This is a genomic window from Streptomyces lacaronensis (assembly GCF_047337785.1).
GTDB classification, from domain to species: domain Bacteria; phylum Actinomycetota; class Actinomycetes; order Streptomycetales; family Streptomycetaceae; genus Streptomyces; species Streptomyces lycopersici.
Genome location: NZ_JBLHDK010000002.1, coordinates 1 through 57,671 on the forward strand (window position 1 = coordinate 1; position 57,671 = coordinate 57,671).

51 protein-coding genes and 1 pseudogene (1 of these 52 running past the window's edge) are annotated in these 57,671 nt (G+C 68.8%); 48 read left to right on the forward strand and 4 right to left on the reverse strand.

The features are described from left to right. The first annotated feature begins 1,189 nt into the window (after positions 1 to 1,189). From ACMTAK_RS00580 to ACMTAK_RS00675, 20 genes are all read left to right on the forward strand, one after another. Positions 1,190 to 1,552 carry a hypothetical protein gene (locus ACMTAK_RS00580; RefSeq protein WP_413804298.1) on the forward strand — a complete coding sequence of 121 codons (363 nt, stop codon included), beginning with the start codon at positions 1,190 to 1,192 and terminating at the stop codon, positions 1,550 to 1,552. A gap of 126 nt (positions 1,553 to 1,678) precedes the next feature. Continuing rightward, a complete protein-coding gene (locus tag ACMTAK_RS00585) occupies positions 1,679 to 2,071 on the forward strand; it encodes a hypothetical protein (RefSeq protein ID WP_361264940.1) in 393 nt (130 codons plus the stop codon). Between the two features lie 226 nt (positions 2,072 to 2,297). Further along, positions 2,298 to 3,452: a DUF932 domain-containing protein gene (locus tag ACMTAK_RS00590; RefSeq protein ID WP_413804299.1), complete on the forward strand. Its 1,155-nt coding sequence runs from the start codon at positions 2,298 to 2,300 to the stop codon at positions 3,450 to 3,452. Between the two features lie 378 nt (positions 3,453 to 3,830). Further along, positions 3,831 to 4,283 (forward strand): hypothetical protein, encoded by a 453-nt coding sequence (locus ACMTAK_RS00595; protein WP_413804300.1) that lies wholly within the window; start codon positions 3,831 to 3,833, stop codon positions 4,281 to 4,283. A gap of 194 nt (positions 4,284 to 4,477) precedes the next feature. Continuing rightward, positions 4,478 to 5,104, forward strand: coding sequence for a hypothetical protein (locus tag ACMTAK_RS00600; protein WP_413804301.1), 627 nt, complete (start codon positions 4,478 to 4,480; stop codon positions 5,102 to 5,104). A 267-nt stretch (positions 5,105 to 5,371) separates the two neighbouring features. Continuing rightward, complete coding sequence (locus tag ACMTAK_RS00605) at positions 5,372 to 5,971, forward strand: DUF3846 domain-containing protein (protein WP_413804302.1); 600 nt, start codon at positions 5,372 to 5,374, stop codon at positions 5,969 to 5,971. Then, positions 5,877 to 6,344, forward strand: coding sequence for a hypothetical protein (locus ACMTAK_RS00610; RefSeq protein ID WP_413804352.1), 468 nt, complete (start codon positions 5,877 to 5,879; stop codon positions 6,342 to 6,344). Before ACMTAK_RS00605 ends, ACMTAK_RS00610 begins: the two co-directional genes overlap by 95 nt. Before the next feature lie 77 nt (positions 6,345 to 6,421). Next, a complete protein-coding gene (locus tag ACMTAK_RS00615) occupies positions 6,422 to 6,871 on the forward strand; it encodes a hypothetical protein (protein ID WP_413804303.1) in 450 nt (149 codons plus the stop codon). A gap of 288 nt (positions 6,872 to 7,159) precedes the next feature. Continuing rightward, complete coding sequence (locus tag ACMTAK_RS00620; protein WP_413804304.1) at positions 7,160 to 7,486, forward strand: hypothetical protein; 327 nt, start codon at positions 7,160 to 7,162, stop codon at positions 7,484 to 7,486. Between the two features lie 47 nt (positions 7,487 to 7,533). Then, entirely contained in the window at positions 7,534 to 9,111 is a 1,578-nt protein-coding gene (locus ACMTAK_RS00625; protein WP_413804305.1) for a ParB/RepB/Spo0J family partition protein, read from the forward strand. A gap of 570 nt (positions 9,112 to 9,681) precedes the next feature. Next, entirely contained in the window at positions 9,682 to 10,140 is a 459-nt protein-coding gene (locus ACMTAK_RS00630) for a hypothetical protein (protein WP_413804306.1), read from the forward strand. Continuing rightward, positions 10,077 to 10,817 carry a DNA methyltransferase family protein gene (locus ACMTAK_RS00635; RefSeq protein WP_413804307.1) on the forward strand — a complete coding sequence of 247 codons (741 nt, stop codon included), beginning with the start codon at positions 10,077 to 10,079 and terminating at the stop codon, positions 10,815 to 10,817. The genes ACMTAK_RS00630 and ACMTAK_RS00635 overlap by 64 nt, the downstream gene beginning before the upstream one ends. A 149-nt stretch (positions 10,818 to 10,966) precedes the next feature. Then, positions 10,967 to 11,407 (forward strand): hypothetical protein, encoded by a 441-nt coding sequence (locus tag ACMTAK_RS00640; protein WP_413804308.1) that lies wholly within the window; start codon positions 10,967 to 10,969, stop codon positions 11,405 to 11,407. A gap of 327 nt (positions 11,408 to 11,734) precedes the next feature. After that, positions 11,735 to 12,016: a hypothetical protein gene (locus ACMTAK_RS00645; RefSeq protein ID WP_413804309.1), complete on the forward strand. Its 282-nt coding sequence runs from the start codon at positions 11,735 to 11,737 to the stop codon at positions 12,014 to 12,016. 216 nt (positions 12,017 to 12,232) lie between these two features. Then, on the forward strand, positions 12,233 to 12,748 hold the full coding sequence (gene ssb / locus ACMTAK_RS00650) for a single-stranded DNA-binding protein (protein ID WP_413804310.1): 516 nt from the start codon (positions 12,233 to 12,235) through the stop codon (positions 12,746 to 12,748). A gap of 16 nt (positions 12,749 to 12,764) precedes the next feature. After that, positions 12,765 to 13,694 carry an AAA family ATPase gene (locus tag ACMTAK_RS00655; protein ID WP_413804311.1) on the forward strand — a complete coding sequence of 310 codons (930 nt, stop codon included), beginning with the start codon at positions 12,765 to 12,767 and terminating at the stop codon, positions 13,692 to 13,694. A 625-nt stretch (positions 13,695 to 14,319) separates the two neighbouring features. After that, complete coding sequence (locus ACMTAK_RS00660; RefSeq protein WP_413804312.1) at positions 14,320 to 15,306, forward strand: DUF4007 family protein; 987 nt, start codon at positions 14,320 to 14,322, stop codon at positions 15,304 to 15,306. Between the two features lie 274 nt (positions 15,307 to 15,580). Further along, the gene (locus ACMTAK_RS00665) at positions 15,581 to 15,937 is read left to right on the forward strand and encodes a hypothetical protein (protein ID WP_413804313.1); all 357 of its coding nucleotides are present in this window, start codon (positions 15,581 to 15,583) and stop codon (positions 15,935 to 15,937) included. Between the two features lie 48 nt (positions 15,938 to 15,985). Further along, the gene (locus ACMTAK_RS00670) at positions 15,986 to 16,876 is read left to right on the forward strand and encodes a hypothetical protein (protein WP_413804314.1); all 891 of its coding nucleotides are present in this window, start codon (positions 15,986 to 15,988) and stop codon (positions 16,874 to 16,876) included. Positions 16,877 to 16,975: 99 nt separating this feature from the next. Then, positions 16,976 to 17,326: a hypothetical protein gene (locus ACMTAK_RS00675; protein WP_413804315.1), complete on the forward strand. Its 351-nt coding sequence runs from the start codon at positions 16,976 to 16,978 to the stop codon at positions 17,324 to 17,326. Positions 17,327 to 17,541: 215 nt separating this feature from the next. Here ACMTAK_RS00675 and ACMTAK_RS00680 read toward each other — a convergent pair whose 3' ends face one another. From ACMTAK_RS00680 to ACMTAK_RS00690, 3 genes are all read right to left on the reverse strand, one after another. Then, positions 17,542 to 17,994 carry a hypothetical protein gene (locus tag ACMTAK_RS00680; RefSeq protein WP_413804316.1) on the reverse strand — a complete coding sequence of 151 codons (453 nt, stop codon included), beginning with the start codon at positions 17,992 to 17,994 and terminating at the stop codon, positions 17,542 to 17,544. A gap of 247 nt (positions 17,995 to 18,241) precedes the next feature. Continuing rightward, positions 18,242 to 19,531, reverse strand: a complete 1,290-nt coding sequence (locus ACMTAK_RS00685; RefSeq protein WP_413804317.1) for a helix-turn-helix domain-containing protein — start codon at positions 19,529 to 19,531, stop codon at positions 18,242 to 18,244. 88 nt (positions 19,532 to 19,619) lie between these two features. Continuing rightward, positions 19,620 to 19,997 (reverse strand): hypothetical protein, encoded by a 378-nt coding sequence (locus ACMTAK_RS00690; protein WP_413804318.1) that lies wholly within the window; start codon positions 19,995 to 19,997, stop codon positions 19,620 to 19,622. Positions 19,998 to 20,636: 639 nt separating this feature from the next. Between ACMTAK_RS00690 and ACMTAK_RS00695 the strand changes: the two genes are divergently transcribed. The 27 genes and pseudogenes from ACMTAK_RS00695 (at position 20,637) to ACMTAK_RS00825 (ending at position 51,488) form a co-directional block, all read left to right on the forward strand. Then, the gene (locus tag ACMTAK_RS00695; RefSeq protein ID WP_413804319.1) at positions 20,637 to 21,644 is read left to right on the forward strand and encodes a conjugal transfer protein; all 1,008 of its coding nucleotides are present in this window, start codon (positions 20,637 to 20,639) and stop codon (positions 21,642 to 21,644) included. Further along, complete coding sequence (locus ACMTAK_RS00700; protein ID WP_413804320.1) at positions 21,641 to 21,952, forward strand: hypothetical protein; 312 nt, start codon at positions 21,641 to 21,643, stop codon at positions 21,950 to 21,952. The genes ACMTAK_RS00695 and ACMTAK_RS00700 overlap by 4 nt, the downstream gene beginning before the upstream one ends. Then, positions 21,949 to 22,536, forward strand: a complete 588-nt coding sequence (locus ACMTAK_RS00705; RefSeq protein WP_413804321.1) for a hypothetical protein — start codon at positions 21,949 to 21,951, stop codon at positions 22,534 to 22,536. The genes ACMTAK_RS00700 and ACMTAK_RS00705 overlap by 4 nt, the downstream gene beginning before the upstream one ends. Further along, positions 22,536 to 25,205 carry an ATP-binding protein gene (locus ACMTAK_RS00710; protein WP_413804322.1) on the forward strand — a complete coding sequence of 890 codons (2,670 nt, stop codon included), beginning with the start codon at positions 22,536 to 22,538 and terminating at the stop codon, positions 25,203 to 25,205. The genes ACMTAK_RS00705 and ACMTAK_RS00710 overlap by 1 nt, the downstream gene beginning before the upstream one ends. Beyond that, the gene (locus tag ACMTAK_RS00715; protein WP_413804323.1) at positions 25,202 to 25,585 is read left to right on the forward strand and encodes a hypothetical protein; all 384 of its coding nucleotides are present in this window, start codon (positions 25,202 to 25,204) and stop codon (positions 25,583 to 25,585) included. The genes ACMTAK_RS00710 and ACMTAK_RS00715 overlap by 4 nt, the downstream gene beginning before the upstream one ends. A gap of 6 nt (positions 25,586 to 25,591) precedes the next feature. Beyond that, complete coding sequence (locus ACMTAK_RS00720; protein WP_413804324.1) at positions 25,592 to 28,171, forward strand: hypothetical protein; 2,580 nt, start codon at positions 25,592 to 25,594, stop codon at positions 28,169 to 28,171. After that, a complete protein-coding gene (locus ACMTAK_RS00725) occupies positions 28,168 to 29,292 on the forward strand; it encodes a C40 family peptidase (protein ID WP_413804325.1) in 1,125 nt (374 codons plus the stop codon). The genes ACMTAK_RS00720 and ACMTAK_RS00725 overlap by 4 nt, the downstream gene beginning before the upstream one ends. A 305-nt stretch (positions 29,293 to 29,597) precedes the next feature. Further along, positions 29,598 to 29,969, forward strand: coding sequence for a hypothetical protein (locus ACMTAK_RS00730; protein WP_413804326.1), 372 nt, complete (start codon positions 29,598 to 29,600; stop codon positions 29,967 to 29,969). Further along, a complete protein-coding gene (locus tag ACMTAK_RS00735; RefSeq protein WP_413804327.1) occupies positions 29,951 to 32,602 on the forward strand; it encodes an ATP/GTP-binding protein in 2,652 nt (883 codons plus the stop codon). Before ACMTAK_RS00730 ends, ACMTAK_RS00735 begins: the two co-directional genes overlap by 19 nt. Then, the gene (locus ACMTAK_RS00740; RefSeq protein ID WP_413804328.1) at positions 32,599 to 33,540 is read left to right on the forward strand and encodes a replication-relaxation family protein; all 942 of its coding nucleotides are present in this window, start codon (positions 32,599 to 32,601) and stop codon (positions 33,538 to 33,540) included. The genes ACMTAK_RS00735 and ACMTAK_RS00740 overlap by 4 nt, the downstream gene beginning before the upstream one ends. 379 nt (positions 33,541 to 33,919) lie before the next feature. Further along, on the forward strand, positions 33,920 to 34,729 hold the full coding sequence (locus ACMTAK_RS00745; RefSeq protein ID WP_413804329.1) for a helix-turn-helix domain-containing protein: 810 nt from the start codon (positions 33,920 to 33,922) through the stop codon (positions 34,727 to 34,729). Then, a complete protein-coding gene (locus ACMTAK_RS00750; protein ID WP_413804330.1) occupies positions 34,726 to 35,511 on the forward strand; it encodes an SAM-dependent methyltransferase in 786 nt (261 codons plus the stop codon). Before ACMTAK_RS00745 ends, ACMTAK_RS00750 begins: the two co-directional genes overlap by 4 nt. Before the next feature lie 225 nt (positions 35,512 to 35,736). Beyond that, positions 35,737 to 36,288 (forward strand): hypothetical protein, encoded by a 552-nt coding sequence (locus ACMTAK_RS00755; protein ID WP_413804331.1) that lies wholly within the window; start codon positions 35,737 to 35,739, stop codon positions 36,286 to 36,288. Continuing rightward, positions 36,282 to 37,169, forward strand: coding sequence for an ATP/GTP-binding protein (locus tag ACMTAK_RS00760; protein WP_413804332.1), 888 nt, complete (start codon positions 36,282 to 36,284; stop codon positions 37,167 to 37,169). The genes ACMTAK_RS00755 and ACMTAK_RS00760 overlap by 7 nt, the downstream gene beginning before the upstream one ends. Positions 37,170 to 37,193: 24 nt before the next feature. Next, positions 37,194 to 37,871 (forward strand): SAF domain-containing protein, encoded by a 678-nt coding sequence (locus ACMTAK_RS00765; RefSeq protein ID WP_413804333.1) that lies wholly within the window; start codon positions 37,194 to 37,196, stop codon positions 37,869 to 37,871. Further along, a complete protein-coding gene (locus ACMTAK_RS00770; RefSeq protein ID WP_413804334.1) occupies positions 37,871 to 38,710 on the forward strand; it encodes a hypothetical protein in 840 nt (279 codons plus the stop codon). The genes ACMTAK_RS00765 and ACMTAK_RS00770 overlap by 1 nt, the downstream gene beginning before the upstream one ends. Positions 38,711 to 38,804: 94 nt before the next feature. Continuing rightward, entirely contained in the window at positions 38,805 to 40,232 is a 1,428-nt protein-coding gene (locus ACMTAK_RS00775) for a CpaF family protein (RefSeq protein WP_413804335.1), read from the forward strand. Beyond that, entirely contained in the window at positions 40,229 to 41,152 is a 924-nt protein-coding gene (locus ACMTAK_RS00780) for a type II secretion system F family protein (protein WP_413804336.1), read from the forward strand. Before ACMTAK_RS00775 ends, ACMTAK_RS00780 begins: the two co-directional genes overlap by 4 nt. Next, positions 41,149 to 42,036, forward strand: coding sequence for a type II secretion system F family protein (locus tag ACMTAK_RS00785; RefSeq protein WP_413804337.1), 888 nt, complete (start codon positions 41,149 to 41,151; stop codon positions 42,034 to 42,036). The genes ACMTAK_RS00780 and ACMTAK_RS00785 overlap by 4 nt, the downstream gene beginning before the upstream one ends. 52 nt (positions 42,037 to 42,088) lie before the next feature. Next, a complete protein-coding gene (locus ACMTAK_RS00790; protein WP_413804338.1) occupies positions 42,089 to 42,295 on the forward strand; it encodes a hypothetical protein in 207 nt (68 codons plus the stop codon). Then, on the forward strand, positions 42,295 to 42,723 hold the full coding sequence (locus ACMTAK_RS00795) for a TadE family protein (protein WP_413804339.1): 429 nt from the start codon (positions 42,295 to 42,297) through the stop codon (positions 42,721 to 42,723). Before ACMTAK_RS00790 ends, ACMTAK_RS00795 begins: the two co-directional genes overlap by 1 nt. 4 nt (positions 42,724 to 42,727) lie before the next feature. Beyond that, a complete protein-coding gene (locus ACMTAK_RS00800) occupies positions 42,728 to 43,180 on the forward strand; it encodes a TadE/TadG family type IV pilus assembly protein (RefSeq protein WP_413804340.1) in 453 nt (150 codons plus the stop codon). Beyond that, on the forward strand, positions 43,181 to 43,657 hold the full coding sequence (locus ACMTAK_RS00805; protein ID WP_413804341.1) for a Tad domain-containing protein: 477 nt from the start codon (positions 43,181 to 43,183) through the stop codon (positions 43,655 to 43,657). After that, the gene (locus tag ACMTAK_RS00810; RefSeq protein ID WP_413804342.1) at positions 43,657 to 46,968 is read left to right on the forward strand and encodes a LysM peptidoglycan-binding domain-containing protein; all 3,312 of its coding nucleotides are present in this window, start codon (positions 43,657 to 43,659) and stop codon (positions 46,966 to 46,968) included. The genes ACMTAK_RS00805 and ACMTAK_RS00810 overlap by 1 nt, the downstream gene beginning before the upstream one ends. A 121-nt stretch (positions 46,969 to 47,089) precedes the next feature. Then, positions 47,090 to 48,292 (forward strand): annotated as a pseudogene (locus ACMTAK_RS00815) (DUF2637 domain-containing protein); the annotation flags it as partial. A gap of 1,033 nt (positions 48,293 to 49,325) precedes the next feature. Continuing rightward, positions 49,326 to 49,688 (forward strand): hypothetical protein, encoded by a 363-nt coding sequence (locus ACMTAK_RS00820; protein ID WP_413804343.1) that lies wholly within the window; start codon positions 49,326 to 49,328, stop codon positions 49,686 to 49,688. 627 nt (positions 49,689 to 50,315) lie between these two features. Then, the gene (locus ACMTAK_RS00825; protein ID WP_413804344.1) at positions 50,316 to 51,488 is read left to right on the forward strand and encodes a hypothetical protein; all 1,173 of its coding nucleotides are present in this window, start codon (positions 50,316 to 50,318) and stop codon (positions 51,486 to 51,488) included. Positions 51,489 to 51,979: 491 nt separating this feature from the next. Here ACMTAK_RS00825 and ACMTAK_RS00830 read toward each other — a convergent pair whose 3' ends face one another. Continuing rightward, a complete protein-coding gene (locus ACMTAK_RS00830) occupies positions 51,980 to 54,238 on the reverse strand; it encodes an ATP-binding protein (RefSeq protein WP_413804345.1) in 2,259 nt (752 codons plus the stop codon). A gap of 397 nt (positions 54,239 to 54,635) precedes the next feature. Between ACMTAK_RS00830 and ACMTAK_RS00835 the strand changes: the two genes are divergently transcribed. Next, positions 54,636 to 57,671 carry the 5' portion of an AfsR/SARP family transcriptional regulator gene (locus tag ACMTAK_RS00835; RefSeq protein WP_413804346.1) on the forward strand. It continues 15 nt past the right edge of the window, so 3,036 of the gene's 3,051 nt are visible here — the first part of the coding sequence; the start codon lies at positions 54,636 to 54,638; its stop codon lies beyond the right edge, outside the window.

Genomic DNA, 57,671 nt, shown 5'->3' on the forward strand with positions numbered 1-57,671 from the left:
CCCGCAGGCAGTGAACTGCCGTGCTTCGCACGGCAGTTGCTCACGCTCCGCGTGAGCCCTCCCTCCGCTTCGCTCCGGGGAACCCAACTGCCTCGCTGCGCGAGGCAGTTGGCGAGCAGCCCGCTACGCGGCTGCTCGAAAGGCTGGCAAAGGGTCAGAGAAGGCCCGGTCAGCCGCCTTGCGAGGCCGTACAGCCGAGTGCCGGGCGAGTCCGCTACGCTCCCCCGCCCGGGCCCCTCCGGCTGCGCCTCCGTGGCCTGAGACCACCTCAGGCCGGTCCAACTAGGCGCGGGAAGTGAGTACGCGCATCAGTCGTGATGCAGCATGTTGGATTGGCGGAAACAGAACACACCCATCGGGCTACTGGTCTGCTGCCACAACGGCCAGCTCGAATGACGTGCAACCTGAGAAAAAACCCACCTCGCGCCTGTTGACCCATCACCGAACTATACCTAGTATCGAATCAGTTCCAGGGTGACGCCTAGGAACCCCGCCGTACACGAAGGGAAGTTGTAATGGGGACATTGATCATCGTGGCATTGGTCACAGTCATGATCTATTACTGTGGCTACGGAAAGGGGCGCAATAACGGACGAACAGAGAACGTCGCACGCTCTTTGGCGAAGTTGATGGACAGGGAGCGCTAATGAACGGGGATCATGTCTCCCTCACGGAACGGGAGATGCTCTACCGCCTCGAACTACTGGAGCGGGCAGTGAGGGATCTGCGGATCCTTATCGTCTTGTTGTCGATTGGTGTCACGGCACAGGCCATGGATGGCGTAACAAGAATGTTCGGCTGGTAACGCCGGGCATTGGGGTGCATGTCGTCTGCGTGCACCCAATGCCACCCGTGATGACCTCCTAGAGCAAGCGCAGCGTTTCTCGCGTTCCCGAGCATACGCCCACTACGGCCCCATCCTTCTATACACCGAGGGCAGCTTGGGAGGGAAAGTCTCGCCGTGGTCACTCTCTAAAGGGGTTGTCCACCTGCCCTGTTGCTCAACCGAGGGACCACCGGCCGCAATGGAAGTTGCATCTCAAAGCGCTCTGTTTTGTGCCTCCCATCATGCGCCTGATAGTGCATCGGTCTCCGTGATGGTTTCCTTCACCTGAACCGGAATATGTCCATTATCGAAGTCACTCGGGTGACACCGAGCGACACACGCCAAGCACACGAAGGGATCAACGTGAAAGTTGAGCTGACAGTATCCGAGGGGGTAGCCCGCCGAGCGTTCCTGAAGTCGCCGGAGGCCGAGCATGCCCGCAGAATCGCCAACTATCTTCCGGCGGCGGAGTGGCGGACGCTGGCACAGATCGTGGACAACGAGGATGCTGAGCTGATTGGGATTCAATTCCAGTCTGCCTCGGGACCGCTCGTTTTGAAGGTGCCGGAGGAGGGGGGTTCCTATGAGGTAGTTCTCCTGAGTGCGACCGGCCCCAAGACGGTGGGGACCATTCACGGAGGAAAGAGGGGTGAAGTCACGCCGCAGGTTGTTGCCTACAGGTTGGGCAGCTTTCTGAGTGCTCTTCGCAGGATGCGCCACATCTAGCGGCTGCCCGGCCCATCTTTTCCCGGGCCGGAGGGTTAGATGCCCGACTTCCGGGTATATCTAGTATCGAAGTCACTTGGGTGACGCCAAGGGACACGCCAAACACACACGAAGGGAACGGTTTCGATGGAAACCAAGTCCGCTGTGGAGCTGATCAACCAACTCGGCTACAAGCCCGGTTGGGAGATCACCGCCGAGGACTACACCAAGCGGTTTGAGGGGACCGTAGAGGTCACGTTCGTGTTCCCCGCGTACCACTCTGAGCGGCATCTTGCCGAGCAGGGTTACCCGTCCCACACTGATGGGTCGTACGCGAAGTTCGCGATTATGGTCAGCGACTGCGACGACATCAAGCTCTACCGTCGCGTACTTGAAAAGATCCTTGAGATCGAGACCCACGAGGCGCGGGAGTTCCTTCGTGTGCGCCCGACCTACTGGGCACCTTTCCACCCGCATCGGGTGGACGGGATGAAGCGGTGGGGGAAGGTCGCCAAGGACTACACGTACGGCATCGTGTAGCCCCCTGGTGGGGCGCCCCGTCGCCGTTCCGCACGGCGGCGGGGCGCCCGCCCCGAGTTATGTTCGGGGCCCAGGCCAGCCGCTACCGTGGTGGGCGAGCCCATCAGGCAGAAACACCACGCCACACAGCAAACCACGCCTTCATGCTCCAGGATCAAGGACGCATCGCCTGAGCGGACGGATACTTGCTTGCCTCAACCCTCTATAATCATCTAGTATCGAATATATGCCGTCGGGTGACGCCGACGGCCCGCCGATCAACACGAAGGGAGAGCCCAGCGTGGCTCACGAAATCGATCAGCTCACCATGCCCTCACCCCAGAGAAACGCGTCCTTCGCAGAGCTGCGCCAGGCGCTCGATCGCGAGGAAGGGATCAAGCTCGACACCGTCGCCTCGGGAGGCGCTATCTCGGCCCGCGCCGGGAACATCGTTGTTGGCGATCGCGTCTACCGCCCCAACGCTGTGGCGGACGAAGGGATTGCCGCCAAGCTGAACATTCCCCTCCCCTACCTGCGCAGGATGCGGGCGGAGGCCCCCGATCTGTACGACCTCAACGTCGGAGGGTGGCTGGAGAGAGAGCCTGAGCGGAAGTTCCTCCTGCGGGCGTTCCGAGGTGCGCCGGGGACGTTGCGGGCGTTCTTGTCGGACAGCTACAGGGTCATCGACCATCTGGACGTGCTCGCCGCCGCGTTGGAAGGCGTCGAGGAAGCCCGCCACCCGATCAAGATTCTCGGGGCGGACCTCACTGACCGTCGTATGGTCGTGCGGGTGGAGTCCGAAGCCGTCAAGGTGATTGCCCGCGAGTTGCTGAAGGGCTACCGCTCTCCCTTCACCGGGCAGAGCGGTGACGACCTCCCCGTTGTGTCAGCCGGTTTCGTGCTGGCGAACAGCGAGGTAGGTAGCGGCAGGTACACCATCACTCCTCAGATCGTCGTGCAGGTGTGCACCAACGGCCTGACCATCACCAAGGACGCACTCGGTAGGACTCATCTGGGTGCCAAGCTCGACGAAGGAGTGATCCGGTATTCGGAGGAGACTCAGCGAAGGAACCTCTCGCTGATCACTTCCCAGACGCGGGATGCCGTGGCGATGTTCATGGACCACGCTTACGTGGAGCAGAAGCTGACGGAGATCGAGCGTGAGGCGGGCCGGAAGGTCGAGAAGCCTGCCGAGGCCATCGAGTACGTCAGCAAGCGGCTCAGGTTCAGCGACAGCGTGCGCGAGTCCATCTTCAACCACTTCACTGCGGGCGGTCAGATCACGGCAGGAGGCGTCATGCAGGCCGTCACAGCGGCGGCCCAGACTCTCAGTGATGGGGATGCAGCCTACGAGTTGCAAGGCCAGGCACTGACAGCTATGTCGCTGGCAGCAGCGGCGTAGCCGCCGTCCACTCCGGCAGCCGCGCCTGGAGCGCCGCCGGACCGGCTCTGGTGGGCGGCTCCCCGCTGCCGCTCACCAGAGCCCTTCCGGCGCTCTGGGGCTCTCTCTGGCGCAGGAGAGCGTGGGTGGGGGCGTAGTGCTCCCGGTGTGCCGCAGATGCCCGTCCTGCGGCACACCGGGCTCAAGGCCGGCCTCGGGCTGTTGGCGTGTCCGTATGCCAGCTCGACCGCGGCACTGCCGGTAGAACTGCGTGATGCCTCGGGCTGCCCAACGGTCCGGAGAGGAGCGCGAGTGCCATAAGAGGAGCTGCCCTCGAACCACAAATATCTAGTATCGAACTAACGAGAATAGTTCACTGAATCACGAAGGAAATCGATCATGGATTTCATCTATGGAAACAACGGTCGTGGTCCGCTGCCGCCTACCGTCGAACGGGCCCTGCGCGTCGTTGGGGAGCTGCTGCGCAAGGCCGGACCCGGCTTTCACCACCTGGCCTGTGAGGCGGACGTCCCTGGAGGCGATCCGCTGTTCAAATGCGCTCATGCCTATATCGAAGGTGAAGACGACGACCCGGACGTGGGGGCGCCTGTCAAAGAGATGGCGGACTTCACTGAGGTTCTGGCGTGGGGTCTCGCCATTCGCTCCGGATTGCTGCTGCTGGAGACCGAATCGGACTCTGGGACCCGCATTCAGGGGTGGGTGATCGGCGGGAACGGTCTGACGCCGCTTACCAGAAGTCAACTGCTTGACGCCTTTGCGGACAGCCCTCAGGAGCGGGGAGAAATGGACGAGTTCACCACCGCGTTTCCGATTCACTCGCAGGGAGTGTAACCACACTGACCGTCAGGCGGCGGGGTGTGTTCCAGATACGGGATGCAACTCGTCCGAGTGGGCCTGACCGTACACCGAGCGTCTGAGGGCAGGCGAAAACCACGAGGAATAGGGTTCCCCTACCCCGTGTTATATCTAGTATCGAACTTCTTGGGTGACGCTGAGAAGACCGTCGAACGCAAAGGAGTCCAGAGATGGGCTACGACATGCACATGGTCCGAATGCCAGACGGGGAGGAGGAAAGATTCGGGGCGGCACGCCGGGAATTCGACGAGGCCGTAGCGGCTCGGGACGCGCTCTACCTGCCGCCTGGCGACCCCGAGTACAAAGCTGCGCAGGAGAAGGTCAGTGCAGCGTATGACGCCATGTATGAGGCGCACACCTCTTATTTCCGGCTCAGCATCTGGAGCATGAGGGAATGCCGGGCGATCATGCACCACTTCGGGATGCTCTCGGAAACCACCGCTCCCCCTGAGGCGCCGTCCCTGGAGGCGTACGGCATCAGCCCCGACGAGTACCACGAGTCCCTCGGAACCTCGGGGGAGCTGCCGGAGCCGATAGGCCGCTTCCAGGAAGCCATGAATGCGTATCTCGCCTGGGTTCCCGCCCCGGAGAACGGCGTTGCAGTCCACAAGCTCATGAGCAATAGCGGCTGGATCGTCACGCCGGAAGAGATCCGCGCTGCGCTTGCTGCGTACGAAGCGAACCGGGGGAAGGACCCAGCTTTTCTCTCACAGTTGGTCGAAGAGGCGAGCTGGTGGCCGCAGTGGGTCGGGTACCTCACGGCAGCGGCCAATCATGAGGGATTTCGTGTGTACTGACGCGCAATCGTGGGCGCGAATCCCGCGATGAGCCCGAGGGGCAGAAACCTGTTTGCCTCAACATCCACGTTATTCTAGTATCGAATTACCCCGCGTTGATCGCGGCCTGAGACCGGTCGGGCCCACCTCCCTTCGGGGCCCGACCGCCCCGGCCCGGCGGGTGGTTGAGCGCCTTGCGGTTCCCCCCTCCGCATGTAGCCGCTCCTGCCCGCCGGGCCCTCCATCAGCAGGCCGCGCAGCCTTTCTTGCGCAAGGAGAACCCCAGCCATGCCTTTGACGCCGTCCGCGCTTCTTTTGGCCTGTGCCGGCCAGCTCGTAGAGATCGACCTGCCCACTGCCGCGACCGAGGAAGAGAGCCACGCCCGCCAAGCAGTGTTACGCGCAACTCTGCGATGTGACCGCTTCGACGTCGTAGCGCTGACCACGCAGTGGGACATGTGGATCGATGACGAGGGCCTCTTCAACCACCCCGTCAATCCCTTCGCGACCGCTCTCGCCCGGCGCTTCGGGTTCGTCTACCAGGACTATCACGGCCCGGTGCTGCTGACCGGAGGGGCGGAGCGGACGGGCACACGCTGCCGCTGCTCCGGGCCCAGGTGGTCGGCCTCCTCAACACCCTCATGGATCTGTAGAGCCGCAGTACCCCCGCTGCGGAGGTCCTCACCGCACGCGCGTCCAGGTGGACGCCATCACCCTTGGAGAAAACATGGGTTACACCCACTACTTCGCTTACTCCCCTCGCACCGAGGCGTTCCGGAAATCATGGCGAGCCATGGTCGCCGACACCCGGGACATCGTGGCTCACGTCCAGTCGCTCGGCATCGTGGTCACGGGGCCGATGGGTCGCGGCCAGCCGGAGAGCACTGAGCGCTACATCGCCCTCAACGGGCTGATCGGTCACGAGTCGCTGTGGATCCAGCCGGAGCCACCGGAGTACTCCATCGATCCGTACGGGGCCCGTCAGTACGCCTCGCAGGGGTTTGTATGGTCGTTCTGCAAGACGGCGCAGAAGCCGTACGACCTGGCCGTCGCGGCGATCCTCCTTCACTGCTGGCAGCTGGCTCCCCACGCCTTCGCCATCGCCAGCGATGGCCGCTGGGATGACGACTGGCAGTACGGAGCCCCGGGTCCGCGCTCCCTCGTCGCTTCGCTGTTCCCCCCTGGCGTGGAGGAGTGCCCGTTCAGCGATACCACCCAGGGCCCCCCGCACCGCGATCCTCTGCGGCCTGAGGCCACCTGATGTTCCGCTGCGGCGGGCCGGTGGCGCCGTCAGGCAGCCTGCGGCCCGCCGCGCCCCCGTTGGATCGGAGATCTTCCATGCACACTCCTCGTCCTCAGGCGTTCGATACCGGTGTCCTGGCGTTTGAAGCGCTGCTCGGCGCTCTCGGGCGTGGGCACCATCACCTGCTGATCAGTGCCCATACGCCGGAGGGCGGCAGCGTCGCCACCGCGTCAGTGACCGTTGAGGGTGCCCCCGATGACCGCGTCCGGGCAGAGCGGGAGGGAGTTCTGATGTTCTGTCACGTGCTCGCCCAGGCATCGCTCGCCTTTGAGCGCGGAGCGGTCTTCGCTCGTTCGGTCGCTCCCGATGGAGGCGGCAAGGCCGTCGTCCAGGGCTGGGCACTCATTGACGGCTGGCCCCGTTCCATGTCGGCCGCCGAGGTCTTCAACGCGTACTGCACCGATCTGGCTACGGGGGAGCCGCTCCCGCCTGAGCCGGACACGGAGTATCTGGCCGGCGCCACGGTTGCGCCGCCTGTCGCCTGAGTCCACTCCGCGGCGACACGGGCCGACTGCGCCCGGGAAGCGAATGCGGGATTTGCCCAACCTCTTCATAATCATCTAGTATCGAATCCACAGTGAAGAGGTGATCCACCCCTCCCATCTGAAGCCGGAGTCGGGACTCTCCCGGCTCCGGCCACCAGGCCGGGAACGGCGTCCCGCACGGCGCCACTCCCCCGGGCCTCATCCTCCGCTCCGCGCTCATCACCGCGCTAGCCGCTGCTGACCCTCCGGCAGCACTCCATTCCCCACCCGATGAGGAGACCTGTTCTCATGACCCGAGCCGAACGCCCCGAACCGCTGCCGCCCGGCTGGCCGAAGGGCCGCTACCGCATGACCCACCGGGCCATGAAGGCCCTCCGGATAGCTGACCACCTGCTACGCCGGGGTCTGGCCTACAGCTCCGTCGAAGCAACCGATCACGTCATCCGCACCGCCGCCGCCGAATGCGGCCAGCACGAGCCCTCCAGCACCACCTGCACGCTCGTCCGGGCGGTCCTGGACTTTCTGATCCCGGCCTCTTCGCCCACCACTACCGGCAGCACTCAGCACGCGACGTCCACCGTCGTCGCGGTCACCGTCCATCGCTACACCCCCTGAAGCGACCGGGCCACAGGCCGCCTCGTCCCAGAACACAGGAGATTGCCTTGACCAGCACTGTTACATCCAAGGTCACCAAAAAGACCCGGACTTCGGCCACCGACCCCGCAGGGGACACCCCGGCGACGACGAGCGAATCCCCTCCGCCAGACACTGAGGAGCCACAGCACCTGATCGTCAGGCTCGATCCGTCCCTGATCGTGCGCGACGGTCACAACGCCAGGACCACGGACACCGAGCCCGACGAGAAGCTGATCGCGTCGGTGAAGGAACTCGGCGTCCAGGACGCCATCAGCGTCCGCCCGGCCCCCGATGGCACCTACGGCGCCTTCAAGGGCTGGCGGCGGGCCCAGGCGCTCCAGATCGCCAACGCGACGGCGGAGGCCGAGGGCCGACCGGTGCGCCAGGTGCCCGCGATCGTCCGGGACGACCTGGTCGGGCGTGACGCGATGACGCACATGCTGTCGCTCATCGAGAACGACCACCGTGAGCCGATGAACCAGCGCGATCGTGTCCAGGCAATCGAGACTCTGGCTCTGGTGGAAATGAGCGAGGCCGAGCGCGATCAGATGGCCCGCGCGCTGAAGATCAAGCGAGCCGAGATCCGGGCCGCCCGCCAGGCTGCCCGGCTGGACGAGGAGGCGTTGCGCCGCGCTGCGCTCCAGGGCTTCGACCTCGTGCAGATGGCAGAGCTGGCTGAGGTCGAAGACCTGCGCGGAGCCGCTCAGACGCTGGAGGAGGCGAAGGCCAAGGACGATGCCGAGAGCGAAGGCGGGCACGGCCACTGGGACCACGCCCTGGCCCGGCTGAAGCAGACCAAGGCCGACTTCCAAGCCCGGGAGAAGGCGCTGAAGGAACTGGAAGAGGCAGGTATTCCGCTCCTGCGGGATCACTTCCCCTGCGGCACGAAGGACACTTCCCGGCCGCTGACCGACCTGTGCACGCAGCTGGGCATGCCGCTCACGGTGGACAAGCATGTCCACTGCGGCGGTCACTCCGCCCGCCTCGACGAGGAGTCGCGCCCGATCTGGTTCTGCTCGGACCCCGCTCAGTACGGGCACAAGCTCAGGCCCCGTGCGCAGAAGCCGAAGCAGTCCATGAGCCTGGAGGAGAAGGAGGCGCGGCAGCGCACGATCGCCGGTAACAAGGCGTGGAAGACCGCCCGCACGGTGCGGGAGGAGTTCCTGCGGAAGCGCTGCCAGGGAAGGTCTCTGTCGGAAGCCGCCCGGCTGTTCGCCCTGCGGGTGGTGATGAACTCTCCGTACCTGTGGGCGAAGTGGTGCGAGCGGCAGGACACCGAGACCGTTGCCCGGTACCTGGGCGTGCCGGACCCGAACGCGGACCTCGCCGCGTCAAGCCGCCGGATCGGGGGGCCGTTCGACGAGCTGGTCGAGCGCCACGGCAAGACCAAGGGGTGGCACCAGGTCTACGCCCAGGTCGTCGCAGCGCTGGAGTACAGCCTGCGTGAGCCGAAGGCGTGGCAGAGCCTGGACCGTCAGCAGGCCGCCTATCTGGCGCACCTCCGGGACGAGGGCTACCGACTGTCCGACATCGAGGACCTGGCGCTGTCCCAGAGCTGGCCGCCGCCTTCCTCGGAGGACGCGGCAGACTCGCAGTCCGTCTAACCCTCAGCCGCCCCGGGCGCGGCGTTCCTGCCCCAGCGCCGCGCCCGGTTCCTCCAGCGGAGTACTCGCCGTGTCCAGCCCCTGCCCCTCCGGCCGGAGGCGATACCCGGACCGTGCATCAGCCCGTGCCGCGCTCGGTGCCGCCATGGCGCGTGGCGCCCCCGTGCGCAGCATCCAGGCATGCCCGACCTGTTCCGGATTCCACCTCCTACGCCGACGCCCCTACCACCCCCGCAGGCGCAGAAAGCCCCGTTGACCACCTCGACCTCGTGCGAGGGGCCCACGCGGCAATCACCGTGACCGCCGAGGACAGGTGATCCGTCCCGGCCGTCACGGGCCGACCGTCGTTCCCGCGCCACCGTGCCCCTCCATCCTCCGCTGCGGCAACCAGCGCTGCCGCCCGTCCGTATGGGAGTTTTGATGTCACAGCCCCGCTCTTCACGTATTCCCGGCGATGGTGAACGGCCGCCGCACCCCAGCCCCGCGGGCTGCGGGCCGACCCGGTCGGTCAGCACGGCGGTCGAGGACGCCGCGCCGGGTTCACGCCCCCAATCGCCCGACCACCTGGCCATGAGCATCTGCCAGAAGGTGGCCCGCGCCTGGCACAGAAGCCGCGATCGAGGCGGCACAGAAGTCCCGGTCGGGGTGGTCGCCTCGCTCGCCCTTCTGGAGCAGCCCGAGGACGGACCCGATGTGACCGCACACCTTCTGCGCTTCAGCCCGCAGCAGCTGGTCGCCCACTACCGCCGTGTCTGGGCGATGCTGTGGCTCATCCGGCCGGAGCTCGCCGACTGGGCGCGACCCGTGCGCTCGTGGTTGGAGCAGAGCGAGCTCGGCCGGGAGCGGGCAGACGCTGTCCATGCGGTCACACAGGCCGCGCCCACGCTCGCGGCATCGTCAGCACCGCCCATGCCTGGTGGCTGGAGAACCGCAGCACGGGCGAGGTACACATCGCCCTGGGGACGATGGCTGCTCTCGCGTTGGCCGCCCCGCCCCACGTCGACGGCCCCGACTACGGTCCACTGCTGATTCCTCTCGATGACGAGGAGTTGGAGTTCATCGACGCCATACGCGCTGTATGGAACTCCCTGTGGGCTTCTCGCCCTGACCTGGCTGACGCTGCCCGCCCGCTACACGAGTGGCTGGCCTCACCGAGCGACGACGACATGCGTGGGCTGGCCGACTACGCACGCGTCCTGGCGCGCGAGGGTCTGCTGGAGTACCGCAGCGACCTCAACCGCTGCGAGGCCGACGACCCGCTCGGCCTCCTCCTCCAGCACATGCGCAGCTACAGCGAGCGCCAGAAACGCGGGGTGTTCTTCACCCCGGCCAGCGCCGCCGACCTCAACGCAGAGGTCCTCCTGACATGGGACCTTCCCCCGGGTGCGCGGTTCCTCGAACCGTGCGCCGGAACGGGAACCATGATCCGCGCTGCGGCTGCAACGCTCCGATACCGGGGACGGGCCCCATCCTCCTACTGGTGGTGGATGAACGACCCGGATCCGGTCAACACGGCCTGCTGCGCGGTCAACGCGTTGCTCTGGCAACTCGGTCCGCACGTCATGGTGTCCAGCGGCGACGCCCTGGGCGACACAGAGGAACTTCAAGAGCACGCCCGCCACAACGCCGAGAAAGCGACCCGGGAACAGCGCAGCAGAACGCTCCTCTACCCGACCCGGACCAGATCACCGTATTGGCCCGCATGAGACAGCCCCTTCAGCACCGCGCCCAGCTGACCGGGCGCCCGCCGCGGCTGCCAAAACCGGTGGCCGTGGACCCTGCATCGCCCAGCGGCGGCGCGCTGACACTACCGGCCTCCGTGAACCGCCCGTCATCACAGGGAGCAGTGAGCCCCATGACCGAACCACCCTTCACTTCGTACGACCTTCCCGACGCACGCACCTTGTACCGTGCACGCGTAGCCGCGTACCGCATCCGCGCCGAAGCACCCGACCGGCTGGCCCGTGTCATGTGCGCCCACCTGGCCGCAGCCGTCTGCGACATCCTGACCGGCTCAACCTTCCGGGGCCCTTTCGATGCCCGTTGGCTGGAGATGACTCTGCACCCGGCCGGAGACGTGGTGGTCTCCGGCCGGTACTGGACACACGCTGGAGAATGCCGGGATCTTGCCGATGCGGGCGACACCTTCGGCATGGGTGAGTGGGCCGACGAACTGGGTGCCTGGAACCGCGATGGCTGGGCACCGCTGTGCACAGCATCCGACGTCCGCCAGGACGGGACTATCACCTTCCGTCTCGACCTCGCTCGCGCCGCTGAACTCCCTGAGTTTCTGTAGAGCCTGCTCAGGCAGCTGAGCGTCGGTGAAACGGGAGGCACTCGCCGACGCCCGGCAACGGCGCGATGGCGGGTGCCACCTACGCCCGTAGCCAGCGCTTTCGCCTCGGGCTCCGGACGGGTGGTAGACGGCTTCTCGCCGGTCACCACCGAGCTGCTGCCCGAAGTCATGAACATCCGCCGCGGGCACTGCCTCCCGAACTGCTGTCGAAACGCTGCTCTGCGACGTGAACCGAGCCAGCGCCCCACATGGCCAGGTCCGCAACGAGCGCCTGCGCGACGTCCCCGGGCCCCGCTGGCATCCGCGACACCACCAGGAGCGTCTGGAATGTCCCGCAAGCAGAGTCGACACGGCCTGTACTGCCACGGCACCCACAGCCGGTTCGAAGGGCAGTGCAACGACCCCGCCCGGTGGGTCGTGTATTGGGCCGACGAAGAGACCCGAACCGTGATGACGAACTATGCCTGCGCCCACCATTTGCACAAACTGCTGGTCGGGCTGACCCCGAAGGCTGAGTTCTCCCGGGAGATGTTCCGCGTCATCCCGCTCGACGAACTGGCTGACTGGCTCGGCCGGCAGCAGCGGGGTGTCGGCAGCCGAAGGCCGTGACCGCGCCGCTGCTGCTCTGCCTGCCCGGATGGCTGAACACAGCGCCGACAAGAAGCGGTTGCACTCCACTCCATATACATCTAGTATCGAATTAACCCCTTCGTGCGCCCACGGCATACAGGAGTGATCCATGCCGATTTCCGCCCCCAGCCTCCACACGCCAGCGCGCCTGGCCCACACCGCGCACGCCCATGTCCAGCCCACAGGAACACCGCTATGACCGGGGAGACCATCATCACGGTCACTGGCAATCTGGTCGCGGACCCCGAAATACGGTTTACCGAAGCCGGTACAGCCGTCGCCCGCTTCCGGGTCGCCTCCACCCCGCGCGTCTACGACCGCAACGCGGGCCGGTGGACCGACGGGGAACCGCTGTTTATCACCTGCACCACTTGGCGCGGTGTCGCCGAACACGTCTGCGAATCCCTCGTGCGCGGCATGCGCGTCATCGTTCAGGGCCGCCTGCGTCAGCGCACCTACACCGACCACCAGGGCGTGCGCCGCACCGTCTTCGACCTGGACGCCGACGACGTCGGGCTCAGCCTCCGTCACCGGGTCGCATACACCGAGCAGAGCCTTCCGCCCGCACTGGCGGACTCGTACAAGGCCCCTTCTCCCGGTTTCAACGGCCAGCAGCCCGCCGAACACCGACAGCCGGTAACCGGGTGGGCCGCGTTCGCCACCGTAGCTTCCCGCGCCGTCGCCGACCCCTCCGCCTTCCGCATCGCCTGATCCCCAGGAGCACTCCGTGTCCAGCGACGACCGCCCCCTCCCCCAGCCCGAGACCATCCTCCCGCAGCCTTCGGACTACCAGCCCGCCGTCAAGGAGGCCCGGCCCGCCCGCATCGCATTCGAAGGACCGTCAGGGTCCGGCCGCACCCTGACCTCCCTCCTGGTCGCCTCCGCGCTCGGCGGCCCCATCGCCGTCATCGACACCACCGGCGGGACCGCCGCGAAGTACGCCGACACCGTCCCCTTCAACGCCCTGGAACTCACCCACTTCGATCCCGAACGGCTCTTCACGGCCCTGGCTGTCGCCGCGATGCGCGCCTACCCGGTGCTGATCGTTGACCGGTACAGCGCGTTCTGGAACGGGTCGGGAGGGATGCTGGACAAGGTCGCCGACGAGACACGCTCGGGCTACGGCTCTTCCAACACCGCGTGGAACAGGTACCGGCCGATGGACCGACGCGTCTCCGCCGCGCTGTCCGCCTATCCCGGCCACGTCATCCTCACCCTCAACTCGCGAACCGACGCCGTCATTGACACCGACTCCCAGGGACGCCAGTACGCCCTCCGTCTCAGCCTCAGGCCCGAGCAGCGTTCCGATCTCGATTACGATCTCGACGCCGTCGGCACTCTCGGTCCCGTCGCCACCGTGCGTTTCGGCAAGAGCCGGATTCCGTCCCTGACGGGGCGGGTCATCGAGCAACCGGGCGAAGACCTCGGCCACACCATCGCGCAGTGGGCATCCGAAGGCGTCCCCAACTGGCCGCAGGCATCCTTCATAGAGCGCGCCCGCGACCCCGACGCCACCTTCGACTCGCTCGGCCAGCTGCGCGCCGAAGCCCTCGCCAGCCGGGCTGGGACCATGGCGGTGCTGGATCTGCACGGCGAGCCCACCACTCTTGACGCCCTGATCCTCAAGCGCGGCCGCGAGCTGGCCCCCCGCACATGACGGGCCCCATCGAGACGAAGGCCCCCGTCACGGCTCCCCTTCCGTGCCCCGGGCGGCGCCCGGCCCCCCGACCCTGAAATGAGAGAAATGACTGCCCCCACCGAACGCACCCCGCTGTTCCAAGGCACCTGCGTCCGGGTGCAGCTGGACCGCAACCGCTACGAAACCCGTGTCGCCGCTCCCGGCCACGATGAGGCCGACGGCCAGAACCTGGCAGCGGCCCAGTTCTACCTCTCCCCCGATGCCGGACAGGGCGGCACCGGTGGATCATCTCCGTCACGTGCAGCGACCACTACAGCGAGCCCATCGCCAGCAGGCACGAGGCACTGAAGCTCCTACACGAAGTCACCCGAGCCGAACGCGCCCTGCTCCGCCGCTACCCCCAGATCTACCCGCAAGTTCCGCCCGTGGCTCATGAACAGATCCGCCGCGACTACCCAGGGCTGCACCGCCTCAACCAGAGCGGTTGAGCCACTGGCCAGATCCTCTCGGGCGACGGGACAGAGGACGGCACGGCGGCCGGGCGGGCAGCCGCGCCATTCTGCCCGTCATCTCCCCAGTGTCCTCCCGCTGCTCCCGTCCGCCGCCATCACCGCTCCCGGGGCCCCGCGCCGGAGAGGTCAACGTGCCCATTCCTTCATTCCCGCCGCACGTCCTCCCCCGCTATGCCCGGCACGGCTCCTACTCGCCGCGGCATGGCTGGCTGCTCAAGACCCACCTCGCCCTGAAGGACGATCCTCGCCTCTTCACGTCCGCCGACGCCGTCGTCAGGCTCGGTGTCGGCAAGAGCATGGTGGCCTCGATGCGGTTCTGGTCCGCGGCCTTCCGTCTCTCCGACGAGGTCAGCAACCGGCCAGGGACGGCCAGAGACGTCATACCCACCGACCGAGCCCGGTGGCTGCTGGAGGACGAAGGCGCCGATCCGTACCTGGAAAGTGACGCCAGCCTGTGGCTGCTGCACTGGTGGCTGCTCTCTCCCCCGTGCTTGGTGCCCGCCTGGTACTACACGTTCTGCATGTCCCCGTGGACCCGCCTTGAGCGGGAACGCCTCGTACACGGCGTACAGGGCGGAGCGGACTCCACAGGGTGGCGGCCGACCAGCAACGGCGTGATCCAGCGGGACGTGAACTGCATGCTCCGCATGTACACCCACTCACGTCCGGGCGGGCAGCCACCGGCCGCCGCCGAGGACATCTTCGACCGCCCTTTCAGCGTCCTCGGCCTGATGAGCCACGACTTGGAAGGGACCGTGCTGCTGAGCCGGCGGGCAGGGAACAGCGCCCCCGCCGCGGTGCTGGCCTACACCTGTCTGGCATACGCGGCGCGCCACCAGCCGGACCGCCCCGGCCAGATAGCGCTGAGCCGACTGCTGCACGACGATGCCGGACCAGGCCGCGTGATGCGAGTCGAACCGGAAGCACTCCGCCGCGCCCTAAAGATCACCGCCCGGACCCACCGCGGACTCGCTGTCGTCGACGACGGCGCCGGTCAGCAGATGCTCACCTTCAGCGCGCCTGCGCTCACCGTCGCCTGGGAGGTACTCGACGACCTGTACGGGAACGTACGGCAACACCTCGGCATCCACCCGGAATGGCAGGACAGCGCAAGCTGATCCGCCTCCACGACAGTCACCGACTCCATGGCCGCCTCCATGCGACCGTGACTGAAGTGCGGCGCCACGTAGTCGAGGGCAGCCGATAGACCGCCTCCCCGGCGCCACAGGCACCACAAATGCTGATCACGTCAGCTCGACGATCGCCTCACATCTGCGAAGTTTTCAAGATCATCCGTAGTGGCGGCTTGCCACATACCTCACACTTATCTAGTATCGAAAGATCCAGGCGCCGGCACCGCCGCGACACTGCTCACGATAGAAGGAGGACCCGATGGAGACCGAGATCACCCAGGACCTGCTGGATCTCGCCGCGGCCGCTTTGTCCTGCACCGCCGAGCAGCTGCGCATCGACCTGGAACGAGGCCACGACCTGTACTGCGCCGGCCTCGCCGCAACCGCTCAATCGGTACGCGAACGCTGCGCCGGGCTGGGCGACCATGACCTGGCTGCCTGGTGTGCCCTGGAGAACGCACCGTGGCAAGCAGGATCAGCCCGCGAGGACGCGATCGACGAACTCTGCTTCGCCGTGTGGACCAGCACACCCGCCGCCATGGCGTACGCGGCCCTGGCGGACCAGGCCGAGCAACGCGACGTATGGCTGATCGACAGCCACCACCAGGCGCCGTAGCCGCCTCGCAGGGCACCCCCATTCCGGAGACGAGTCCAGGAGGACACGATGGGCAACACCACCGGCGACGAGCTTCTGGACGCCCAGCAGATCCGCGATGAGTTCGGTATCAGCCCCTCCCGGCTGAGCGAGCTGCTCCGTGACCGGGAGACCACCGAATGCCCGGAGCCGGACGAGGTCAATGGCCGACGCCGCCGCTGGAAGCGACGGACGATCGCACCCTTCGCCAAGGAGTACCGGGAGTCCAAGCGGCAGCTGTCCGGGGCCGACCCGACGCACTCGCTGCTCGCACAGCCCCCGGACACCCTGCTGTCGACGTCCCAGGTGGGCAAACAGATCCTCGGGCACAAGTCGACGTCCACTCTGCTGGCCTGGCTGGTCGACTCACCCGGTTACTTTCCCGAACCGGACGTCGTGGAGACCACATCCGGCGGGCGTAAGCGCCGCTTTTGGCGAGTCGCCACCATCGTGAAGTGGCTCGCCGAGCGCCCCGGCCCCGGAAACCCGCTCAGCAAGACCCGAACCCAGACGACGAGCGCCCCCCTGGGTGACGGCGACCCCGAGGAACTGATCGACGCAAAACAGGCGGCGCCGATACTCGGCTACGGAAGTCACCTGCAGCTGAACCGCGCCATCGCCCGCGGGATCCTCCCCGAGCTCATGGAGCCTGACGAGGTCATCCGGGGCAGGATCACCACGAACCGGTGGAAGCTGCGCCGTGTCGCGGCCCTCGCCCGTGCTCGGCGGGAAGCCCCCTCCAGCTCGGAGCTGGCAGAGCGCCGCCTCGACGCCGCCCTCGAGGCGCTCCGGACTGCTGGCTCCGCCGCGGGCAGCGTGACGATCGCACAGCTGGCCCAGGATCACCCTGGCCACGGCAGCGTCGTCGCCTGGGAAGCTTCCCTGGCCGAGGCTCGCCGACAGCTCGGCGGCACGCACTGACGACGGAAGCAAGGCCGATGGAATAGCCCGTCTCAACGACTATCCTGTCGGTGTACGGCACTCGGTCAGGGCACCCTTTGTGGCCCAGGCGGGCCGAGTGTGTCGGCCGATGGCCGGAGGGGGGCCGTCAACCTCTCTACCGGGACGCCCAGGCGTACCGGACCGGCCATCGCTTCTCAACCCACCCTCTGGCGCTCGCTCAACCAGCTCCTCAAGGACTCCCACACCGAGCCCTACGGCGGAGCAGATATCGACTGGCACTCCTGGCGAACCTTCGCTGCCTCCCTCGCCGACCTTCAGCTGCCCCATGTCGGACTCCGCCCTGAACTGGGGCCCTCGGTCACACCACCGCCACCACAGCCGCCGTCATCCAGCAAGACGGCACCATCCGCGCCGATCACCCCGACTCCCTCCCTGGCCGCCCTGCGCGGCTGGCTCACCGCCGGGTAAAGCGCCGGCCGACCCGCACCTGAGACCTACACCCCGACGCTGACACGGCACGATGAATCCGGACTGACCCGCTGGAACCTCCGCCTCAGCCGCACCGGGACGTGCGATGCCAACGGCCGATCGCGTTGCCGATCCCGGGCGTATCCCGGAGTACGCCGGGAGGGCTGCCGCCTCATCGGCGGCAGCCCTCGTTCGTCCCTGAGGCCGTTCGTGGGCTACGAGCAGTGCTTCTTCTCGTAGGAGCCCCAGGCTTCCGCGCGGTCCCAGCTGTTGTTGTAGTCGAAGCCACCCTCGATGTTGATGCAGGCGCCGCGGGCCTTCGCATAGACCGGCCCGGCGAACTTCCGGTAGTTCTCGTTCCCGTAGCCGTCCTGGTCCCAGTTGCCCGAGCCGCTCTTCACGACCCGGACCTTGATGTGGTTCGGCTTGTAGATCCCGTTCTTCGGCCGGCCCACGGCGCAGTTCTTGCCGGCGGAGGGAGACCAGTAGACGTCGATGTACCCGACGGTGCGGCCCTCGGTGTCGCTGCCCCAGACGTTATGGATCGGCCAGGACTTCTTGAAGTGATAGGAGCTGCCGCAGCGGTTGACCCTGTCGGTGGCGCTCGCGCTCGGCGCGGTCGCGATGGCGACCGTGCTGCCGATCATGGCCACAGCCGAAGCCGCCACGACGACCCTACGGATCTTATACATAGGTTTCTTGCCTTCCGCGAGATTAGTTGGCGTTTGTGTTGTTCTGTGTTCTGTCTGCGGTGGCGTCCGAGGCCGTCGCGGCGGTGCACGGCCGCGCGGCTGGATGAGTGCCGTGGACGGCCACCGGTGGGCGGTCCGCATGCGGAGGCGGGCCTCGCTTGCACTGCCAGTGCGGCCGGGCCGTGAGGCGGCCGGGCTGGTGTGATGGGCAGGCGGGGGTGTGTCAGGAGGCATGGGTGGCGTCCTTGGGGTCGGAGTGGCGGAGGCGCCACTGGTGCATGTGCGTCTCGACCTCGTGGTCCAGGAGCTCGCCCCAGTGGCCGGCGGCGGCCAGCCGCTCGCGGACCCGGTGCTCTTCGCGGGCAGCCGCCATCTGGTGCTCTTCGTGTGCGGAGGCCAGCTCGGCGTCGCGGGTGAGGCGGTCTTCGACGGCGGTCCGGGCCTGCTCGGCCTGCCGCTGTTCGTCACGGCGCGCCTGGCAGGCGGCGCACGGCCGGCCGGTGTAGAGGATCAGCCCGTCCTCGCAGGAGGGGTCGGGGCACTCGTGGGCGGTGAGGAGGTCGGCGACGTAGCCGACGGGGCGCCGGATGGGATCCGGGCCGGTGTAGTCGTCAGCTGCTCGTTGGGGGCCGCGGGCTTGGTGCCAGCGGCGGTTGATGCGGGCGATCAGCTGTTCGGGGGTCCGGGGCGGGATCCGGTAGGTGCCGGATTCGGGGCCGGGGATCCCGGTGAGGGCGGTGCAGATGGCGCGCACGAGGGTTGGGGCAAGGCGTCCACCGGGGCGGGTGGGCTGGACTTCCTGTGGCAGTGCGGCGGCGACCTGGTCCCAGCCGGGGGGCCGCTTGCGCGGCCCGGTGGGGATGGTCCTCGAGGCCTTCCGGGTGGTGCCCGCCGTCCTCGGTGCGGCGCCTGCTGCGGGGGAGACAGCGCTCTTACCACCCGCACTGGTCCTGCGGACGTCCGGGAGATGGTTCCGCTTGGTGGGTTTTTGATGACCGGTTATGGAGGGGGCGGGTGGAACACCCAGGGAGGGTGTTACCGACGACCCCTGGCAGGGGTTGCTGACACCCCCTGCCCCTGTGACGGAAGAGCCCTGCTCAGGGCAGGGGTTGTCTACGACCCCTGCCTTCGGCGTGGGCCGGGGGATGAACTCGCCGTCGCGGATCGCCGCGTACCGGTCGTCATGGTCCTGGTAATGGCTGATCTCGGTGAAGGGTTCGCCAACGCCGCCCCACTGGTCCCACGGCCCGTGGACGAAGTACCGGTTCGTGGTCTTGGAACCGTTGCCGCGGTAGCGCTGGCGGGCGGAGAGATAGCCGTCCCGCCGCAGCTCCCGCAGCAGGGTCCGGGCGCGTTCTTCGCTCACCAGCGCTTCCCCGGCGATCAGTGCGCGGCTGGGGAAGGCGGAGTAGTTCTGGTCGCACCGGGTGGCGATCGCCAGGAGGACGAGCTTGTGCGCCGGTGTGGGCAGGTGTAGCCGCATGACGTAAGCAGCAGCGTCGACTCCGCTCACCTCTGCCCGCCCTGTTCCATCCAGGGCGTGCGGGCGGAGGGGGTGAGCGGAGGCGTACGCCGTGCCGTAGCGGCCGCTGCGCGGCGGGTCACGGGTACCGCTCGTGGATGCGAGTGGATTCGATGTGGTCGCGGGCGGCGGGGGTGTCGGCCTCGGTCGGTTGCATGCGGATGCAGCCGTCGGTCAGCAGGTCTTCAGCACGGCCTTCACCGCCGCTCTGGAGCTCCCAGCCGCAGGCGAGGTCGGCGACCACGCTGCGGGCGAGCATCAGGTACTCCCCCGGGAGGGTCTCGCGGTAAGCGAGCCAGCTACCGATCTTGCGGGTGTGCTGGCTGACGGCCAGAAGCTCGTGGATCAGCACGGAGGTCGATGGGATGCCGTGCGCGGTGCAGTCGACAGCGGCCGGGGCGGTCGCCTTGGACGTGCGGGAGTGACGGACACGTGAGCGGCGGGGCCAGAACGGCATCGGCTCCTCCTCGAGGACGGGTTCTGCTTGGCGATGAGCAGACCCGGGCGCTCTGACCGGATCGGTGGCCAAATCCGGTAGCCAGGAGTCACGTTCGCGTCACGTTGGCCGTGGTCGAGGTTTTGGTCAGCCCGAGGCGATTGCGCAGCCGCGTGGTTGCGTAGCCGGGCTGCGCAACGGCGACCGGGGAACCGGGCTGCGCAGCCGGGAAGGAACGATGGAGCCGGAAACGGAAGCGGGCTGCGCAGCCCGTCATCCCCCGAGCACCGCAGCGCGGCCCCGGCGGCAGGGAGCGATCACGTGGCCTATCGGCCATGAGCCGGTCAGGCCTGCTGCTCCGCACGGCGCCGTGTCCGGCTCACTCGCGGCTGCGGCCGCCAGCCGCTTGAGGCGGGAGGGCTGCTCGGCGGCCGGCCACACCCGGGCCCGGCGGGAGCGAACAGGCGGCCGGGTCGGGGCAGGCATGCAAAGCGGGGCGACGGTGGCGTGGTCAGGGTTGACCGGTTGGTTGACCACGGCGCGGCCAGGCCAATGTGACCCGGTTGTGACGGTGGTCAACGGTGGCTGGCCAGTGGACCGGTCAGGGGTGGCGGGTTGTCTCCAGGCATACGACCAATCCGTTTGTGACCTGGAGTTCTCATGCCTGTGTTCCCACGCCGTGAGCCGTCTTCTGGATCATTGGTGCCGTCCTCGGAGGCGGCTGTCCCGGTGCGGCTGGTGCGGGCGCGCCGGTGGGTCCGGCTGGGCCGGGTTGCGATGTGGGGGGCGCTGGCCGCCGGTCCGGTCGCGCTGGTGGTCATGACAGTTTCGTCCGAGACGGCACCGGTGATCGTGAAGACGCCGGTACCCCACCAGGCGCGGTCTGCCGACCCGTCGGGGTACGCCGAGTTGTTCGTCGCGCTGTGGCTGCGCAGCGACAGCCGGAGTGAGCAGAGCGGCGATGAGCGTCGGCTGCGCGCGATGGCTCCGGGGGTGGATCTGCCGGAGCCGCGTGAGGGTGCGCAGCTCAGTGTCGATCGAGTGATGGCGGTGCGCAGTGCGCAGCTGTCCGATGGGGCTTGGTCGGTGACAGTGGCTGTGCAATCGGGTGAGGAGGTGCGCTACTTCTCGGTGCCGCTGGTGGCGTCCGGCTCCGGGTCGGGAGCGTTCGTCGTTGCGGCGGCCCCGGCCCGGATGCCTGGGCCACAGGCGATGCGGGCGCCGGGGTCTGCGTATCGGGTGCCGGTGCCGGAGGGAAGCGAGCTGGCGTCGACGGTGTCGGAGTTCTTGACGGCCTATCTGACCGGAGTGGGTGAGACGGGCCGGTATCTGGCGCCGGGAGTGCGGCTGGCGCCTTTGGATGCGCCGCGGTACGAGCGGGTGGAGGTCGAGCAGGTCTCGGCCGATGACACCGTGGTGAAGCGGCCGGTGCCGGAGAACGGCACGGTGGTCCGGGTCCAGGTCCAGGTGCGGGCGGTCGATGCGGATGCCGCCTGGCCGTTGGTCTACAACCTGCGGATGTCGGCACGGGACGGTCGCTGGGAGATCGCGTCGGTGGACACCGGCCCGAAGCCGGTGGGGTACACCCGCGCCCGCAGGGTCGGCGTGGGCCGATCGGCTGTCCTAGGTACGGGCGGGCCGTTGCGCGCGGCGGGTGGTGTGGGGTGAGCGGCACGGTGTTGCTTGCCGGGCAGCTCGATGAGGCGGGCACCGGGTGGCTGGACATGCTGGGCCGCTGGGCCGACAAGGGGCTGCCGGTGGCGCTGACGTGGATCGTGATCATCGAGCTGGTGCGGCGGGGGAGCCTGAAGGCCGGGATCGGGGCCCTGCTGGCGATGGCGATCGCCCTGGGGATCTATGCCTCGAAGTTCAGCCTGGCGTCGATCTTCGAGGACGAGGTCAAGAACCCCGCGAAGTCCGCTCCCGCCGTGACCCGGGTCGTGGGCCAGGTACCTCCCGTGGGGGGCTCGCGATGAGCGCCTCGGAGCGGAGGGTCAGCCGAACGTACACCGCGGCGCGTCGACATCCGTGGGTGCTGGGGCGGGTCGGTGACTGGAAGATCCCTATGGGCCCGTACACGCCCCCGCAGCTGGTGGTGGCCTTCATCGGCGCCCTGCTGCTGATCAAAACGTTCAGCTGGTGGTCGTGGCTGGGGCCGGTGCCGGTGGCCGGGTGGGCCGTGGCGGTCTGGATGGCCCGGCGGTCCCGGATCGGGGGCCGGTCGCCATGGGCGGCTCTGGGCGGCGTGATCAGTGTGCTGCTTCAGCCACCTGCCGGGCGCATCGGCGGCCGCCCGGCGCGGGATCGCCGCCCCGCGGTGCTGCTGGGGGCGTTCACCATCGAGCCCGCCGCTGCCGGTCTCCCGCCGTCGAGGCCGGGCGGTCCGGTGCTGAGGCGGGCGGGCGGATCGCCGCCGCCGTCGGCGGAACGGAAGAGCCGGCCCACGCGCCGAGCTGGGGGCCGTGCACGGCGGCGAGGTCAAGAGCAGGTCGCTCCGGCGCCGCGCACTGCGCTCCAGCAACTGCTGCTGGACGAACCAGACAACGGGAGGGGTCAGTGATGCGTGTGCCGATCCGGCACCTGGCCGGGCATGTTCTGTGGTCCACGCACGGCGGGGTGTGGGGGGTCTGGCGCGTCACCGCGATCGGCGGCCGGTACGTCCCGGATCAGGTCAGGGAGGAAGTGCTGGGCCGGGTGACCTCGCTGGTACGGAGTCTGGCGGGCACGCCGCGGCTGTTCGGGCTGTGCGCGCAGGTCGATCCGGCCGAGGTCGCCGAGCGGATGGTCGCCGGTGTCGATCTGGAGCGGTGTCCGGCTTGGGCGCAGACGGTCGAGGCCGGTCTGGATCTGCTGGAAGAGCAGGAGATGCACACCCGGACCCTGTGGCTGGTGGTGCCCCTGTCCGCGTCCGTGGGCGGCCGGGCCTCGTTGTCGGCGGTGGTCGGCTCCGTCTGGGCGGATACCCAAGCCGCCTTCGGTCTGCCGCCGACACCGATACGCCGGGCGGAGGTTGATGCCTACCGGGAGCAGGCGGACCGGGTGGCGGCGGTGCTGGGCAGTGGGCTGCCCCTGCGGCCAGCCACCCCGGCGGAGATCGTATGGATGGTGCAGCACGCCGTGCACCGCGGGATGGATGAGCCGCTGCTGTCGGAGGCCGAGACCGATGGCCAGTACGGCGGCCGGGTGCACGACGGGGTGCTGCACTCCCCTTCCTACGCCGATCTGGGTCATGCCCGGCTCGCCGAAGGCGGCCGCGCCCTGGAAACCGGTGCTCATCAGGAGACCGACGAGGAGGAGATGCCGGGTCCGCAGGAACGCCGAGAGGGACGTCGAGCCGCTGCGGGCCGGAAGCCCTGGTGGCGTGCCGCGGTCCCCTCTCCTCTGCGGCGCAACTGGTTGCAGGTGGAGGCCGAGGCGGGCACCGGGTATCAGGCGCACCTGGTGCTGGCGGAGGTGCCGCCCGCGGTGTCGGAGGGCGTCGCGGACCTGTTCGCCCAGTTGGAGGCCATGCCGTTTCCGGTGGACTTCCTGGTCGAGCTGGAGATCCTCAGCGCGGACCGGGCCAAGGAACAGTTGCGGAAGAAGAAGAACGAGCTGGTCGACCAGGCCGACCAGTGGGACGCGAAGCCGAGCGGGATGCCCGGTTCGCTACCGAGCGCGGCAAAGGACCTGGGCGAGGAGGACGCGCGGCTGTCGCGGTCCAGTGTGGAGGTCGAGGTCCAGCCGGTCACGGTGCTGACGGTCTGGGGCCGGGAGGCCGAGACCTGTGATGCGCGGGCCCGCACGCTGACAGGGCTGTTGCGGGGCGCGGACTACCGGGCCGTGCGGGCGGTGGGTTTGCAGGAGCGGCTGCTGACCTTCGGTCTGCCGGGTGCGTCCTGGCCGCCGACGATCCGGCGGGAGTTCCGGCAGGTCCAGCTCGCCGAGGACTGGGCCATGAGCGGGGCGGTCACCGACACCTCGGTGGGCGATCAACGTGGCGCGCTGATTGGGATCGATCTGGACTGCGGCACCGTGCGGCCCGTGCTGGTCGACATCGCCGACGCGCCGCAGCAGCAGGCGTCCGCGTCGGTGGGGGTCATCGGAGACCTGGGCAGCGGCAAATCCGTCCTGGAGAAGCTGCTGACCATCTCGGTGGTCGACCGCGGCGACCGGGCGATCGTGATTGACCGCACGCCGGTGCGCGAGTGGGCGGCGTTCGCGGAGGCTGCCGCCCCGGGCACCTGCCAGGTGATCGACGCGGCCGCGGCGAGGATGTCGATCGACCCGCTGCGGATCTTCGAGGGCCCCGCCGGCGCCCACTACGCGATGAGCTACCTGGCCTTGCAGCTGGGGATCGGGCCGATGACCACGGCGGGAGCCGTGCTGCACCGGGCCGTCGAGGAGGCGGCCGCCGCCCCCGCCCCGTCCATGGCCGCAGTCCTGGCCGCGCTGGCGGCCATGGCCGACTCCGACACGGCGGGCCCGGCACGCCGCGATGCCGCTCAGACGCTCACTGATCTGCTGCACATCGTCGTGGCCAACCCGCTGGCCGGCATGGTTTTCGACCCCGAGCTGCCTCCGCTGCGCCTGGACTCCCCCGGGCACGACCTGGTCGTGCTCACCACGGCCGGGCTGACGCTGCCGCCGATGGAAGCCCTCGCTCAGCCCGAAGTGCTGCGGCAGCAGCCGCTGGAGGCGCTGATCGGCCGGGCCGTGATGTATCTGATCGCGGCGATCGCCCGGCAGGCCGCGTTCACCGATCCCTCAAGGTTCTGTCTGATCGTCATGGACGAGTGCTACTGGCTCACCAGCAGCGCCGAAGGCCAGGCCGTGGCACACGAGATCACCTACGACGGCCGCAAACACAACGCGGCTGCGCTCTTCGGCGCCCCCGATGCCACACATCTCCACGACGTCAGCGGACTGCTGGCGTACAAGGCCCTGGGCCGCACCACCGATCCGGCTCGGGCCCGCCGCGGGCTGGAGTTCCTCGGCCTCAGCCCAGAGGACGAGGACCTGGTGCGGCGGGTGACGACCGGCCTGTCCCCGGTCGGGAAACCGGGCCGGGAGGGGGAGATGCTGCTGCGGTTCCCCTCCATGAAGGTGGGCCAGGTCAAGGTCATCGTTCCTGCTGTGGCCCGCATCATGGACCAGATCTTCACCACCCCTGGTGATCTGCCCGGCCAGCGTGTCGACCTGCGCAAGCCGGGACCAGCCACCGCCCCGGCCCCGGGGAGGCAGGCGTGAATCCGCTCAAGCGCGCACGCACCACACATTCCGGCCGGGTGGTGGTCTCTGTCACCGTGCTGGTGCTGCTGACCGTGGGCGTGGGTGCTCTGGCCTGGGCGCTGCTGACCGGGACCGAGGCCCTGCTCGATGGCGCACTCCCCCACACTGGCAAGGCGTTCAGCCCCACCGCCACCGCACCCCAGGGCGAGAGCGGCCACGTGCCGGAGCCGGCGGAGGGGTGCGGCTCCTCCTCTCCTGCTCCGGGCCCGGAGGGGTGTCATGGGCCGCTACCCGGCGAGAGCACCGGCGCCGACCCCGCCGGGCCGTGGTGGGTGATGCTGCTACTGCCCGCCGGCCTCGGGCTGCTGGTCTGCGCGGCCTCGGGACGCCGGCGGTGATGGCCCGTGAGGCGGCTGGACCAGGGCACGCTGCGGGCGGCCGGATTCGTGGTGCTGATCGCGGTCGTGTTCGTGATCGTGAATACGTCGGTCGCCGCCGCGGCGGACGGCAAAGGGGAGGGTGGCGGCGGGCTGTTGGCACCGCTGAACATCCGCACGCGCGAGGGTGCCCCGTTGAACCGGTACGAGCTCGGCGCCGATGGCGGGAAGGTGACGAACGTCGGCGGGCAGGTGCGCACTCTGCTGCTCGGCGGGCTGTTCACGCTGGTGCGGCTGATGGTGGGCCTGGCCTGCTGGCTCATCAAGACCGCGTTCGACTTTCCGCTGCTCAAGCTCCTGCTGCGGCCCGCGCAGCAGGTGTCCGACGAGTACAACAAGATCGTCGTGGACACGCTCGGCCTCAAAGGGCTGCTGCTGTCCTGGGCGTTCGTCTTCGGGCTGATCCTCTTCCAGCGCGGCAAGGTCGGCCGCGGTCTCGGGGAGATCGTGCTGACGCTGGTGATCGCGGCGATCGCCGCCAGCAGTCTGATCCGCCCCGACTATCTGCTGGGCCCCCACGGGCCCCTGGAGCAGACGCACCAGGCCGCCATGGAGGTCACCCAGATCACGGTGGACAGCCACTGGGGAGACGGCAGCAGCGATGATCCGTGCGACATGGTCATGGGGCCCATCCAGGACGCGTGCAGGGACACTGACGTCCACGCCGCCTCGGTTGCCCAGCCCATCCAGGACGTGCTCACTGACGTCCTGGTCGTCAAGCCCTACCAGCTGCTCCAGTTCGGCCGGATCCTCGACCCGAAAGACCCCGGCGACAAGAAGGCGTACGCTGCCCACCTGAAGTGGGTGCGGGGCAAGGAATACGACACGGCGGCCAAGCGGGCCGAGCGGGAGAAGATCTGCAAGGCCGAGCCCGCCCCGCTGACCGGCCGGGCCCTGGAGTACTGCCTGCGGGGAGAGAGCCGCCGGGAGGCGACGCTCCATGAGATCGGCGACACGATCAAACTCAAGACCGATCCGCTGAGCGCGCTCAACCCCTCCGAGACCGACTTCGACGACTTCATGAAGGATATGGAGGACGCCGGGGACACCGGGAAAGCGGCCGCCGCGTACGCCGAGAATCCGACGTGGGACCGGGTCGGCGCGGTGCTGCTGCTGCTGATCGCCGTCATCCTGATCACCGCGCTGGCCAGCACCATGGCCCTGGTCCTGCTCGGCGCCCAGGGCGCCGACGTCGGCGCGGCCGCGGTCGGCGGCGTCGCCCTGGTCTGGGGCATGCTCCCCGGGCCCAGCCGCATGATCGTGTGGCGATGGCTGTCGGTCTTCCTCATCTCTGTCCTGTTGATGTTCGTCACCGCCGGCTTCCTGCCCGCCTTCGGGATCGGCGTGGACGCGGTGCTAACGGACGGACCGGACCTGATGGTCGAGCGGCTGCTCCTCGTCGACGCCCTGGCACTGGCCGCTCTCGCCTTCCACCGCCGTCTGCTGCGAGGCGCCAGCGAGTTCGGGTCCCGTATGGCGATGCGCATGCGCTACGCCAAGGTCGGCGGCACCCATCTGCCCGGCGACACCTCCGAGATCGGCGCGGCCCTGGCCATGCACGGCTCGGCCAGCTTCGGACGATCCCCGGGGCTGATGGCCCTTGGCGGCGGATCCCCGGCTCACGCCGCCCTGGGCATGCGCCACAAGCTCCTCAACCACGCGATGGCCCTGACCGACGGGACCGGCATGCCCGTCGACTCCGGGCAGCTGCTGGGAGATGCCTCAGCCGAAGCGCGCCGTGGTCTGGCTCCCGCCCTCATCGCGGGCCGTCTCGCCCTCGGGGGCGCCTACGGTCTGCTGATCGGCCGCCGCCCAGACGACGACAAGCTCGACCGGTGGCGCAAGCCCACCGCCGCCGCGGGCACCGGCGACGGCGAGGGCGGCGATGACGATTCGGGGCGGAGGGAACTGACAGCAGATTCTGCTCGCGAGGGAAGCGACAGGAGGATCGTCGACCGATGGACCGGGGACATCCTCTATGACCCTAAGGATGGACGGACGCTGCTGGGCACCCGGGCCCACAACCGCATGGTGCGCTTCCGCGGATACCGCATCGCCCGGCGAGGTGGGCGCCTGGCCTACTACTCCACCTACGGACTGCCCGCGGCCCTATCCCGCGGCCGCGGCCGCGCCAGCCGGGCGACACAGGATGCCCGCACTCAGCTGCGGGTCTACAGCAACCAGGTACGCACCGACGCCCACCACTGGGCGCCGGTCGGCCGCGCGGCGGTCCGAGCCGGCCAGGCGGTGGATCGGGCCGGACAGCGGGCCGCGGCCACCGCGCAGGTCTACGGTCCGGCTGCCTCGGCCGCCGTACGCCGCGGCGTGACGACGGCCGCCACGGCCGCTGTCCTGTCGACTTCGCCGGACCGCCCGCACTCGCACATCGGCGGCTCGCGGCCCGCGGCCTCTTCCAGCGCCGGTGTCGATCCGCGCCGTGAGGCCCGGCGGCGGATCCTCGACGCCCTGATGGAAGCCCAGCGCTCCACTTGGGAGCGGCGGCCCCGATGGAGCGGCCGCGGTGGCGAGGACGGTGACGAATCGTGAAACGGAAGATGGGGTGCCTGGGGATGGTGCTGTTCTTCGCGCTGGTGTGCTGCGCGGGGCCGCTGACGATGTCGATGTCGGCGTCCTCCGGCTCGGGCGGAACCGCGGCCAACGCCGCGGCCGCCGCCGCTGACATCCCGGCCCGTATGCTCACCGCCTACATCGCGGCCGCCGAGAGCGTCCGGTCCTACCGGGCCGGGTGCCGGGGGATGCAGTGGCAAATCCTGGCGGGGATCGCCAAGGTCGAGTCCGGGCATGCGGCCGGCCGCACCGTCAGCTCCGACGGGGATGTCCGGCCGCGCATCCTGGGTCCCAGACTTGATGGTTCCGGGGCAGGCGGCAACACCACACCGGTGCCGGACACCGACCACGGCCGGTGGGACTCAGATCCGGACGGCGAGCGGGCCGTCGGCCCCTTCCAGTTCCTGCCCGCCACCTTCCGCACTGTCGGCAAGGACGGCAACAGCGACGGAGTGAAGGACCCACACAACGTCGACGACGCGGCGCTGAGCGCGGCGGTCTACCTGTGCGGCAGCGGAAGGGGCAGGGACCTGACCCAGCGGCAGCAGCTGAAGACGGCCATCCGCTCCTACAACCATTCCCGGGCCTATGTCGCCGACGTGATGGGCTGGATCTCCCGCTACAGGACCACCAGCAGCGCCGCATCGGTCAAAGGAGTCACCGGCAAGGCCCGGACGCTCCTGGCGGCCGCGCTCAGCCAGCGCGGCATGCCCTACTCCTGGGGTGGCGGATCCGCCAACGGCCCGTCCTACGGGATCTGTTGCAGCCCGGGCGGTTCCTCCGGGGAACACATCCGGGGGTTCGACTGCTCGGGGCTGACCAGCTACGCCTACGCCCAGGCCGGGATCACCCTGCCACGGACCGCCGCCGCACAGGCCGGGGTGGGGCGCCGTATCCCCGCTGCCGCTGGTATGAAGGCGCTCCGGCCAGGCGACCTGGTGTTCTTCGGCTACGTGCCCACCGCGGACGGGACCATCCACCACGTCGGCATCTACCTCGGCAACGACAAGATGATCAACGCTCTGCGGCCCGGCACGACAGTGCGAGTCGACCCGGTCAGCGTCATGTCGGACTACGCCGGAGGTGCCCGGCCATGGTGACCTCGACCAGGAAGGGCGCTCGGCCGCACAAGCACCTACCCACCCGTGCAGGAACGGCTCGCTGGTCCCGCCGCTCTGCCGCGGCGATGCTGAGCGCAGCCGCCGTTCTCGCTCTGACCGGCAGCGTCCTGCTGAGCCAAGGCACCAGCACCCACAACGGTGCGCCCGCTCAAGCCAGCACCCGGCCGGCCCCGCAGGCGCCCGTTTCCCCCTCGGCGGGTTCGCCGGCTGTGCCGAGGCGCTCGAGGGGTCCGACGCTCGGCGAGCAGGGCCCTCGGAGCGAAGCCGCCCCGACCGGACACGAGGTGCTGCCGCCGCCCGGTGACGGGCCCGCCGGGGATGCCGCCATCCAGCGCGTGCTCGACCGCTCCTCCCCTCCCGACCTTTCCCCGCGCACCGAGCGGCGCCTGGTCCAGCTCGGGCGCACGGTGTGGACAGCCGAGGTCACCGGCCGCAGCCGGCAGCGATGGCCCGGCTACTTCACCGAGACAGAGGTCCGCCCCTACCGCCGCTTCCGTATCCAGGCCGCCATCGCCCGCCGCGCAGGGGGCCGACGGGTGGTGGTGCATCTGGTGTGGGCCGGCGCCTCCCCGGCCGGGGGCGACGACGTCGACAACCGAACGGCACGGGTGTTTCTCACCCAGGATGGAGACACCAGGTGGACACCATCACGCTGACCGGCTCACCGTCTGATGGAGCGCACCTCGCCACCGCCCTGGGTACTGCGGTCAGCTTCGTGGGATGGGTGGTGGACCAGTGGCTGTGGCTGACGCTGGCCGTGCTGCTGCTGTACGGCGTGAGCGGCTGGGTCGCACGACGCCTTGCAGACCGGGCCACCGGCCAGCGCATGGCAGTCGAGCTCGTGCCATCCCGGCGCTTCGATCCCTCTCCTGAGGAGCTTTTCCGTTATGGAGCGCAACTGTCGCGGGCGGCGGTGGCCGGGCCCTGGTGGACGCCACGGCGTGCCAAAGCGGTACGGATTCGGATGCGCGCGGATGGGTCACGTCCGCTGTCGTACCGGGTGGAGGGTCCGGCCAGTGCGGTCCATCTGCTGCGCACGACTCCGTACGGGGCGGTGCGCTGCGAGAAGAGGGCGCCCGTTGTCCGCGACAAGCGGCGTCTGTTCACCGTCAGGGCCCAGTTCGCGCTGCACGGAGGAGCCGGCGCCCGGCTTCGCGAGGTGCCGCTGGTGCCCGATCCGTTGCAGCCGCTGGTGGATGCGGTCGCCGACCTGCGCGCCGAGCTGGGGGATCTGGCCGAGGTGTGTCTGGATCTACAGCCCGCGCCTCGCTGGCAGCTCAAGACACGCCGCTGGCAGGTGATTCAGGCTGCTCGCCAGGCAGAGCGCCGCGAAGCGCGTCGAGCGACGCGGTGGATGTTCCAGGACGCTCGTGAGGCCGAGGACTCTGTCGCCTACCAGTTGTCGCGTCTGCTGACGCCGCGCCGGGAGGCCCGGGAGAGCTACTCGCCACGCCGGATGGCGATGCCGCTGGCTCCGCGTCGGGTCGACCGGGAGCGGGCGCTGGGCAAGTTGACCGAGGACGCGCATCTGGTGCGCGTCCAGCTGATGGTGCGCTGTTCCTCGAATACGGTGGGCCGGGCTGAGCGCCGGATGCGGCAAATCCACGCCGCGCTCGACGTCTTCGCCTCGCGGACGCGCTTTGCGTGGATGGGCAGGCTGTGGGGACCGCTCCGTATCGGCCCGGACCGGATGCCATGGCGCAAGGTCTTCGATCACCGGTGGCGCACCGGCCAGATGCGGCCGCCGCGTACCAACTGGGTTCACTTCGAGGAACTCGCCGGGCTGCTGAAGCCTCCGACTGTGCATTGCCGACTGCCGCTGATGCCGCGTGACGTGCCCACCTTCCGTCTGGGGAACCCTGAGCTGCTGTTGCAGGGCTGGCACCGCGGCGCGGACGGCCGGTGGAGGCTGCTGGCCACCCGTGAGCAGGAGACGCTGTTCGAGGTGGCGATCGGCAAGGCCGGGGGCGGCAAGACCGAGCGCGCTTTGTGCCAGGCGGTGGGGCTGGCGCATGCCGGGCACGGACTGCTGTATGTGGATCCACACGGGGACTCCTGGAAGCGGGCCGCTCCGTTCCTTGCCCATGAGGAGATCATGGGACGGATCGCGCGGATCGACTTGGCCGTCACGAGTCTGCGGGCGCGGCTGGGCTGCTGGAACCCGTTGGGCATGGACCGCGGGCAGCGGGAGCATGAGGTGGTAGCGGCCGTATCGGACGCCTACGCGTCCGCTCTGGGCTGGAACGACATCACCGCTCCCCGGGCCATCACCATCGCGACGAAAGCGGTGCAGGCCCTGGTCGCCGTCAACCAGGCCGCCTGCCGAGCACGGATGGCCGCCTGTCAGGCGACGATCTTCCACATCAGGCCGCTGCTGACCGATCCCGTGTTCCGCGGGGCGGTCGTGGGGATCCTCGATGAGGAGCAGGCCGCTTGGTGGCGCACATCCTTTGCCGCGATCCCTTCCGACGCGTTGCCCACGGTCCTCAACCCCTTGGACCGGCTCGCCGCCAACCCGGTCACCCGTGCCATGCTCGGCAGTCCGGTCGGGGCCTACGACATCAGGGCCGCCATGGACCGCCGCATGGTCGTGTGGATCTGTCCGGCCGGCAACGGCCCGACCGACCGGCTCCTGGTGGCCCTCCTCGTGCGTGACCTCCTGCGAGCCGGCCTGTCCCGGCGGGACCTGGACGAACGTCAGCGCGTCCCGTTCCGCGCCTACCTGGATGAGCTCATCTCCCTGGACGGGGCGGCGGACAGCAGCATCGCCGAGATCCTCGAACAGCTGCGGAAGTTCCGGGTACGCGTCCACGGCATGACCCAGCTGCTACAGCGGCTGAGCGGCGCGGTCCGCGGTTCACTCATACAGAACTCCTCCACCTTGTCCACCACCGCCGGGTCCCTGGACGCGATCCGCTTCATCACCAATGAGTGGGGCGATCAAGTCGACCCCGTCGAGGTCACGGAGCTTGACCGCTATCACCACTACATCAGTCTCACGGTCGACGGGCGCCGTGTCGGTCCGCTACAGATGCGCGGGCCCGAGTTGCACGACACCTTCCGCCGACTGGCACGTCCCCGCGACGTCCCGGCCCTGAACCGCGCCGCGGATGACATGGCATCGGCTCGACCTGTCGAGGAGCTGATCTCCGTCGCCAAAGAGCAGAAACAGCAGGTGCTCGACTTCCTCACCCGCTCTGCACCCACCGCAGCCACCGCAGCCTCGCATTCTTCCGACTCCACTTCTGATTCTGAAGAGACCGACTCAACACCCCGGAGTTTCCAATGACCTCATCCGCGTCTGAGCAGCCTGCACGCCTCAGGGTGTCCAGGGACACCCTCGCGCACCGGACCCTCGCGGCGCTGGCTCAGCACCGCATGGTGGATACCCGTCAGTTACAGGTCATGCTTCTGCCCGGCTCGCGCCAACGGCTGTCGGCCGCCTTGACCACGCTACGCAAGGAGCGTCTGGTCGAGTGCATCACCTTGCCCGGGGCCAACCGGCTGCGTGCCTGGTATCTCACCCGCGGCGGTGCGCGGGCCACCGAGGGCTGGCCGGAGTTGCGAGACCGGCCCCGGCATCCAATCACGGGCAAGACGGTGGCATCGCTCATCGCCGCCCACACCCGCACGGTGGTGGACACTCACCTTGCCTTCATCGAAGATGCCCGGGCTCGGGGAGACGGTCACGGGCCGTGGGACTGGTCTCCGGAGACCACCCACTACCTTGCCGAGGGCGACCTGCTCAAGGCCGATGCGCTCTTGCACTACGAGGCCGCCTCGTTGAACGGCGCGAGGGTACAGCTCCAGGCTTTCGTCGAGGTCGATCGCGCAACCGGGAGCAGCGGAAAGCTCGCGAGCAAGTTGATCAAGTACGCGCGGTTCTACACCCATACCCCGCTGCCACCCGGCCGCCGCAGCGCCGCACATCAGCCGACCGCCGCGCCCACCTGGCAGCGCTGGTACCCGGTGTTCCCGAGGCTGCTGTTCGTGCTGTCCAATGCACGGGCCGCCTCCTATCAGCACCGGATCGAGGATCTCCAGGCCATGACTACGGAGCATCCGCTGGTCGCCCGTATGGCGAGCAGGGTGCCGCTCGGCGCCGCAGTGCTGTCCGATCTCGAAGAGTACGGGCCCCGCGCGTCGGTGTGGACGCGTCTGGCGGGCCCTCCGGAGCGCTGGCGCACGCACGAATCGGCGGATCGGTGTGCATGGACAGACCTGTGATCCGACCGCCGATGCGGTCACGGCGTGCTTGGCCGCCCCTCCATCCGGGTGGTGGCCCGCCGGGGCCGATACATACCGTCACCCGGCCGCCGACGTGCCCGTATCAGTCGGGCGGTTCGAGCGGCACATGGTGCACCGCATGCACAACCTGGAATACCGGGCCCAAAAGACCTGCACTGTCTGCAAGTTGTGAAGCTGAGGTGTCACGAAAACCGGCGCGTCGCTTGCCCTGCGTAGCGGAGTAACCACTAACATCACGTGCGTCACAGCCGAATCGCGGAATGCGATTCGCAAATCTCGATGCGCGTGGGCACGACGTGCGGGGCCGGCAGGCAGAGATAGGAGTGACGTGTCCGAGAGTCCGGCGATATTACGCAGGGTGTTAGCCAAGCACCTGCAGATGCTGCGGGAGCGGGCGGGCCGTAGCTTCGCTCAGGCGGCTGACCGGCTCGGGGTACACCACACCACTATCCGGCGCATGGAGCAGGGGCTCGGCAGGCCACCGCGGCCGCCGGATCTGCGGGAGCTGCTGTCGTTCTACGGCGCGGACGCGGGGGAAGTCAGCGCGCTGGTGGAACTGGCGGAGAGGGCGTCGGGCCGGAACTGGTGGGACGAGTACAGCCTGTCCGAGTCGATGGCGGACTGCGTCATGCTGGAGGGCGGTGCCACCCGGATCAGGGCCTACGCCCCGTGGGAGGTACCGGCCCTGTTGCAGACGGAAGACTACGCCCGCGCCCTGGGCCCCGATCCCGATCCCGACCGGTGGCTGGACCTCCTCAAGCGCCGCCAGGCCGTGCTGGACGATGATGCCGGTCCGTTGCTGTGGGCGGTGATCGACGAACCGGTACTGCACTGGCAGGTCGGAAGCCCCGGCATCATGGCCGATCAGCTCACACATCTGCTGGAGATGGCAGCCCGGCCACGCGTCGACCTCCGAGTAGTGCCGTTCGACGCCGGGCCCTCACCGGCGGCCCGAGTCGGCACCTGCTCGGTATACCGCCTGCGCCTTCGCGAGCTGACGGACATCGTCTGCGTCCAGCAGCTCGACGGCCTCAACTTCGTGGCCAAGCCCTCAGCCGTCACGCACTACACCGCGGTCCTGGACCAGACCGTCGGGAAGGCTACCCGCCGCGGAAAGCAGACCCGCCTCCTGCTCGAGCGGATCCAAGACCACTGGAGAGCAGCATGACCGATGACACCGCGCACGGGGCGCGGCTGTACGCGCACTTCCTGGGGGACCAGCGCGACGACTGGCCGGGGGATCTCACCCTGGCCCAGCGAATAGAGAGGCGCGTGCCCAACGTAAGCCTCATCGCGCGCAACCAGCGGGCGTTCATCATGCGGGCGGTGGTTACTCTCGTTGGGTACGGCATCCGGCAGTTCCTCGACGTCGGCTCCGGGCTCGCCCACTCGCCCAACGTGCACGAAGTGGCGCAGGCGGCCGATCCTGCCTGCCGGGTGGTCTACGTCGACCAGGACGTGGTGATCACCGCGAACCAGGAGGCGTCGTTCGCCGTGGATGAGCGGGTCCGCCACCTCACCGCCGACGTCCGAGATCCCGATGGGATCCTGCAAGCCCAGGTGGTACGGGAGTTCATCGATTTCGACGAGCCGGTCGGGTTGCTGCTGGCCTCGGTCTTCCTGTTCGTCCCGGACGACGCCGACCCGGCCGGGATCATCAAACGCCTGGTCGGCGCGCTGCCGTCCGGCAGCTACGTGGCCTTCAGCCAGGGCACCTACGACTACGACGACGACCGGCGCCCTGTCCACCACCTGACGCGGATGTATGCCGAGGGCGGGGTGATCGTGACCCCCCGGGACAAGGCCACCATCGCCGGATTCCTCGACGGAGCGGGCCTGGCCGTCCTCGCCCCCGGCATCGTGGCCACCAACCGCTGGAGATCCGAGGACCCCCGGACGGGTGCGGAGGCCGACTCCTGCATTCACGCCGCCCTCGCGTACAAGCCGTAACGGCGCCACCTCTGGGCTTCAGATTGACCGGCTCATGACCATCATCAAGGGAAACAGCATGTTCTGCGCAGTTTTCTCCGCATTTCTTCCCAGAGCGCGGTCCGGGGTCTGCCGGCTCCGTCCGCCATCATCCGCACTCGCTCAGGAGGTCCTGTGACAGCTCGTTCTTCCGCCCGGCCCACTGCCCGCCACGGCCGGAAGACCCGGATCGCACGGTACGGGGCGATGACGATCGCGATCGGCGTGGCGCTGTCCGTCACCTCGTGCAGCGGCGATGACAAGGAGTCGGAGGAGTCCAAGCAGTCGTCCACGCCCGCATCGACCCCCGAGTCCTCGAAGCCGTCGGCCCCCTCCGATCCACAGGCCGCCGATAAACGCGACGTGCTCGTGGCATACCGGGCCTACTGGAGCGAACAGGTCAAGGCGTACTCCAAAGCGAACATCGAAGCCACTGACCTCGACAAATACGCCAGCGCCGATGCTCTGGGGCGGGCCAGGAGCGATGTGCTGAGCCTGCGAAAGGCCGGTGTCGTCGCCAAGGGCGCGCCCGTCAACGACCCCGAGGTCACCGAGCTGGACATGGACCGCAAGGTGCCGCGAGCGACCGTCACGGACTGCCTGGACGTCTCGAAGTGGACGCGTGTGAAGAAGAAGACCGGAGAGACGGTTGCGTCTCCGAAAGGCCAGCTCAAGAAGTACACAGCCACCATCAATACCGAGAAATGGGGGAAGCAGTGGATGATCTTAAAGGTCACGCCGAAGCCGCGCTCATGCTGAAACGGCAGCTGGCAGTTGCGGCCGCTGGTGGCGCCCTCATCGGGGCCGTGCTGCCCACGGCGGCGCACGCCGACAGCGGCGGCAACGGAGTATGCGGGGGCACCGACTCCTGGGTGAGCGTCTGCGCGACCGACCCCGGCTCGCCCGGCTCCGACGCATCGCAGGCCCGGCCCGCCAAGCCCCGTAAAGGCGCCAAGGACCGCAAGGCGAGCTTCCATTCCTGCGTGGTGAAGAAGCTCGACCCGCAGCCGCCGGCCGGGAGCGCGATCTGGAAGGGCCATGACCCGGGCGACGGTGCTATCTACACGCGCTCGTGCGTTTTCGACGGAGCCACTTCCGCGGTCACCGCCGGTGTGCCGATGCCCGGCCAGACGTTCTGGTCTGACACGCCTCCGGCCGCCACCGGTCCCGATCCGGCCCAGCTGGCGCAGCAGGCCGTGGACAAGATGCTGCTGAAAGGGCCGGACATCGTCACCCCGGACGCGGCCGGGCGGTGGACGGTGGGAGTGCCGGTGTGGATGCACGCCGGGAAATCACCGGCGACGTACGGGCCGACCTCGGCGTCGGCGACAGCCGGGGCGGTGACGGTGACCGCCACCGCCAAGGTGGCGAGCATCAAGTGGCAGATGGGCGACGGGTCCACCGTGACCTGCACGGGGGCAGGCACGCCGTACCGGAAGGCGTACGGCAAGCGGACCTCGCCGGACTGCGGCCACACCTATGCGCAGACCTCCGCGTCCAAGCCCGGCAAGAAGTACACGGTGACCGCGACCGCGACCTGGGCGATCGAGTGGAGTGGCGGCGGGCAGTCAGGGGAGCTCACGGAGATCCGAGAGTCCCAGGTCGAGGTGTCGGTCGGAGAGCTGCAAGCTCTCGGCTGAGGCCGGTGTCGGAAGGACGGAGCGGTGAGCAAGACCAAGGAGCGCAGTACACAAGGCGCCGGGGTGCCGGCGCAGCCGAGGGGGCCGGTGGCTCCTCCGCGGGTGTCGGCTCGGCGCAGGAGACCAGGTCTGATCGCCCTGGCCGTGCTGCTGATCACGGGTGGGGGCGCGGGTGGTGCGGTGCTGCTGATGGAGAGCGGGCAGCGCACCGAGGTGGTGACCGTGGTCCGGCATGTCCCGGTGGGCCAGGTCGTCACGGACCGGGATCTGGGGAAGGCGTCGGTCGCGCTCGATCCGGTTCTGAAGGCGGTCAAGGCCGCGGACCGGGGCGATGTGGTGGGCAAGCGGGCCGCTGTGGAGCTGACACCCGGATCGCTGCTCTCCCGTGGACAGGTGACGGCGGATTCCCTGGTGAAGGCCGGTGAGCAGGTGGTGCCGCTGGGTCTGAAGCCTGAGCAGGTCCCCGCCAGTTCCCTGGCGCCGGGCCAGCGGGTCCAGATCGTGCGCGTGCCCGGCGAGGACCAGCAGGGCAGCCAGACGCAGGCCGACCCCATACCGGCGCACGTGGTGAAGGTCGGCGACCCCACGCCCGGCACCGGGGCGAGCGTGGTCGACGTCGCCGCGGCGAAGGCCGAGGCACCGCTGCTGGCGTCGTGGGCCTCCACCGGGAACATCCGGCTCCTGATCGACGGTGATTCCTGATGCCGGTCATCGCGATAGCCGGGAGTTCCGGATCGCCCGGAGTGACGACGACGGCACTGGCGCTGCTGCTGTCCTGGCCGCTGGAACCAGGACGCCGGGTGGTGCTGGCCGAGTGTGACCCCGACGGCGGCAGCGTGCTGTACGGGCTGCTGCAAGGGTCGCTCGGGGACCGGTACGGGCTGAAGAACCTGTCGGTGGCCGCCCGCAAGGGCGAGATGACCGAGGCGTTCTGGCGCCAGCTGGTCGACATGACCGAGGACGGCAAGGCGGCGCAGACCGCGGGGGAACGCCTGCTGCTGCCGGGGATCACCGATCCCGCGCAGGCGGCGGCCCTGGCACCGGCCTGGGAGCAACTGGCAGATCTGATGGCGGGGATCGAGCGCCACGCCACGTATCCGCATGACGTGCTCATCGACCTCGGCCGCAATGGAGCGTTCGGCCCGTCCGGGGTGCTGGCTCAGCGGGCGGATCTGCTGGTGATGGTGGCGCGCTCCACCATGCGCTCGATTCAGTCGGTGCAGATGCGGATCGAGGCGTTGCAGGAGCGGGTCGGCGAGATCGGGCTGCTGCTGGTGGATCAGGGCCCGTATTCGCCGGGGGAAGTGCAACGGCTGCTCAAGACACCGGTCTTGGCAACGTTGCCGTACCGTCCGTCGCTGGCCCGGGTGCTGTCGGACGGGGCGGAGCAGCCGTCCCGCTTCGCGCGCAGCGAGCTGATGCGGGCGATGCAGGGGGCGACGACGCCGTTGCGGCAGCGGGCGGCGCTGCGGCGTGCCCGTCTGGCACCGCGTGGCGGGCCGGTGCCCGGAGGAGGGGAGGTGAGGGCCGGTGCGTGGTAGGCCCTTGCATCCTGACCCGACGGTGCGAGTGGCTCGGCCGTGGAACACGGCCACCGGCGACGGGGACCCGGTGGGCTCCCCCCGGAGCCGGAGTGTGGCCGTGGATGGCGCGGTGCAGCACCAAGTCCTGGGTGAGGCGGTGCCGACGCTGGTGGTGGACCGGCAGGCGGTCGCGGCGGTCAAGGACCGCGTCGCCCGGCAGGTGACCGCGTTCCGCAAAGCCACGCCGTCAGTGAGCGCGGCCAGTGTGGAACAGCGGGCCCGGGGCTGGATCAACGAGGCGGTAGCGGAGTGGTCGGACGCCGCCGCGGCCGAGCGCGGAATCAGCCCCACTCCGGCGGAGGACGCGGCCCTGTCTCGCGCGGTGTTCGATGAGCTGTTCCGGGCGGGCCGTCTCCAGCAGTATCTGGACAACCCGCAGGTGGAGAACGTCTTCATCAATGGGCATGACGAGGTGTGGCTGGACCTGGCCGGGGGGCGCCGGGAGCGGGCCGAGCCGGTTGCCGACTCCGAGGAGGAGCTCCTTCAGCTGCTGCGGCGGCTGGCCAGTGCCGACGACGGGCAGAGTGAGCGCACCTTGACCACGGCCAGTCCGATGCTGGCGCTGCGGCTGGCGGACGGCTCGCGGCTCCAGGCCGTCACGGAGGTGAGCCCGCGGACCTATGTGACCATCCGCCGGCACCGGGTGCAGGACGCGGATCTCGGCGACATGGTGCGCCTGGGCATGGTCAGCCCCGCGCTGGCAGAGTTCCTGTCGGCGTGTGTGAAGGCGGAGAAGAACGTGCTGATCGCCGGCCCCCAGGCGGCCGGGAAGACGTCGCTGATGCGGGCGATGCTCAAGGAGATCGACCCGGACGAGCGGTTCGCGACCATCGAGACCGAGCACGAGCTGTTCGCCCACGCCAACGGCTTCCACCGGCAGGTCGTGGCGATGGAAGCACGGGAGTCCAACGGCGAGCGCGGCCCGGACGGACGGCTGGTCGGTGAGATCACGCTGATGGACCTGATGTACCGGGCGCTGCGGATGTCGCTGTCGCGGATCGTGGTCGGCGAGGTCCGCGGCCCGGAGATCGTGGCGATGCTTCAGGCGATGACCAACGGTCAGGGCGGCAATCTGTGCACCCTGCATGCCGCTCATCCGGGGGTGGTCTTCGACCGGATCGCGGAGCTGTATCTGCTGGCGCAGGGCAACATGTCCGAGCATCTGGCGTACCGGCAGGCCGCCAACGGCCTGGATTTCATCGTGTTCGTGCGGATGCTGGACGAGAGCAAGATCGGCGGGCAGCGGCACCGGTTCGTCTCCCATGTCCTGGAGGTCACCGGGACCGGTGAGTTCGGCCGCCCGGCCACCAACGCGATCTTCACCCCCGGTGAGGAATTCGGCGAAGTCCGCGCGGTCCCGCGGATGCACCCCTCCTGCATCGGCGACCTGCGCCGCGTGGGCTTCGGCGATCACCTGCTGAACCAGGGGTATGACAGCTGGGCCGGGCAGCCGCTGGCCCTGAAGGTGGCGACGCCATGAGCACACTGATCATGGTGATGTGCGGGATGGCCGTCGTCGGCGGCCTGGTGGCCCTGATCGCCGGGCTGGTCGGCACCACCGAACCGGAGCGTTTGGGCCTGGTGGCCCGGTGGCGGGCCAGGACGTCGGGCCAGCCGGACCCGGCGGAAGCGCGGATGCGGCACCAGGCCCTGCTGGGGGCCTCGATCGTGCTCGGCCTGGCGGTGTGGCTGGTGACCGGGGTCTTCATGGCCGGGGTCCTGACGGGGCTCGCCATCGTCGGGGTGCCCTGGCTGCTGTCCCCCACCAAGTCCTCCCAGGCCCGCATCGCCCAGCTGGAGGCGCTGAGCCATTGGGCACGGCAGCTGGCGGACGGTCTGCGGGTCGGCCGCGGGCTGCAACAGGCCCTGATCGCCAGTCGGCGGGGTGCCCCGGCCGTGCTGGAGGAGCCAGTCGCGGCGCTCGCGGACCGGCTCCAGCTCGGCTGGAGCCCCGAGGACGCGCTGCGGGAATTCGCCGACGAACTGGGCGACATCACGGCCGACAAGCTGGTGGCCGCGCTCATTCTGTCGATCTCCGACCGCGGTCCGGGGCTGGCGCAGTCGCTGGAGGACCTGGCCGAGACCGTCCGTGAGGAAGTCGGGAAGCGGCGCAAGAGCGAGGCGGACCGGGCCAAGCCACGGCAGACGGTGCGCTGGATGACCTTCATCACCCTCGGCCTGATCGGCATGGGCTTCCTGGTGACCAGCTACACCGCCCCGTACGGCACGCTGCTCGGCGAGCTGGTCCTGGCCGCGGTGACCGCCGCGTTCATCGCCGTGCTGACGTGGATGCGGTCGCTTGCCGAGTACCGCCCCATTCCCCGCATCCTCGTCCCCGATCCGCGCAGCCGTGTCCGCAGCATGCCCGAACCGGCCGCCACCGCACGGGAGGTGTCATGAGCCCCATGACGTTGGCTGTCGTGGCCGGATGCACCGTGGGCGCGGGACTTGCCGTGCTGGTGCGGGAGCTCCTGCGCCCGCAGCCGTCGCTGGCCGCAGCCCTGCACCGCACGCCCTCGGGAGGTGCCGGGCCGGGCGAGATGCCGGTGGACCGGGACGAGGTGTGGGGGCGCTGGCTGGTCGACCGCCTCGGCGGCCTGCCCGGGGTGCGGATCCCGGCCAAGAACCTCAGCCTGCTGAGGCAGACCCCCGAGAAGTTTGTGCTGACCAAGGTCGCCCTGGCCGCTCTGGGGCTGCTGACACCCGCGGTGGCCACGGCTCCGTGGCTCCTGCTGGGCATCGGCGTGCCGTTCTATGTGCCGGCCGTGGCCGGTCTGGCGCTCGGCGCTCTGCTGTGGATCGTGCCGGACCTGTCGGTGCGCGACCAGGCCAAGCGGGCCCGGGAAGAGTTCGCCCACGCGCTCACCGCCTACCTGGACCTGGTAGCGCTCAAGCGCTCCGGTGGCTCCGGCCCGACCGAGGCCATGGAACGCGCGGCCGCCGTAGGGCAAGGGTGGCCCTTCCAGCTCCTGCAACAGGCCCTGCTGCGCGCACGGGTCGACCGGATCCCCCCATGGGAGGCCCTGGAGGGCCTCCACCAGGAACTCGATCTGCCCGTGCTGGACGACATCGCCGAGATCATGCGCCGCTCGGCCCATGACGGGGCCGCCGTCTACGCCTCCTTGCGGGCCCGCGCCCAGAGTCTGCGCACCGAACTCCTCGAGGCACAGGCGGCCGAGGCCAACGCCGACAGCGAGAAAATGACCGCCCCCGGTGCTCTGCTGGCGGTGCTGGTCATGCTGCTGATCGCCTTCCCGGCTGTCATCCGCATCCTCGCGTCCTGACCACCTATGCACGACCGACCACGCACATCACCAAAGAGGGGAAAGCCTGTTCATGCGTTACCTCGTCGCGAAGACCGTCGTCGCCCTGTCCGCCGCCTGGGGCAGGGGGCTTGAGGAGGCCAGGCGCCGCCCGGACCGGGGGGACATCAGCATCACCACGGTCATCATCTGGGTGGCCGCCGTCGGCGGCGCCATCGCGATCGCCGGAACCATCGCCGCCGTGGTGGCGAAGTACAACGGGAAACTCTCGGGCATCTGATGGCGGCCCGCATCTCGAGCGTGTGGCAGAAGTGGAGAGGCCGCCTGTCCGGCGATCGGGGCGACGCCTCGGTGCAGATGGCCATCGTCTTCCCGTTCGTCATCGTGCTCACGATCGCGGTCGTGCAGGCGAGCATGTGGTACTACGCCCGCCAGATCGCTCTGGCCGCCGCACGGGACGGCGTCGCGGCCGGCCGCACCTACCGGGCCGGCCCCAGCGATGCGGCGGACCGCGCCCGCCAGGTGCTGGACCGCACCGCCGGAGACAGCCTCCGCGGCGCCACGGTGGCGACCGTCGGGAGCACCGGGGAGCGGATCCGTGTCCAGGTCCACGGGACGGCTCCGTCGCTGCTGCCGCTCATACCCGACCTGCCGGTGACCCAGTCTGCGTCCGGGCCGGTGGAACGCTTCACCACACCGGGAGGCTGAGAGGATGCCGCGTCTGCACAGGGTATGTGAGCGGCTCGGCGAGGACCGGGGCAGCGAGGCGGTCCAGGCCGCCATCATCACCCCGCTGCTGATCATATTCGTGTGTCTGGCGATCGCCGGAGGCCGCCTGGCCATGTCGGGTTCCAAAATCGACGCCGCGGCCGAGGACGCCGCTCGCGAAGCCTCCCTCACGCGGTCGGCCGCCACCGCACAGCACGCGGCCACCGCGGCGGCCGAGGAATCTCTGGCCGATCAGGGGATCGCCTGCGCGAGCACCAGCGTGTCCGTGAACACCAGCGGTCTCAACGCGCCGCTGGGCCAAGCCGGTTCCGTCACCGTGACCGTGCGGTGCGCCGTCGATCTCACCGACCTGCTGCTGCCCGCTCCCGGCTCCCGCACGCTGTCTTCGACCTTCACCTCGGTCGTCGACCAGTACCGGCAACGCGAAGGAACGTAGATGCCCCTGGATTCGACTGTGGCCGCTGTGGCCGCATTCTTCCGCGCCCGCCGCCCGGCAGGCGACCGGGGCGGTGTCGCCGTCTACCTGGCCATCTGCGTCCTGCCGCTGCTGGCCATCATCGGCATCGCCGTCGACGGCGGCGGCAAGGCGAGAGCGGTCGAGCGCGCCGACGCCCTGGCCACCGAGGCGGCCCGGGCCGGCGGGCAGGCGATCGACCCCTCCCAGGCCATCCCCGGCCGCGCCATCGTCGCCGACCCGCAGGCCGCCCAGGCCGCGGCCCGCTCCTACCTGCGCGCCACCGGCACCCACGGCCGCGTCACCGTCTCCCCCGACGGCACCACCCTGACCGTGACCACCCACACCACCTATGCCACCAAGTTCCTGGCCGTGGCCGGGGTCAGCTCCCTCGAGGTGACCGGCCACGGGCAGGCCACCCTCCTCTACGGCGTCGACGTACCCGAGGAAGGCCCGTGATGCCCACTCCCCCACCACCGACGACGCCTCGCCGAGCGGTCCTGCGCGCCCTGGCCAGCCTCCTCGTCCTGGCCGCGGCCGTCGCCGGGCTTCCCGTCCTGCTGGCGCAGGTCACCACCGCCCTGTGGGACAGCGGACACGACGACCTGGCCCACCTGCTGGACCGCCAGGACACCGGCGGCGCTTTCCTCCTGGCTCTGGTCGCCATCGCCTGGATCGCCTGGGCCCACTTCGCATGGTGTGTGCTCGCCGAGATCCCCGCTCAGCTCCGTGGCCGCCCCTCCCGAAGTGCCCGCCGCCTGAACATCAGCCGTCACGCCGCCGCCACCCTGATCAGCAGCATCCTCGTCCTGCTGCCCACCAGCACCGCGCTGGCCACCCCCTCCACCGCGGTCGCAGCCCCTACCGCTGAGCCCGCCCCCGGCCCGACGACGGCGGCGGCCGATCACCACCAGGCCCCGGCCCCCACGGCGGACCGCAACAACGAGCAGCGCACCTACACCGTGCGCGACGCGCGTCCGGCCGAGAGCCTGTGGAGCATCGCGGAGACCGAGCTCGGCGACGGCGAACGGTGGCGGCAGATCGCCGCCCTCAACCAGGGCCGCACCATGGCCGACGGCACGCGCTTCGACGCTGACGCCTTCCTCCAGCCCGGCTGGACGCTCCTGCTCCCGGACACCGGCAGCGCTGACGACCCGGCCGGCTCCCAGCACGCCCCGTCCCGCTCGGTGACCATCGCGCCCGGCGACACGCTCTCCGCGATCGCGGAGACCGCCCTCGGAGACCCGGCGCGCTACGACGAGATCTTCGAACTGAACAAGAACCACCCCGGGCCGGACGGCCGCGCCCTCACCGACCCGGACCAGATCTACCCCGGACAACGCCTCGCCCTGCCCCCGCACGACAGCGACCGTGGCACGCGACCGGACGATCCGCAGCGCCCCTCCAAAGGCCACTCCGACGGCAAGGACAGCACCGAGCCGTCTGGTTCCCCCGCCAAGCCGGACCACCCGACCCGCAGCCCTAAGGCCACTCCCCGCCCGCAGACCCCGCCGCAGCACCATGGCCGCACAGGCAGCGGCAAGGAGTCGGCGCGACCGGCCAGCCCGGCGCCGACCGCCCCACAGCAGCAGCCCGACACACCGCACCAGCCCGCACCCGAGCCGTCCGAGTCCTCCGATGGCATCCCGATGCGCGCCATCGCCGGTATCGGTGCACTGCTGGCCGCCGTCCTGGTCGGCGGCATCGGCATCCTGCGCCTGATCCAGCAGCGCCGCCGCAAGCCGGGCCAGACCATCGCCATGCCGGACGACTCCAGCCGCCTGGAGCAGGCCCTGACCGCCAGCGCCACCCCCGCCAGCGCGGAACTGCTCGACACCGCGCTGCGCACACTGGCCCACCACGCCGCCCAGGCCGACGCCGCACTTCCCACCGTGCGCGGCGCGCGCGTCACCGCGCGGACCGTCGAGCTCCTCCCGGATGAACCGGGCGAGGCCATGCGGCCGTTCACCGCCGGGGCCGGCGGCTGGTGGAGCCTGGAAGAGCAGACCGATCTGCTGGATGCGGACCAGGCCCGCAAGGTCCCGGCGCCCTATCCGGGGCTGGCGACCCTCGGCACCGGGGACGACGGCAGCCTGTACCTGGCCAACCTCCCCCAGCTGGGTACGGTTCTGGTCGACGGGGACCAGGCCCAGGTGGACGCGGTGTGCACGGCGCTCGCACTGGAGACGGGGATGAGCCCGTGGGCGGACCAGGCCGACATCCTCCTGATCGGCCTCGGCCGGGAACTCCCCCGCCTACTGCCCTCCAGCCGGGTCCGGCACCTCCCCCACGCCGCCGCGGCCATCCGCGACCTGGGCGAGCGGCTGCTGGAGGCCCACCAGGACCCTGAACTCGGCGCTCAGCTGCCGTGGATGCTGATCTGCGCCGCCCGCATCAACCAGGACGAGGCATGGCAGCTGGCCGACGCCCTGGACAAGGCCCGTAGTCTGAAGGTCGCAGCCGTCCTTCCGGCGAGCGGCATCGGCCCGCTCTTCCCCGACGCCATAGCCCTCGACGCGCGCTCGGACGGGGCCCAGGAGGTGGAGGTCCTCGGCGCGCGGCTGCGGCTGCAGTCCGTCTCCGGCGACGCCTACGAGCAGTTGCTGGCCACCCTGTCGGTCGCCGAAGAACCGGCGCGCCCCGCGACCGGGGTGTGGAAGAAGGTGCCGCCCGAGCCGACCGAGCCGGCCGCGTCCGGCTCGCTCCCCTCGCCCGGGGAAGGCCCGGCCCTTAAGGAAGAGGCCGGTGCCGGGGAGGAGCAGTCACCGGACGCGCCGTTCCCCGCTCTGATCGGAGCCGCCAGCGACCCGGCCGGACTGCGGCTCCTCTCCCCCGCCGTCCCCGTCCAGGATCCTCCAGAGGAACAAGACGGCGACGACACCCCGGACACGGCCGCCACGAGTTCTGGCGCCCCGGACGCCCCGGCTCCCCAAGAACCTGAGAGCTCGGCCGGCACGGGCTCCGCCGAGGACTCCCGCGGGGACGATGAGCCGGAGACACCAGCAGCGCGTGATCTGCACGCGCCGGAGATCCGGGTCCTGGGCCCGCTCGACGTGACCGGCGTCGGCGCGTCCGGGCACGGCCCCAAACTCACCGAGCTCGCCGTACTGCTCTACTTCCGGCCCCACCGGGACGCCACCGGGATCTGCGAGGCCATGGACCCGATGGCCCCGTGGTCCTCCAGCACCCTCAACGCACGCATGTACGGGCTGCGCAACAAACTCGGCACCGACCCCGACGGCAACCCCTATGTGCCCCGTCGAACCAGAGGGTCTGACGGCTACACCCTCTCCCCCGCCGTGCGCTGCGACTGGACACGCTTCCAGCAGCTCGCCGAACGCGGCCTGGCCGCAGAGTCCTCCGCCTCCGCCGTGCGCTGCCTGGAGCAGTCCCTCGGCCTGGTCCGCGGCCGGCCCTTCGGCGGCCGGGACCTGCCCTGGGCCGCACCGCTACAGCAGGAAATGATCAGCCGCATCGTCGACGTCGCCCACACCCTGGCCACCTACCGCTCCGACCCCGCCGGCGGCCAGTTCGACCTCGACGCCGCCCGCCGCGCCATCGCCGTCGGCATCGACGTCGAACCCACCGCAGAACTCCTCTACCGCGACTGGATGCGCATCGAGCACGCCGCGGGCAACCGAGGTGGACTCCACACCGCCATCACCTCACTCCAGCAGGCCAACCGCGCCCTCGACCTCGACCTCGAACCGGAGACCGAACACCTGATCAGCCTCCTGCTCACCAACACCCCCTCCACGGAGGCGATGTAGCAAGGCCACACGAAAGACCCGGAGGCGGCGGGTTCCATCACCCGGACAGATCCAGCTCTGCCGCTCTCCCCTTACCGATACCGCCCTCGAGGGACAGGGCCGATGAAGAAAGGGCGCAAGGGTGACCGCAAGGAAGAACACGACGCTCAGCCGGGGCCACCGTGTTCTGGCCGGGGTGGTCGTCACCGGGGCGGTGGTGATCGCCGGAATCGGCTTCGCCGGTTCCTACGCCGCGGTGCGCGATCTCGCCCTCGACAAGGGCTTCGGCACGTTCGCCAGCCTCTTCCCGATCGGCATCGACGCCGGAATCGTGGCCCTGCTCGCGCTGGACCTGCTGCTCACCTGGATCCGCATCCCCTTCCCGCTGCTGCGCCAGACCGCCTGGCTGCTGACCGCGGCCACCATCGCCTTCAACGGCGCGGTCGCCTGGCCGGACCCGGTCGGCGTCGGCATGCACGCCGTGATCCCGATCCTGTTCGTCGTCTCCGTCGAGGCCGCCCGCCACGCGGTCGGCCGGATCGCCGACATCACCGCCGACCGGCACATGGAGTCGGTCCGCATCACCCGCTGGCTGCTCGCACCGGTGCCCACCTTCCGGCTGTGGCGCCGGATGAAACTGTGGGAACTGCGCAGCTACGAAGAAGTCATCAGACGGGAGCAAGACCGGCTCATCTACCAGGCCCGGCTGCGAGCCCACTACGGGCGGTCCTGGCGCCGCAAGGCACCCGTGGAATCCCTGATGCCGCTGCGACTGGCACGCTACGGGGTACCACTGACCGACACCGCACCGGCGGGGCTCGCGGCGGCCGGGCTGGAGCCATCCCTGATGCCAGCAGCCGCGCTCTACCCGGGCGCGAAGGACACGGCGGACGAGACGGGGCCCAAAAACGCCTCCCTGGAGGCCCAGCCGGGCCCGTACGGCGCGCCGGGGGCCGCGGCGGACCCGGGCCCGCAGCAGCACCCCCAGCAGCCCCAGACGCAGCAGCCCCCGCAGCCCCAACTGACCGTGCCGGTCAGGCCCGGCGGCCGGGTGCGGCCGCTCGGCGGTGAGGGCGTGGGGAACCATCAGGGCGTCTACGTACCGGAGCAGCGCGAGCCCGAGCGGTACGCGTACGAGGAGCCGCAGCCGGAGCAGCGGCTGAACCAGCTGCCGGACGACGTGCCGCGCGAGGAGGTCTACTACGCGACCTTCCGCCAGTTCCTCGCCGACCACAGCAAGTACCCCTCCGCATACCAGTTCGGGCAGCGGCTGCGGGAGACCTACGGCGTGACCGACCTCAGCAACAGCGAGCTGGCCGGTTACGTCGAGGACTTCAAACAACGCCAGCCAGTCGGTGCCAACCGCTCTCGGAGCGACTGGCACGGCATGAACGGCCATGACCACCGCATGGCCATACCGGAACAGCGCGGGGAACCACGCACCGGCTATGAGGAGAAGCCGGGCCGGGCGGACCCGGAGTTATCGCAGCCTCGCCGGCAAGATCCGGCAACCGACGCGCTGCCTGCCGGGCATCACACGAGCGGCGACGCCTCCGCTCCTCAGATCGAGACGGATACTGAGCCGCCTGCGCCACCTCTGGAGGAGCAGGGGACCGATGTGGCTCCCGGCCAGCCGCTGAAGACGCTCGAACCCGAACAGAAAGCCAGCGAACAACCTCCCATTGTGGAGACTGTGGCGGACCGCTACTACGCCGCCTGGCGCGCCTACCGCGAAAAGCACGGTGCACCGCCCAACGGAGACCAGCTCGCCCAGTGGCTCTATGACGGTGGAGTGACCGGCAGGAACGGCAAAGCCATCAGCCCCAGCACCCTGCGCCGCTACATCGCTTCATACCCCTGCTACGAGACCTGGGCCGAACACGCCGACAGCCACGGCCACGAGCCGACCGCAGAAGAACTGAAGAAACTACTCGCCGACCGCGGCATCAAGCGCAACAACGGCGGCCTGCCATGGGAACTCACCGATCTGGAGCACCTCCTCCCCGACTTCCAAAAACGGCGCCGGCTGCGCTCCTCCGGCTGACCGGTGCCGTCATGCAGCTCCCTCACGCATCAGGCCAGGTGCGAGATACAGAAGATCAATCCAGCACGGAATCCTCCGCGCACACCCCATTCCACCCGGAGGTGCTGTGACCGACCAGACAGGGCGAGATGATGCCCAGCATCCAGGGAAGGCTCATCAGGCTCCCACTCCCGCCGGTCCTTGGCGTGGCGCTGACCAGCACAAGCGACACCAAACTGACACAGACCCGATGCAGCCTGACCGGTACCCGGCGAACGTGCGCGCACTACGCATCAACCCCGACGCCACCTCCTTACGCCTCGCCCTCCCAACAGATCAGGCCACGCAACACCACATGATCCGCAGCCTGATCGGAGGCACCACGGACCGGGCCGTCTACCACCGGCAAGCACTCCTGCACGTCCACGGCAACGGAGCCGGGAGGCGGCTACCGGTGAACCCAGCAGCCTGGGCACTCGCCTGTGCCTGGCGTGGGCTGAACCTGCCCTACCTCCTCTACGGCCCAGTCCTCGTCACCGGACCCGACACCGGCGGCGCTGTCGAGACACTCAACGACAGGCTGCTCGCCCAGGCCGAGGAAGTCACCCGCATCGTGCAGGAACTACGCGGCCAGTGGTCCACCCGACCCCCAATGTCCGAACCCGCCGCCCGCGAGGAACTGCTCGCGAACGCTCGACAAGCGACACACTGCACATGAACACCCCACCGGACGCCGAAGAAGCCGCAGCGGGCCAGCTACGCAATGGACTCCTCGTTCACCAACGCCTCCACAGCACGCTTCCAGAGGTCGGGGGAACGGACACCAGCGCGGCGGGGAGATTCCGTTCTCCCGTATGCGCATCTCGAAGAGAGCAACAAAAACCTGGACGAACTCGCGCTAGGGTCGCCGTACGCCATGTGATCAACCCGACAACGGCATGTGAGATGCGAGCGCCAACAAGCCGCTCAGCGGCATGCCATATCGGCGGCAAGGTTTCCGCAAGGCCTATGCAAGCAATCTGGCGGACAGGTGCGGGAACTCCCCTCGAGAGGTAGTCGACGCTCAGGGGGATGTCGTGTTTGCAATGCGCAGGCGTTCAAGGTCTGCATCGGACGGCCGAAGCCAGTGGATATCCACGCGGGGGCGCGGGGGCGCGTTGGTTCTCCTGTCCGCGGTGGCGCGTGTGCACCGCCTGGTTGACGCCCCGTCCCCTGTATTCGGGGACATTACGTCCACTCATGGTGTGGGCGGTGGTCTGTGATGTCAGGGGCTTTATGGCTGAATGGTCCTGTTGGCTTAGGCGCGCACAGCCGAGTGCTTCGTACGGGGTGCCGAACCGTTCTGGTGGTCGTGCCGTTTATGGTTGCCGGTATTCGGCTGATGGACGTTCTCGCGCTGTTGGGAGCGGATCACCGTGTTTGTGTGATGTTCACCGTCGCACCCGTGTCGAATGGCGCGGTGTGCCATGGCGCGGAAGAGTTCGTGCGGGCGCAGGGGGGCTTTCTTCTGCCGTGGCAGCAGGCCGTTCAGTGTGAGTTCGATCTGGTGCTGGCTGCCAGTGAGGTCGCAGTGGAGCAGTTGCACGGGAAGGTGATGCTGCTGCCGCATGGAGCTGGTGTGATGCCGTCCCGGCTGCGTGCACGAAGTGCCGGTTTGCAGGCGCTTCCGACGCACGGTCTGGATCGCGGAACACTGATGCATCGTGGACGGCTGCTGCCGACCGCGCTGTCACTCACTCATGACGATGAGCTCGCGGTGCTGCGTGAGTCGTGCCCTGAGGCGCTACCGGTGGCGGTGGTGACGGGTGATGTGTGTTTCGATCGGTTGGTAGCAAGTGTGCCGCTGCGTGAGCACTATCGGCAGGCCTTGGACGTGCGTGCGGGCCAGAGGCTGGTGGTGGTGACATCGACTTGGCAGCCGGAGTCTGCCTGGGGAAGTCATCCGGATCTGCTGGACCGGCTGCTGGTCGAGTTGCCGCCGGAGAAGTATCGGGTGGCGGCGGTCTTGCATCCCAACATCTGGGGGGTTCACGGAGCCTGGCAGGTGCGGGCGTGGTTGGTGGACTGTCTGCGTGCGGGTTTGTTGTTGTTACCGCCGCAGGAGGGGTGGCGGGCCGCGTTGGTTGCCGCTGATGTGGTCATCGGGGATCACGGGTCGGTGACCAGTTACGGTGCGGCGATCGGTGCTCCGGTAGTGCTGGCGCCTCCGGTGCAGGAGTGTTTTCTACGCCTGGGCAGTCTGGCGGAGATGGTGGGTCGCGAAGCTGTTCGGCTGCGGCTGGACAGGCCTCTTTCAGGACAGCTGCGTGCGGCCATGCACAGGCGCTCTCGGATCCAGCAGAGGTACGTAGCCGGGATGATCACCTCCCGACCGGGGCAGGCCGCACAGATCCTGAGGCGCACCATGTACCGCTTGCTGGATCTGCCCGAGCCGGACCGGACGCTCACCGTCGCTCCGGTGCCTCTGCCCACTCCCATCGGCAGCGATGAGCGCATCGACCTTGCGGAGGGGGCATGAATGACATGAAGTGCCAACACGCGCTCATCGCTCATCTGATGGTCCACTGTGACGCCAGGGGCTTGGGGGTCAGCTGCTGTCGGCAGCACAGCCGGGGTGACGCGGGTGTCGGAGTGTGGGTCTGGAGCGCGGGCATGAAGTCGCGGCATGAGTGCCTGTGTATGGTCGCTGACCGGTTTCTGGTGGTCGCTGAAGGAGCTGCGCCACGGTGGAGGCAGATTGCCGATGTGGTGACCGGCTTTCCCCGGGCGACGGCCAGTTGCGCTGTCGCGGTGGCCGAGGCCCGGTTAGCCGACGCTCCCGGATGCGCTCTTGTCACGGTGCCGGCGCACGGATCCGGGACGGTGTTCCGCACGCGCGCGGAACGGGTTCTCGTACACCACGAGCCCGAGCGCGTGCCAATGTGCGGGGTGTGCGTTCATCCTTGGCTGACTGCCGGGTACCGGCTAGCTCAGCTCGTCCGACCTCTCCGGTTGGCGGTCCGGACTCCGTCACGGGGGTGAGTGGCCAAAGCCGTCGTCGAGCTGTGCTTGGACCCTGTTGAGCGCGTCGTTGATGCGGTCCAGATTCGGCACACCGGCCTCCAGGTAGAAAGCCCGTGATTGTCGGAGACGGTCACGGGCGGTCACCAGGTCCTGCAGTTCTTCGGCGGCTTCACCCCACACCATCAGGGCTTGAGCCCGGTACTGGCTGGAGCCGGATTCGGCGAGAGTTGACCAGGCTTCCTGTGCCATCGAAACCGCTTCCCTAGGGCGGCCGGCGCGGGTGAGTGCGTCCGCGAGCCAGACTGTGGTCATTGCTTTGACAAGGTTGTCAGGCAGCGAGGCAGCCAGGTTGCGGCCCTGGGTGAGTTGGTCAATCGCTTCCTCGATCCTTCCTGCGGCACATAGGGCTTGGCCGAGCCTGCGCCGGCCGAGGGCTTCTGACCGCACCCGGCCAGCCCTGTAGTCGAGTGCGATCGCTTGTTGCTGCGCCTCGATGGCCTCATCGAAGCGCCCCTGGGAACGGTATGCCATCCCTACCAGCCCGAGGGCTTCTGCTTGAGCAAGTTCGTGTCCTGCTTCGCGCGCCGCCGTGAGCGAGGCGAAGCCCTGCTGGAGAGCCTCTTCGGCCCGGCTGAGGTTGTGGAAGGCGAAACCCAGGTGATGGTGCATGCGGGACCGGGCGGCGGGGTCGGCGCAGCGGGTCGTGGCCTCGATGCCGAGTTGATAGGCGGCCATCCAGTCCGGGAAGTGCTTGCGGTGGAGAAACATTGACCACATGGCCTCGGCCAGCTGCCATACCAGGGTGTCGCACCCGTGCTCGTAGCCGGCTCGCATCACCGCCATCAGGTTCGGCAGTTCTCTCTCCAGCGCCTCGAGCGCCTCGCGGCGCGTTGCAAAGGCGGACGGCCTGTCCTGGAGCGGATGGGCGGGACGCAAGTGCCAGTCCAGTGGCGTCACGAGCCGGTCGGCGGCTGTGGTGAAGGAGACGTAGAACTCCAGGAGCCGATGGATGACCTCGCTACGGTCGCTGCTGCTGTCCTCAACCTCGGCGCGCTGCCGGGCGTGGAGGCGGATCAGGTCGTGAAAGCGGTACCGGTCGTCTTCGCCAGTCTCCAAGATGCTCGCATCGACGAGGCTTTCCATCAATGCGGCGGTGTCGTCGACCGGCAGGTGCACTGCTGCGGCGGCCGCTTCGAGGGAGATGTCCGGACCCGGGTGAAGGCCCAGCAGTCTGTAGACGCGGGCCGCGTTGGGGGGCAGCCCGTCGTAGGAGAGGTCGAAGACGCTCATGACCGTTGCTTCCTCCACCGACAGCGCCTTCAGCCTGCGCTGTTCGTCCGACAGCTCCCGTACGACTCGGGCGATGGGCCATTCAGGGCGCATCACCAGGCGGGCGCCTGCGATGGATAACGCGATGGGCAGTCCTGCGCATAAGCACACCAGGCCCGCTGCCGCGTCCGCTTCTGCTGCGACCCGTTGTTCCCCGATGGTTCGCTTCAGCAGTTCTCTGCCTGCTTTCCCGCGCATGGGGGCCAGGGGGAGATAGGTGGCGCCGTCCATGGTCAGGCCGCCCAGGCGCCACCGGCTGGTCACCACCACCGTGCTCAGCGGTGCGGAAGGCAGCAACGCTCTCACCTGGGCGGCGGAGACAGCGTTGTCCATCAGGATGGCGATGCGCCGGCCAGCGGTGGTGGAGCGGAACAGACCGGCAGCCTCGTCGGCTTCGGCCGGTATCTGCTGCCCTGGGATGCCCATAGCTCGCAGGAATCCCCCCAAGATCGAGCCGGTCAGCACCGGTTCCCCAAAGGAGTCTGCTGCCAGGTCAGCGTACAGCTGGCCGTCGGGATACTGGTCCGCCACCTCGTGCAGCCAGCGCAACGCCAGCGCGGTCTTCCCCACCCCGCCCGGGCCGCAGATTACCGCCAGTGCCGGTGCTCCCGTCTTCTGCCGGGATCCGGCGATGCCGTGCAAGGCGCTCAGTTCCTTACGGCGGTTGGTGAAATGTGCGGGGACCGAGCGCAGTTGCCGGGGCACCACTTGCGCGGGCTGGGAGGCGGGATGGCCGGTGTGGTGGAAGTGCACGCCTCCGTGGATCGCGCCTGCCTGGAGGGTCGGACCGTGCAGGTGGGCGGATCCGCCGATGCTGTTGTGCGTCTCCTCCGTCGGTGATAAGTGATGTTGTCGCAGCCAGATCTCCAAATCGGCTTGCCACGTGGGGTCGGTGGCCGCGTACCGAGCCAGGGAGCTCGACAGTTGCAGGAGCATGGGGAGGGGGTCTTCGGCACGGGAGGCTTCCTCCCACTGCCGGACAAGCGTCCCGCGAGGATCGGACCTTGCACTCACGAGGGTACGCAGGGCTCGTCCCGCTGGTGAACTGTGCAGAGGCCTGCTAGAAATCATGGCCGATAACAGCTCCGTGGCGAACTCTGTTTCCCTCACGCGTCTCCCCCTCGACCTGGCCTACCCATCATGCCGGTCAGGCTGCACGCAGCGGAGTTCACATACAGCCACTCCCCGGTCACTGCTTTCCCTGCGAGTGAAGCCCCGCTCAGCCGTTCACCATCAGGGCAATTTCGGACCTCCCGTTATCCAGTCATGGCCATGACCATCACTCCGTGTCATTCTCACATGGGAGAAGTGCCCTATCAGCGGGAGGTCGCTGGTGGACCTTCGCATACAGCTGCTGGGCGCAGTCGGATTGCGAGCAGGAGAAGATCACAGCCCGGCCGGAACGCCCAAGGAGGGACTGACTCTTGCCGCACTGGCATGGGACGCCGATAGGGCAGTAAGCATGGACACGCTCGTCCACCGGGTCTGGGACGAGCATCCCCCGGCCAAACCGCGTGAAGCCCTGTATGCGCACATCTCCCGCATCCGCAAGGCGCTGTCCGCGCTCGCCGGTCCGCATGCTCCCGCCGTGATCAGTCGCACGCACACCTACAGGCTTCAGGTGGACCCGGACACCGTGGACCTGCGCCGCTATCTCACCCTGCTCGACCAGGGCCGCTGGCTGGCCGACAGCGGCAGCAATCGTGAAGCGCTGGACGCATTACAGGAAGCCGTTCGATTATGGGGCGGGGAGCCTCTGGCCGGCTTGCCCGGCGCCTGGGCCGCTCACCTGCGCAGCCTCGTCGAAGAAAGGAATCTGGCCACCGCGCTGCTACGCGCCGACATCGCGCTGAGGCTCGAACACTACGCTGAAGCTGTCGTCGGCCTGCAACCCCTTGCTGAGCGAAACCCGACAGACGAAGCCCTCATCGGGCGGCTTGCCCTCGCGCTCCACGGAAGCGGCCGAACCGATGCCGCGGCACGCTTACTGCAACGCACACGGCTTCACCTGCTGCGGGAGTCAGGCACCGACCCAAGCGAGGAGTTCGTGCACATCCACCGCGGCGTCCTGGCCCGCACACCAGTCACCGCATTGCTGCCCCGCACAACCACTTCCCACGGCAGCACCCTCGCGCCCGCCCCCGACACCCTTCCTCCCGACGTGCCCTGGGTAGGGCGGCAGGCTGAAATGGACCAGCTGATCGGCGCATTGACCAACACGACAGGGACGAGCACGGGGCCGGTGACCGCAGCCGCAGTCACCGGAATGCCCGGCTCCGGAAAGACCGCTCTGGCTATTCATGCCGCACATCAGATGCGCGATCATTTCCCCGACGGACAACTGTTCGTAGACTTGCGCGGCCACGCTCCCTTCCAGCCTCCCCTGACTTCCGCCGAAGCGCTCGAAAAACTCCTACGTCTCCTCAGCGCGCCTTCAGCCACGCTCCCCCAAGACCTCCCCGGACTGGTCGCGCTGTGGCGCACCACAGCCCGCAGCCGCCGCTTCATAGCCCTTCTGGACGATGCCGCCGACGCCGAGCAGATCACCCCCATACTGCCCGGTGACTCTGCCGCCGCAATCATCGTCACCAGCCGCCAGCAGCTGACAAGTCTCCCTGGTGCCCGCCATGTCGCACTGGGCGCGCTGACCCGCGCGGATTCCGTCGCACTGCTCCAACGCATACTGGGGGAAGAGCGAGTCCCCAGTACGGCGGAAGCAGCCACGCTGGCCCGACTGTGCGGAGACCTCCCCCTCGCTCTGGCCATTACCACCAGACGCCTACTCGCCCGTCCTTCCTGGAGCATTTCCGACTTCGTGGGGCGCTTCAGCCTCGCGAGTGGACGGCTGCCTGAACTCCGAGACAGTCATTACGCGATGGCACAAGCGTTCGACATCTCCTACCGTACGCTCCCCCCTGCACAGCAAATGGTTTTCCGCCGCATCGGTCTACACATTGGCACCGAGTTCAGCCCCGAAGCCACCGCGGCGCTTACCAACCTCTCACTCGGAGAGACGGAGCGCGCCTTAGAGGATTTCCTCTCCGCCAATTTGATCTCGGAGCCCGCTCCGCATCGTTACCGGCTCCATGACCTCCTGCGCGAATATGCCTCCACCCTGGCCGGGGGCGATGCGCAGGCCGACAACCAGCACGCTCTCCAGCGCCTCCTCGACCACTATCTGCACAGCGCCGACCAGGCAGACCGCCGCGCCTACCCTCACCGCCTGCGCATCCCCCTGCCCGATCCCCCTACCGCACCAGCACGGCATGCGGCCGACCCTCACCAGTGGTTCACCACCGAGGGGCCGAACCTCCTGGCCGCCTTGGAGTACACCCGCACCCACGGCTCATCGCACCAACTCGCCCTGCTGGCCCACACGCTGGCCGGCTTTCTGGGCAGCGAGGGCTATCTGCGTACAGCAGTTCCAATCCTGAGAGCAACGGTTGCCCACTGGCAGAACACCAGCGATCAACAGGCGCACGGCCGGGCCTTGATCGACCTCAGCGGTATCTGTGCCAACGCCGGCAGCTACCAAGAGGCGATCCACAGCGCCCAAAAAGCCCTGGAGCTGGCCCGGAAAGCGCACGACGAAGACCTCGAAGCCGAAGCCCTCCACCAGCTATCCATCTCCTTCTGGCACACCGCCCGGCACACGGAAGCGTTTCACCAACAGCAGCGCGCTCTGCACATCCGGTTACAAAAGACCGACCGGCTTCAGCAGGGCAGGAGCTTCAATCTTCTGGGCATGCTCAGTCTCCGCCTCGAGCGGCACAAGGACGCACTCAAATTCTTCCTCGAAGGCCTGGCCCGATTCCGTGATGTCGACGATCGGCGAGGTCAATTCATCGCGCTCAACAACCTCGCTGAGCTATACAAGGAAGCTGGCCGTCTGGACAACGCCATCAGCGCCTACCGTCAATCGATCAAGATCGCACAAAGCCTGGGCAGCACAAGCCAGCACGCCATGCTCCAGATGAACCTGGCGGACACCCTGCGCGCACACGGCAAGCCGCACGAAGCCCTTGAGTTATACAACAGTGCCCTGCCCGTGCTTTGCAGCATCGGCGACCGCCGCAGTGAGGCCATCGCCCGCAACGGCCTCGGGCGCGCCCTCCACGCCACCGGCCACAGCGAGCAAGCCCTCCCCCACCACACCGCCGCACTCACCATAGCCCGCACGATTCACGCAGCCCTCGAGGAATGCCAGGCCCTCCGGGCACTAGGCGAAGCCGAACACTCCACCGGACGACTCACCCAGGCCCGCGCCCACCTGACAGCCAGCCTCGCTCTCAGCCAGCAACTCAACGCCCCGTCCGAAGAGACCGAAACCCTCGCGGCACTGGCCAGCACACGACAAAGGCACAGCCTC

Bases quoted from the DNA above. Each gene is read 5' to 3' on its own strand.
- ACMTAK_RS00585 (WP_361264940.1), top strand. From the start codon at position 1,679: ATGGAAACCAAGTCCGCTGTGGAGCTGATCAACCAACTCGGCTACAAG.
- ACMTAK_RS00590 (WP_413804299.1), top strand. From the start codon at position 2,298: ATGCCGTCGGGTGACGCCGACGGCCCGCCGATCAACACGAAGGGAGAG.
- ACMTAK_RS00595 (WP_413804300.1), top strand. From the start codon at position 3,831: ATGGATTTCATCTATGGAAACAACGGTCGTGGTCCGCTGCCGCCTACC.
- ACMTAK_RS00600 (WP_413804301.1), top strand. From the start codon at position 4,478: ATGGGCTACGACATGCACATGGTCCGAATGCCAGACGGGGAGGAGGAA.
- ACMTAK_RS00605 (WP_413804302.1), top strand. From the start codon at position 5,372: ATGCCTTTGACGCCGTCCGCGCTTCTTTTGGCCTGTGCCGGCCAGCTC.
- ACMTAK_RS00610 (WP_413804352.1), top strand. From the start codon at position 5,877: ATGGTCGCCGACACCCGGGACATCGTGGCTCACGTCCAGTCGCTCGGC.
- ACMTAK_RS00615 (WP_413804303.1), top strand. From the start codon at position 6,422: ATGCACACTCCTCGTCCTCAGGCGTTCGATACCGGTGTCCTGGCGTTT.
- ACMTAK_RS00620 (WP_413804304.1), top strand. From the start codon at position 7,160: ATGACCCGAGCCGAACGCCCCGAACCGCTGCCGCCCGGCTGGCCGAAG.
- ACMTAK_RS00630 (WP_413804306.1), top strand. From the start codon at position 9,682: ATGAGCATCTGCCAGAAGGTGGCCCGCGCCTGGCACAGAAGCCGCGAT.
- ACMTAK_RS00635 (WP_413804307.1), top strand. From the start codon at position 10,077: ATGGCTGCTCTCGCGTTGGCCGCCCCGCCCCACGTCGACGGCCCCGAC.
- ACMTAK_RS00640 (WP_413804308.1), top strand. From the start codon at position 10,967: ATGACCGAACCACCCTTCACTTCGTACGACCTTCCCGACGCACGCACC.
- ACMTAK_RS00645 (WP_413804309.1), top strand. From the start codon at position 11,735: ATGTCCCGCAAGCAGAGTCGACACGGCCTGTACTGCCACGGCACCCAC.
- ssb (WP_413804310.1), top strand. From the start codon at position 12,233: ATGACCGGGGAGACCATCATCACGGTCACTGGCAATCTGGTCGCGGAC.
- ACMTAK_RS00665 (WP_413804313.1), top strand. From the start codon at position 15,581: ATGGAGACCGAGATCACCCAGGACCTGCTGGATCTCGCCGCGGCCGCT.
- ACMTAK_RS00670 (WP_413804314.1), top strand. From the start codon at position 15,986: ATGGGCAACACCACCGGCGACGAGCTTCTGGACGCCCAGCAGATCCGC.
- ACMTAK_RS00690 (WP_413804318.1), bottom strand. From the start codon at position 19,997: ATGCCGTTCTGGCCCCGCCGCTCACGTGTCCGTCACTCCCGCACGTCC.
- ACMTAK_RS00695 (WP_413804319.1), top strand. From the start codon at position 20,637: ATGCCTGTGTTCCCACGCCGTGAGCCGTCTTCTGGATCATTGGTGCCG.
- ACMTAK_RS00705 (WP_413804321.1), top strand. From the start codon at position 21,949: ATGAGCGCCTCGGAGCGGAGGGTCAGCCGAACGTACACCGCGGCGCGT.
- ACMTAK_RS00710 (WP_413804322.1), top strand. From the start codon at position 22,536: ATGCGTGTGCCGATCCGGCACCTGGCCGGGCATGTTCTGTGGTCCACG.
- ACMTAK_RS00740 (WP_413804328.1), top strand. From the start codon at position 32,599: ATGACCTCATCCGCGTCTGAGCAGCCTGCACGCCTCAGGGTGTCCAGG.
- ACMTAK_RS00750 (WP_413804330.1), top strand. From the start codon at position 34,726: ATGACCGATGACACCGCGCACGGGGCGCGGCTGTACGCGCACTTCCTG.
- ACMTAK_RS00755 (WP_413804331.1), top strand. From the start codon at position 35,737: ATGACGATCGCGATCGGCGTGGCGCTGTCCGTCACCTCGTGCAGCGGC.
- ACMTAK_RS00760 (WP_413804332.1), top strand. From the start codon at position 36,282: ATGCTGAAACGGCAGCTGGCAGTTGCGGCCGCTGGTGGCGCCCTCATC.
- ACMTAK_RS00770 (WP_413804334.1), top strand. From the start codon at position 37,871: ATGCCGGTCATCGCGATAGCCGGGAGTTCCGGATCGCCCGGAGTGACG.
- ACMTAK_RS00780 (WP_413804336.1), top strand. From the start codon at position 40,229: ATGAGCACACTGATCATGGTGATGTGCGGGATGGCCGTCGTCGGCGGC.
- ACMTAK_RS00785 (WP_413804337.1), top strand. From the start codon at position 41,149: ATGAGCCCCATGACGTTGGCTGTCGTGGCCGGATGCACCGTGGGCGCG.
- ACMTAK_RS00790 (WP_413804338.1), top strand. From the start codon at position 42,089: ATGCGTTACCTCGTCGCGAAGACCGTCGTCGCCCTGTCCGCCGCCTGG.
- ACMTAK_RS00795 (WP_413804339.1), top strand. From the start codon at position 42,295: ATGGCGGCCCGCATCTCGAGCGTGTGGCAGAAGTGGAGAGGCCGCCTG.
- ACMTAK_RS00800 (WP_413804340.1), top strand. From the start codon at position 42,728: ATGCCGCGTCTGCACAGGGTATGTGAGCGGCTCGGCGAGGACCGGGGC.
- ACMTAK_RS00805 (WP_413804341.1), top strand. From the start codon at position 43,181: ATGCCCCTGGATTCGACTGTGGCCGCTGTGGCCGCATTCTTCCGCGCC.
- ACMTAK_RS00810 (WP_413804342.1), top strand. From the start codon at position 43,657: ATGCCCACTCCCCCACCACCGACGACGCCTCGCCGAGCGGTCCTGCGC.
- ACMTAK_RS00820 (WP_413804343.1), top strand. From the start codon at position 49,326: ATGATCCGCAGCCTGATCGGAGGCACCACGGACCGGGCCGTCTACCAC.
- ACMTAK_RS00830 (WP_413804345.1), bottom strand. From the start codon at position 54,238: ATGCTCCTGCAACTGTCGAGCTCCCTGGCTCGGTACGCGGCCACCGAC.